Annotated in this window: 57 protein-coding genes, 2 pseudogenes and 1 riboswitch (2 of these 60 only partly in view); of the genes and pseudogenes, 15 read left to right on the top strand and 44 right to left on the bottom strand. The window is 73.6% G+C overall.

Going from position 1 to position 54,981, the window contains the following annotated elements:
- The 10 genes from AMK13_RS14000 to AMK13_RS13955 all read left to right on the top strand — a co-directional run.
- Positions 1 to 483: the 3' portion of a hypothetical protein gene (locus AMK13_RS14000; protein ID WP_074002407.1), read on the top strand. It extends 315 nt beyond the left edge of the window; the window shows 483 of its 798 coding nt (coding positions 316-798); its start codon lies beyond the left edge, outside the window; the stop codon is at positions 481 to 483.
- 310 nt (positions 484 to 793) lie between these two features.
- Positions 794 to 1,123 carry a hypothetical protein gene (locus AMK13_RS13995; RefSeq protein WP_074002406.1) on the top strand — a complete coding sequence of 110 codons (330 nt, stop codon included), beginning with the start codon at positions 794 to 796 and terminating at the stop codon, positions 1,121 to 1,123.
- A 32-nt stretch (positions 1,124 to 1,155) separates the two neighbouring features.
- Positions 1,156 to 1,845 (top strand): alpha/beta hydrolase, encoded by a 690-nt coding sequence (locus AMK13_RS13990; RefSeq protein WP_049654234.1) that lies wholly within the window; start codon positions 1,156 to 1,158, stop codon positions 1,843 to 1,845.
- Between the two features lie 331 nt (positions 1,846 to 2,176).
- The gene (locus tag AMK13_RS13985; protein ID WP_074002405.1) at positions 2,177 to 3,412 is read left to right on the top strand and encodes a serine hydrolase domain-containing protein; all 1,236 of its coding nucleotides are present in this window, start codon (positions 2,177 to 2,179) and stop codon (positions 3,410 to 3,412) included.
- 83 nt (positions 3,413 to 3,495) lie between these two features.
- Positions 3,496 to 4,425, top strand: coding sequence for an aminoglycoside phosphotransferase family protein (locus AMK13_RS13980; protein WP_074002404.1), 930 nt, complete (start codon positions 3,496 to 3,498; stop codon positions 4,423 to 4,425).
- 142 nt (positions 4,426 to 4,567) lie between these two features.
- Entirely contained in the window at positions 4,568 to 4,924 is a 357-nt protein-coding gene (locus AMK13_RS13975; protein WP_074002403.1) for a DUF6204 family protein, read from the top strand.
- 73 nt (positions 4,925 to 4,997) lie between these two features.
- On the top strand, positions 4,998 to 5,537 hold the full coding sequence (locus AMK13_RS13970) for a MarR family winged helix-turn-helix transcriptional regulator (RefSeq protein WP_079272099.1): 540 nt from the start codon (positions 4,998 to 5,000) through the stop codon (positions 5,535 to 5,537).
- Between the two features lie 159 nt (positions 5,538 to 5,696).
- Positions 5,697 to 6,383, top strand: coding sequence for a class I SAM-dependent methyltransferase (locus tag AMK13_RS13965; protein ID WP_074002619.1), 687 nt, complete (start codon positions 5,697 to 5,699; stop codon positions 6,381 to 6,383).
- Positions 6,380 to 6,727 (top strand): sulfurtransferase TusA family protein, encoded by a 348-nt coding sequence (locus AMK13_RS13960; RefSeq protein WP_074002401.1) that lies wholly within the window; start codon positions 6,380 to 6,382, stop codon positions 6,725 to 6,727. Before AMK13_RS13965 ends, AMK13_RS13960 begins: the two co-directional genes overlap by 4 nt.
- A 173-nt stretch (positions 6,728 to 6,900) precedes the next feature.
- Positions 6,901 to 7,350, top strand: a complete 450-nt coding sequence (locus AMK13_RS13955; RefSeq protein WP_049654244.1) for a hypothetical protein — start codon at positions 6,901 to 6,903, stop codon at positions 7,348 to 7,350.
- Positions 7,351 to 7,421: 71 nt separating this feature from the next.
- Here AMK13_RS13955 and AMK13_RS44055 read toward each other — a convergent pair whose 3' ends face one another.
- The 6 genes and pseudogenes from AMK13_RS44055 to def all read right to left on the bottom strand — a co-directional run bounded on the left by AMK13_RS44055 (position 7,422) and on the right by def (position 12,369).
- Positions 7,422 to 8,150 carry a MerR family transcriptional regulator gene (locus AMK13_RS44055; RefSeq protein ID WP_198959356.1) on the bottom strand — a complete coding sequence of 243 codons (729 nt, stop codon included), beginning with the start codon at positions 8,148 to 8,150 and terminating at the stop codon, positions 7,422 to 7,424.
- Between the two features lie 216 nt (positions 8,151 to 8,366).
- Positions 8,367 to 8,525: pseudogene (locus AMK13_RS41820) on the bottom strand (MerR family DNA-binding transcriptional regulator); the annotation flags it as partial.
- A 66-nt stretch (positions 8,526 to 8,591) separates the two neighbouring features.
- On the bottom strand, positions 8,592 to 8,747 hold the full coding sequence (locus AMK13_RS43465; RefSeq protein WP_158077698.1) for a hypothetical protein: 156 nt from the start codon (positions 8,745 to 8,747) through the stop codon (positions 8,592 to 8,594).
- A gap of 450 nt (positions 8,748 to 9,197) precedes the next feature.
- Positions 9,198 to 10,631: an RsmB/NOP family class I SAM-dependent RNA methyltransferase gene (locus AMK13_RS13940; RefSeq protein ID WP_074002398.1), complete on the bottom strand. Its 1,434-nt coding sequence runs from the start codon at positions 10,629 to 10,631 to the stop codon at positions 9,198 to 9,200.
- A gap of 135 nt (positions 10,632 to 10,766) precedes the next feature.
- Positions 10,767 to 11,705 carry a methionyl-tRNA formyltransferase gene (gene fmt / locus AMK13_RS13935; protein ID WP_074002397.1) on the bottom strand — a complete coding sequence of 313 codons (939 nt, stop codon included), beginning with the start codon at positions 11,703 to 11,705 and terminating at the stop codon, positions 10,767 to 10,769.
- Between the two features lie 118 nt (positions 11,706 to 11,823).
- Complete coding sequence (def, locus tag AMK13_RS13930; protein WP_074002396.1) at positions 11,824 to 12,369, bottom strand: peptide deformylase; 546 nt, start codon at positions 12,367 to 12,369, stop codon at positions 11,824 to 11,826.
- A 312-nt stretch (positions 12,370 to 12,681) separates the two neighbouring features.
- Between def and AMK13_RS13925 the strand changes: the two are divergent.
- A pseudogene (locus tag AMK13_RS13925) lies at positions 12,682 to 13,149 on the top strand (hypothetical protein); the annotation flags it as partial.
- A gap of 414 nt (positions 13,150 to 13,563) precedes the next feature.
- On the opposite strand, the gene AMK13_RS13920 reads toward AMK13_RS13925, so the two are convergent.
- From AMK13_RS13920 to pyrR, 14 genes are all read right to left on the bottom strand, one after another.
- On the bottom strand, positions 13,564 to 15,648 hold the full coding sequence (locus AMK13_RS13920) for a primosomal protein N' (RefSeq protein ID WP_074002395.1): 2,085 nt from the start codon (positions 15,646 to 15,648) through the stop codon (positions 13,564 to 13,566).
- Positions 15,649 to 15,788: 140 nt separating this feature from the next.
- Complete coding sequence (gene metK / locus AMK13_RS13915) at positions 15,789 to 16,997, bottom strand: methionine adenosyltransferase (protein WP_074002394.1); 1,209 nt, start codon at positions 16,995 to 16,997, stop codon at positions 15,789 to 15,791.
- Between the two features lie 152 nt (positions 16,998 to 17,149).
- Complete coding sequence (gene coaBC / locus AMK13_RS13910) at positions 17,150 to 18,379, bottom strand: bifunctional phosphopantothenoylcysteine decarboxylase/phosphopantothenate--cysteine ligase CoaBC (RefSeq protein WP_049651365.1); 1,230 nt, start codon at positions 18,377 to 18,379, stop codon at positions 17,150 to 17,152.
- Between the two features lie 188 nt (positions 18,380 to 18,567).
- Positions 18,568 to 18,834 (bottom strand): DNA-directed RNA polymerase subunit omega, encoded by a 267-nt coding sequence (gene rpoZ, locus AMK13_RS13905; protein ID WP_030056185.1) that lies wholly within the window; start codon positions 18,832 to 18,834, stop codon positions 18,568 to 18,570.
- Positions 18,835 to 18,871: 37 nt separating this feature from the next.
- Complete coding sequence (gmk, locus tag AMK13_RS13900; RefSeq protein WP_074002393.1) at positions 18,872 to 19,429, bottom strand: guanylate kinase; 558 nt, start codon at positions 19,427 to 19,429, stop codon at positions 18,872 to 18,874.
- A gap of 49 nt (positions 19,430 to 19,478) precedes the next feature.
- Complete coding sequence (gene mihF / locus AMK13_RS13895) at positions 19,479 to 19,805, bottom strand: integration host factor, actinobacterial type (protein WP_030056187.1); 327 nt, start codon at positions 19,803 to 19,805, stop codon at positions 19,479 to 19,481.
- A gap of 407 nt (positions 19,806 to 20,212) precedes the next feature.
- Positions 20,213 to 21,043, bottom strand: a complete 831-nt coding sequence (pyrF, locus tag AMK13_RS13890; RefSeq protein WP_049651363.1) for an orotidine-5'-phosphate decarboxylase — start codon at positions 21,041 to 21,043, stop codon at positions 20,213 to 20,215.
- Between the two features lie 44 nt (positions 21,044 to 21,087).
- Positions 21,088 to 22,191, bottom strand: coding sequence for a quinone-dependent dihydroorotate dehydrogenase (locus tag AMK13_RS13885; protein WP_074002392.1), 1,104 nt, complete (start codon positions 22,189 to 22,191; stop codon positions 21,088 to 21,090).
- Between the two features lie 89 nt (positions 22,192 to 22,280).
- Positions 22,281 to 25,589 (bottom strand): carbamoyl-phosphate synthase large subunit, encoded by a 3,309-nt coding sequence (gene carB / locus AMK13_RS13880; RefSeq protein ID WP_074002391.1) that lies wholly within the window; start codon positions 25,587 to 25,589, stop codon positions 22,281 to 22,283.
- Positions 25,582 to 26,739, bottom strand: coding sequence for a glutamine-hydrolyzing carbamoyl-phosphate synthase small subunit (gene carA / locus AMK13_RS13875; protein WP_049651360.1), 1,158 nt, complete (start codon positions 26,737 to 26,739; stop codon positions 25,582 to 25,584). The genes carB and carA overlap by 8 nt, the downstream gene beginning before the upstream one ends.
- Complete coding sequence (locus AMK13_RS13870; protein ID WP_049651359.1) at positions 26,736 to 27,299, bottom strand: PH-like domain-containing protein; 564 nt, start codon at positions 27,297 to 27,299, stop codon at positions 26,736 to 26,738. Before AMK13_RS13870 ends, carA begins: the two co-directional genes overlap by 4 nt.
- Complete coding sequence (locus AMK13_RS13865; protein WP_049651358.1) at positions 27,299 to 28,600, bottom strand: dihydroorotase; 1,302 nt, start codon at positions 28,598 to 28,600, stop codon at positions 27,299 to 27,301. The genes AMK13_RS13870 and AMK13_RS13865 overlap by 1 nt, the downstream gene beginning before the upstream one ends.
- Positions 28,597 to 29,586 carry an aspartate carbamoyltransferase catalytic subunit gene (locus AMK13_RS13860; protein WP_049651357.1) on the bottom strand — a complete coding sequence of 330 codons (990 nt, stop codon included), beginning with the start codon at positions 29,584 to 29,586 and terminating at the stop codon, positions 28,597 to 28,599. The genes AMK13_RS13865 and AMK13_RS13860 overlap by 4 nt, the downstream gene beginning before the upstream one ends.
- Positions 29,587 to 29,591: 5 nt before the next feature.
- On the bottom strand, positions 29,592 to 30,215 hold the full coding sequence (gene pyrR / locus AMK13_RS13855) for a bifunctional pyr operon transcriptional regulator/uracil phosphoribosyltransferase PyrR (RefSeq protein ID WP_049651356.1): 624 nt from the start codon (positions 30,213 to 30,215) through the stop codon (positions 29,592 to 29,594).
- A 329-nt stretch (positions 30,216 to 30,544) separates the two neighbouring features.
- On the opposite strand from pyrR, the gene bldD reads away from it, so the two are divergent.
- Positions 30,545 to 31,048: a transcriptional regulator BldD gene (gene bldD, locus AMK13_RS13850; RefSeq protein ID WP_030056198.1), complete on the top strand. Its 504-nt coding sequence runs from the start codon at positions 30,545 to 30,547 to the stop codon at positions 31,046 to 31,048.
- A gap of 148 nt (positions 31,049 to 31,196) precedes the next feature.
- Here bldD and AMK13_RS13845 read toward each other — a convergent pair whose 3' ends face one another.
- The 10 genes from AMK13_RS13845 to rpmB form a co-directional block, all read right to left on the bottom strand.
- The gene (locus AMK13_RS13845) at positions 31,197 to 32,111 is read right to left on the bottom strand and encodes a hypothetical protein (protein WP_143204534.1); all 915 of its coding nucleotides are present in this window, start codon (positions 32,109 to 32,111) and stop codon (positions 31,197 to 31,199) included.
- Between the two features lie 135 nt (positions 32,112 to 32,246).
- The gene (locus AMK13_RS13840) at positions 32,247 to 33,074 is read right to left on the bottom strand and encodes a thioesterase family protein (protein ID WP_049651354.1); all 828 of its coding nucleotides are present in this window, start codon (positions 33,072 to 33,074) and stop codon (positions 32,247 to 32,249) included.
- Positions 33,075 to 33,215: 141 nt separating this feature from the next.
- Positions 33,216 to 33,653 (bottom strand): transcription antitermination factor NusB, encoded by a 438-nt coding sequence (gene nusB / locus AMK13_RS13835; RefSeq protein WP_049651353.1) that lies wholly within the window; start codon positions 33,651 to 33,653, stop codon positions 33,216 to 33,218.
- Between the two features lie 4 nt (positions 33,654 to 33,657).
- Positions 33,658 to 34,221, bottom strand: coding sequence for an elongation factor P (gene efp / locus AMK13_RS13830; protein ID WP_049651352.1), 564 nt, complete (start codon positions 34,219 to 34,221; stop codon positions 33,658 to 33,660).
- A gap of 76 nt (positions 34,222 to 34,297) precedes the next feature.
- Entirely contained in the window at positions 34,298 to 35,404 is a 1,107-nt protein-coding gene (locus AMK13_RS13825; protein ID WP_074002390.1) for a M24 family metallopeptidase, read from the bottom strand.
- Positions 35,405 to 35,603: 199 nt separating this feature from the next.
- Positions 35,604 to 35,777 (bottom strand): 50S ribosomal protein L32, encoded by a 174-nt coding sequence (gene rpmF / locus AMK13_RS13820; protein WP_049661326.1) that lies wholly within the window; start codon positions 35,775 to 35,777, stop codon positions 35,604 to 35,606.
- A gap of 48 nt (positions 35,778 to 35,825) precedes the next feature.
- Positions 35,826 to 36,062: a 30S ribosomal protein S18 gene (gene rpsR, locus AMK13_RS13815; RefSeq protein WP_049661328.1), complete on the bottom strand. Its 237-nt coding sequence runs from the start codon at positions 36,060 to 36,062 to the stop codon at positions 35,826 to 35,828.
- 14 nt (positions 36,063 to 36,076) lie between these two features.
- Positions 36,077 to 37,243, bottom strand: coding sequence for a CobW family GTP-binding protein (locus AMK13_RS13810; protein ID WP_074002618.1), 1,167 nt, complete (start codon positions 37,241 to 37,243; stop codon positions 36,077 to 36,079).
- Between the two features lie 5 nt (positions 37,244 to 37,248).
- Positions 37,249 to 37,554, bottom strand: a complete 306-nt coding sequence (rpsN, locus tag AMK13_RS13805; protein ID WP_074002389.1) for a 30S ribosomal protein S14 — start codon at positions 37,552 to 37,554, stop codon at positions 37,249 to 37,251.
- Positions 37,554 to 37,790, bottom strand: coding sequence for a 50S ribosomal protein L28 (rpmB, locus tag AMK13_RS13800; protein ID WP_074002388.1), 237 nt, complete (start codon positions 37,788 to 37,790; stop codon positions 37,554 to 37,556). The genes rpsN and rpmB overlap by 1 nt, the downstream gene beginning before the upstream one ends.
- Positions 37,791 to 37,934: 144 nt before the next feature.
- Here rpmB and rpmG point away from each other — a divergent pair, with 144 nt between their 5' ends.
- Entirely contained in the window at positions 37,935 to 38,099 is a 165-nt protein-coding gene (gene rpmG, locus AMK13_RS13795; protein ID WP_049656556.1) for a 50S ribosomal protein L33, read from the top strand.
- Between the two features lie 66 nt (positions 38,100 to 38,165).
- On the opposite strand, the gene AMK13_RS13790 is transcribed toward rpmG, so the two are convergent.
- Positions 38,166 to 39,281 carry a HoxN/HupN/NixA family nickel/cobalt transporter gene (locus AMK13_RS13790; protein ID WP_049656561.1) on the bottom strand — a complete coding sequence of 372 codons (1,116 nt, stop codon included), beginning with the start codon at positions 39,279 to 39,281 and terminating at the stop codon, positions 38,166 to 38,168.
- 31 nt (positions 39,282 to 39,312) lie between these two features.
- Positions 39,313 to 39,525, bottom strand: a riboswitch (cobalamin riboswitch).
- Between the two features lie 82 nt (positions 39,526 to 39,607).
- Here AMK13_RS13790 and AMK13_RS13785 point away from each other — a divergent pair.
- Together AMK13_RS13785 and AMK13_RS13780 are read left to right on the top strand one after the other, a co-directional pair.
- The gene (locus tag AMK13_RS13785) at positions 39,608 to 39,991 is read left to right on the top strand and encodes an ArsR/SmtB family transcription factor (RefSeq protein ID WP_049656554.1); all 384 of its coding nucleotides are present in this window, start codon (positions 39,608 to 39,610) and stop codon (positions 39,989 to 39,991) included.
- Between the two features lie 84 nt (positions 39,992 to 40,075).
- Positions 40,076 to 41,749, top strand: a complete 1,674-nt coding sequence (locus tag AMK13_RS13780; protein ID WP_143204533.1) for a hypothetical protein — start codon at positions 40,076 to 40,078, stop codon at positions 41,747 to 41,749.
- A gap of 44 nt (positions 41,750 to 41,793) precedes the next feature.
- Here AMK13_RS13780 and AMK13_RS13775 read toward each other — a convergent pair whose 3' ends face one another.
- From AMK13_RS13775 to alaS, 13 genes are all read right to left on the bottom strand, one after another.
- Complete coding sequence (locus AMK13_RS13775; RefSeq protein ID WP_074002387.1) at positions 41,794 to 43,800, bottom strand: AAA family ATPase; 2,007 nt, start codon at positions 43,798 to 43,800, stop codon at positions 41,794 to 41,796.
- Positions 43,801 to 43,871: 71 nt separating this feature from the next.
- On the bottom strand, positions 43,872 to 44,198 hold the full coding sequence (locus AMK13_RS13770) for a putative quinol monooxygenase (RefSeq protein ID WP_074002386.1): 327 nt from the start codon (positions 44,196 to 44,198) through the stop codon (positions 43,872 to 43,874).
- A 135-nt stretch (positions 44,199 to 44,333) separates the two neighbouring features.
- Positions 44,334 to 45,143, bottom strand: coding sequence for an Fpg/Nei family DNA glycosylase (locus AMK13_RS13765; RefSeq protein WP_049656544.1), 810 nt, complete (start codon positions 45,141 to 45,143; stop codon positions 44,334 to 44,336).
- A 79-nt stretch (positions 45,144 to 45,222) separates the two neighbouring features.
- Positions 45,223 to 46,053 (bottom strand): AAA family ATPase, encoded by an 831-nt coding sequence (locus AMK13_RS13760; RefSeq protein ID WP_107418745.1) that lies wholly within the window; start codon positions 46,051 to 46,053, stop codon positions 45,223 to 45,225.
- Between the two features lie 139 nt (positions 46,054 to 46,192).
- The gene (gene aroQ / locus AMK13_RS13755) at positions 46,193 to 46,621 is read right to left on the bottom strand and encodes a type II 3-dehydroquinate dehydratase (protein WP_049653999.1); all 429 of its coding nucleotides are present in this window, start codon (positions 46,619 to 46,621) and stop codon (positions 46,193 to 46,195) included.
- A gap of 8 nt (positions 46,622 to 46,629) precedes the next feature.
- Positions 46,630 to 47,721 (bottom strand): 3-dehydroquinate synthase, encoded by a 1,092-nt coding sequence (gene aroB, locus AMK13_RS13750; RefSeq protein ID WP_074002384.1) that lies wholly within the window; start codon positions 47,719 to 47,721, stop codon positions 46,630 to 46,632.
- Positions 47,714 to 48,235: a shikimate kinase gene (locus AMK13_RS13745; protein WP_049653982.1), complete on the bottom strand. Its 522-nt coding sequence runs from the start codon at positions 48,233 to 48,235 to the stop codon at positions 47,714 to 47,716. Before AMK13_RS13745 ends, aroB begins: the two co-directional genes overlap by 8 nt.
- Positions 48,232 to 49,416 (bottom strand): chorismate synthase, encoded by a 1,185-nt coding sequence (gene aroC / locus AMK13_RS13740; protein WP_107086502.1) that lies wholly within the window; start codon positions 49,414 to 49,416, stop codon positions 48,232 to 48,234. The genes AMK13_RS13745 and aroC overlap by 4 nt, the downstream gene beginning before the upstream one ends.
- 226 nt (positions 49,417 to 49,642) lie before the next feature.
- Complete coding sequence (locus AMK13_RS13735; protein ID WP_074002383.1) at positions 49,643 to 50,473, bottom strand: shikimate dehydrogenase; 831 nt, start codon at positions 50,471 to 50,473, stop codon at positions 49,643 to 49,645.
- Positions 50,474 to 50,552: 79 nt separating this feature from the next.
- Complete coding sequence (gene mltG / locus AMK13_RS13730) at positions 50,553 to 52,466, bottom strand: endolytic transglycosylase MltG (RefSeq protein WP_074002382.1); 1,914 nt, start codon at positions 52,464 to 52,466, stop codon at positions 50,553 to 50,555.
- A gap of 188 nt (positions 52,467 to 52,654) precedes the next feature.
- Positions 52,655 to 53,926, bottom strand: a complete 1,272-nt coding sequence (gene mltG, locus AMK13_RS13725; RefSeq protein WP_063780218.1) for an endolytic transglycosylase MltG — start codon at positions 53,924 to 53,926, stop codon at positions 52,655 to 52,657.
- A 138-nt stretch (positions 53,927 to 54,064) separates the two neighbouring features.
- A complete protein-coding gene (gene ruvX, locus AMK13_RS13720) occupies positions 54,065 to 54,544 on the bottom strand; it encodes a Holliday junction resolvase RuvX (RefSeq protein ID WP_049653990.1) in 480 nt (159 codons plus the stop codon).
- Positions 54,544 to 54,981, bottom strand: the 3' end of a protein-coding gene (alaS, locus tag AMK13_RS13715; protein ID WP_049653992.1) for an alanine--tRNA ligase. It continues 2,232 nt past the right edge of the window; the window shows 438 of its 2,670 coding nt (coding positions 2,233-2,670); its start codon lies beyond the right edge, outside the window — the gene reads right to left on this strand; it ends in the stop codon at positions 54,544 to 54,546. Before alaS ends, ruvX begins: the two co-directional genes overlap by 1 nt.

Below are 54,981 nucleotides of genomic sequence, written 5' to 3'. Positions count from 1 at the left end.
ATCGAGAGCTACGAGTACATACCCTCCCGGATGGAGTTCCGCGGCAACCTGAGCGTCGAGCACTTCGGCCGCGTCCTCATCCTGGCGCGCGGCCGCGAAACCCCCTTCGTGGTCTCGAAACTGGCGGGCCGCTACGAACCGGGGCTGGCCGAGGCCATCCGCGCGGGCCTGCTGCCGCGCTACACCGCGCCGCTGCACGAGCGGTTCGAGGAGGAGGGACACGTCCTGTTCGGGACGGTGCTCGCCGTGCTGCCCGCGGGGCTCCTCCTCGACCCCGACGACGACCACCCCACGGCCCCGCTGCCGTGGAGCGACCTCCAGGACATCAGCGCCGAGGACACGCGCGAGCTGCGGATCACGGAGCGCACCGGACCGGGCCGGGGCGGACGGGTCGTCACCCGCGTGCTCACCGACGCGGACGTCGTCGCGGCGTTCGTCCGGGAGACCCGGGCGAAGCTCCTGGCGGAGCAGCGCCCGGAGTGACCGCCCCTTGTGACCGGGCCGTGTTACCGGCCCTGACCGCACCCCGAGCCGCGGCCGGCCGACTCGACGGCCGTCCGCCAGGGCGCGCCAACCCCGCGCTACGGCCGGACAGTTGACATGCGTCGGGCGTCCGCCGGCGCACCGGCGGCACCGGGTCCGCACGTCGTGCTGCGCCGACCGGGTCAACCTCGGCGCCGGACTGTACGCGCACGCCCGGTCGGCTCGTTCTGCTGTACATGCCTCCCCTGATCCCGACGCCACCACCGCTGCCCGTCCGCGGCACCGCGCGGACCACCGCACGGAGGTCCCCGTGGCCGTGATCGGCCGTGCGGCGGCCACCGTGGTCGCGCTGGGCATCCTGCTGATCCCGACGGCCGTCACGGCGGGCACCGACCTGCCGCCCGAGCCCGGTGCGGGCTGGTGGGAGGTGTCGGCCAACGCCGCCAACGTCCGGGTCGACCACTTCGGCGAGGAGACCGTCATCGGACTCGCCCGTTCAGGTGACCGGGTCGAGGTCGTGGACACCTGGACCTCACCGCTCGGCGCCCGCTGGGCGAAGGTCATGGTGGAGCGCACCCGGGTCTCCGGCTGGGTCCTGTGGTCCCTGCTCGCGCACCGCGACCCCTCCTCGGAACCGTAGAATCCGCCTGTACACATCAGGAGGGAATTCGCGTGTTCCGAGCGCAGCGTCCGCGCACCGCAGAGCTGACCCCACGACGGGGCGAGGAGCCGGTCACCGGCGTCGCCCTGCTGCTGCCGGGCGGGTTCCTCCGCAGTCGGCGCGCACCGATGCGGGTCGCCGAGCTGGGCCTGCGGGACCTGGCCACCGAACTCACCGACCGCGGCCGGCCGCACGGCCTCGCGGTGCACCTGCTGCGCTACCGCCACGGCGGCTGGAACGACGCGGACGCCGACACCGCCGTCGACACCCGCTGGGCGCTCGACGAGCTGGCCCGGCTCTACCCGGGCGCACCCGTCGTGCTGATCGGCAACTCGCTGGGCGGGCGCGCCGCCTTCTGGTGCGCCGGGCACCCCTCGGTGGTCGGCGTGGCCGGGATCGCGCCGTGGCTGCCCAGCGGCGACCCGGTCGACCAGCTGGCCGGGCGGCGGGTGCTGATCGTCCACGGCACCGGGGACCACAGCTCGGCCAGTGCCACCCAGTCCCTGGAGTACGCGCTGCGCGCCCGGCGGGTCGTCCCGGACCTCGCGCGGTACGAGGCCCCGGGCGCCAACCACCTGCTGCTCCGCGAGTCCCGCGACATCAGCGCGCTGACCACCGCCTTCACCCTCGGCGTCCTGGGCGCCGAGCCCGCTCCGCTGGTGGCGGGGGCGGTCTGCACCCGGCTGCCGGCGCGGGTGTAGCCGGCGCTCCCCCAACCGCTGTCGCGTCCCGCCTCCCGTGTGGTCCGCGTCCGCACCCCGGGCCTCCCCTGCCGATCGGCAGGGGAGGCCCGGTCGCTTTCCCGCCGGATTCCTGCCGAACGGCACATGCGCGAAGGGGCTTCCGGCGATCACTCTTGGGGGCATCGCGACGGTGGCCACCCGGGCCACCGTGGAAGGGAGTCCTCACCGTGTTCCGTGCCCGCGCTCTCCGCCTTCGCACCGGTCGTGTGCAACTGAATGACCGTCAGCCGCGTGTTCTCCAGGGCGGATCGCTCCGCCCCACAGCCGTCCCACCCGCTTCGGAGGGCACATGGCCGTCAGCAAACCCGCCACCCTCGCGCGGGGCCTCGCCGCCCTGCTCCTCGCGGCGGCGTCCGCATCCACCGCACCCGCCTTCGCCGCCACGCCTGCTCCGGCCGCTCTCGGTCCGGCTGTCCTCGATCCGGCCGCCCTCGACGCCGCGATCGCCGCCCGGCCGGGCGACCCGGTGGCGGGCGCGGTCGCCCGGGTGACGGCCGACGGCCTGGTCTGGCGCGGCAGCGCCGACGATCCGGTGAGCGGGCGGCCGGTGGCGCCGGACGCGGCGTTCCGGATCGGCAGCATCAACAAGACCTTCGTCGCCGCGGTGCTGCTCCAACTCGCCGCCGAGCAGCGGATCTCCCTGGACGGCACCGTCCAGCAGTACCTGCCCGGCACGCTGCCCGCGAGCTTCACGCTGCCGATCACCGTCCGTCAACTCCTCGACCACACCAGCGGACTTCCGCAGGCCGTCGAGGGCCCGGAACTCGAGGGCACCGAGCTGGAGAAGCGCGACGGCCTGATCGCCAACCGCTTCGCGATCGAGACGCTCGACCTGGTCGTCCAGCGGACGCTTCGGCCCCACCCGGAGCGCGGCCTGCCCGAGGCCGGCCCGGCCTTCGATCCGGGCAGCGAGCAGGAGTACAACAACTTCAACTACCGGGTGGCGGGCCGGATCATCGAGCAGGTGACGGGGCACACGATCAGGGAGGAGGTGACGGCCCGCATCCTGAAGCCGCTCGGCCTGCGGCACACCGAGGTGACGGAGGGCAGGCCCGCGATGCCGGAGCCCCACCTGGCCGGCTACGTCCCCGACAGCGCCGACACCCCGACGGACGTCTCCGAACAGGGCGGCAACCCGGAGTCGATGGTGTCCACCCCGGCCGACCTGGACAGGTTCCTGCGCGCCCTGCTCGACGGCGAACTCCTGCCTCCGCAGCAGCTGCACGACCTGCTCACCCTGCCGCGCGACGCCTCCGGCCGGCTGGTGCCCGTACGCGGAGCGGGCGAGTGCCCGTTCGGTCCGGACAAGGGTCGGGCCTGCTACAGCGCCGGACTGATGGCCGTCCCGCTGCGGGACGGCACGGTGCTCTGGGGCAAGACCGGGCACGACCTCGGGTACTCCGACGGCTTCTTCACCACCTCGGACCTGCGCAGGCGGCTGGTCTACTCCGTCGGCGCCGGGAGCGGCACCCCGGCACCGGCGCTCCGCCTCGCCGCCACGACCTTCGGCCCCTTCGCCCCCTGAGCCCGACCGGACCGGACCGGACCGAACCGGACCGAACCGGCAAGCCACACCAGCGCCCTCCCCCCACCGTCGAAAGGAAGCAGATGATCAGCATCCCCGGCGGGCTCGCCCGCACCACCATCGACCGTGAGGGAGCCCCCGGCGCGGCCTGGATCGCCGAACTCCCCGGCCTCGCCGCCGAGCTGCTGGAACGCTGGGGCTGCGTGCCGGACGGCGCCGCCACCCACGGCGGGGTCGGCCTAATCCTCCCGGTCCGGCAGGCGGCCGAGCGCGTGGCCGTACTGAAGGTCTCGTTCCCCCACCCCGGCAACGTGCACGAGCCGGACGCCTTCGCGGTGTGGGCGGGCCGGGGCGCCGTCCGGCTCTACGAACGGGACGACGAGCGCTTCGCGATGCTGCTCGAACGGGCGAGCCCGACCACGCTCGCGGAGGCCCGGGACACCGACGAGGTGCCGACGGTCGCCGGGCGGCTCAGCCGGCGGCTCGCCGTCCCGGCGCCCCCGGGCCTGCCCCGGCTGAGCGAGCAGGCCGCGGAATGGGAGGCCGCCCTGCGCGCCGACGCGGCCTCCCTCTCCCACCCCCTGCCGGCCCGCACGGTCGGCGCCGCCCTCGCCACCGTCCGCGAACTCGCCCGCACCCAGCCGGACGTGCTCGTCCACGGGGACCTCCACCCCCGCAACATCCTGCGGGCGGAGCGCGAACCCTGGCTGGCCGTGGACCCCAAGGGGTACGTGGGAGACCGCGCCTACGACGGCGGCACCCTGCTCAAGGTCCATGCCCTGACGCTGCTCGACGCGCAGGACCGGCAGCGCGCACTCCTCCGCGCGCTCGACGTCTTCGCCGAGGCCGCCGAGCTGGACCGCGAACGCCTCCGCCGCTGGACCCAACTCCACGCCGTCCAGGCCGCCTTCCACGGTCGGCGGCACGGCTTCCGGCTCGCCCGAGAAGGCCCCGGGCTCGACCGGCTCACCCGGTACGCGGACGAGCTCGCCGAAGCACTCACCCCCGCCTGACCGGCGCCCACCACCACCGGCGACCACCCGACGACCGCCTACGGGCACCCAAGGAGGCCCGCGACCACCGACCGTCACCGAGAAGCGCCCGGCCCAGGAATCACGTTGGCGGTCGGCGGCCCGCACTGCCTATGGTCGGGGGATGACCACTCGAACCTTCCGCATCATGGTGCGCGGCGTCTTCGACGGCCTCACCGCCGACCAGCGTGCCGAACTGCTCGCCGCCGCCCCCGAGCACGACGTACTGCGCGCCGCCTTCACCCGCGAGGGCCACCTCAGCTACGACCTCTCCGCCCGGGCCGCCTTCACCTTCCGCTTCCTCGACGAGGGCGAGGCCGAGGAGGACATCCTGGAGGCCACCGAGCGGGCCGAGCAGTCGGCGCGGGACTGGCTCACCGAACGCGGCTACGGCTACAAGAACCTCCGCTCCCAGGCCGAGGACCTCTCCCAGGCCCCGCTCGGCAAGCGTCAGCGCCGCGCCGCCAACACCGCGCACTGACCCACCCCTCCCCCTCCGCCACCTCCTTGACGGCTCGCCCTAGCGCTATACTTGAGCAGTCAAGGAGGTGGCAATGACAGAGCGTCCAGACCATCAGCGTTCAGACCAGCAGCAGCCCGACCAGGTGGACCGGGCCGCGACCGCACCGGTCGCAACGGGCCCGAACCCCGACCCCCTGGACACCGCCCTGCGGCTGGTCCGCGCCCAGACGGCCGTGGTCAAGCGCTTCGACGCGGGCCTCAGCCGCCTGCACGGCGTCAGCCTGGCCGACTTCACCATGCTGCTCCACCTCTCCCAGGCCCCCGGCGGCCGGATGCGCCGGGTCGACCTCGCCGAGGCCCTCGGGCTCACCGCCTCCGGCGTGACCCGCGGCCTCGCACCGCTGGAGCGGATCGGCCTGGTCGCCCGCGAGGCCGCCGCCCGCGACGCCCGGGTCACCTACGCCGCCCTCACCCCGACCGGCCGCGAGCGGCTCGCCGAGATGCTGTACACCGCCCGCAAGGTCGCCGCCGAGCACTTCGCGGCGGAGCAGTGGAGCGCCGAGGACCTCGGCCGGCTGTCCGCCCTGCTCACCCGCCTCGGCGGCACCGCCCCCGGCCGGCACCTCGGCTGATCCGCCCGCCTCACCGCCCCCGCGCACGCCCTTCCGCACCCCGCCACACCTTCCCCCCGAGCCCACGTCCTAGGCTGGCCCCGCACCACGGGCACCCCCGTGTCGTCCGGCACCACTGGCACCACCCGCACCACCCCCACCCCCGCGAAGGGCCGCACCATGACCGACACCCCCGACACCGGGCCCGGCCCGGAGCGCGCCCTCGCGGACGCCCAACGCGCGCACTGGCAGCAGACCTACACCGCCAACCCGGGGATGTACGGCGAGCGGCCCTCCGCCCCCGCCGAGTACGCCGCCGGAGTGTTCGCCGCCGCCGGGGCCCGGGAGGTGCTGGAACTCGGCGCCGGTCACGGACGCGACGCGCTGCACTTCGCCCGGGCGGGTTTCCGCGTGCTGGCCGCCGACTTCAGCCCGACCGGCCTGGAGCAGCTGCGCGCCACCGCGGCGGACCAGGGCCTGGCCGACCGGCTCTCGGTCCTCACCCACGACGTCCGCGACCCGCTGCCCCTCCCCGACGCCTCCGTCGACGCGGTCTTCGCCCACATGCTGCTCTGTATGGCACTCTCCACCGGGGAGATCGAGGCGCTCGTCGCCGAGGTCCGCCGGGTCCTGCGCCCGGGCGGCACCCTCGTCCACACCGTCCGCCACACCGGCGACGCCCACTACGGCGCCGGCACCGGCCACGGGGACGACATCTGGGAGCACGGCGGCTTCGCCGTCCACTTCTTCCCCCGCGAACTGGTGGACAGGCTCGCCGAACGCTGGCACCTGACCGACGTCCACCCCTTCGAGGAGGGCGAACTGCCCCGCCGCCTCTGGCGCATCACCCAGGAGAAGCCCCGATGACCGCCCCCGACGCCACCGCAGGGACCCCCGAAACCGCCACCCCCGACGCCCCGAACGCCCCCGACCTCACCATCGACGGCACCGGCCTGCTCTGCGTCCAGCTCCTGCTCCGGCTGCGCGCCCGGATCGCGCACCTCCCCGCCGGCGCGGCGGTCCACATCCACACCACCGACCCCGCCGCCCCGCTCGACCTCCCCGCCTGGTGCCACCTGACCGGCCACGAGTACCTCGGCCAGGTCCCGTACGAGGCCACCGACCGCGAGGTCTACGCGCTGCGCCTCACCTCCGCCCCGGTCCAGACGCGCCCCGACCGCCCCTGGCACCCGGCCCCCGTCACCGACTGACCGGCTGACCGACCCGCCCCGCAGGGCGCACCCGGAGCGGGCCACGGCTGCCGCACGCTCCAGGAAGCCTGGCAACGGACCCGAGGACGGCTCGCGGCCGGAGCCCCCGCAGCGACCGGTGTGCCACCATGATGAGGTACGAACGATCCAGCGCCACAGGGAGGTTGACCGCCGTGGACCCGATCATCAGCTGCCGCTGGCAGGACCCGAGCGGCGAGTGGGCCCTGACCGTCGGCCACAACGGCGACGCCTGGGAACTGCTCGCCTCGGCCCCCTCCTCGTCGGAGTCGATCCCCTTCGCGAACCCGGACGAGGTCCGCCGGCTCGCCCAGGCCCTGCTGGACCTGCCCGCCGAACCCGAGCCGTACGAGTTCGAGTGGCAGCTCTCCCGCAGCGGGCCGGCCCCCGCCCCGGGCGGGCCGCAGCCCCACTTCGCGACCTTCGCCGTCGGCCTCGACCCCACCGACGACCACCGCCCGTACCTCGCCTACCAGTCCTACTACGACCTGGGCCGGGCCACCGGACTCGGCCTGGAGGTGATCTGCGAGGACCCGCCGGTCGACCACCTCCGCGCCCAGGCCCACGCCTTCCTCACCACCTTCTCCGGCCCCACCCGCCGGTAGCCGTACAGACCCACCACCCCACGGCCCCACGGCCCCACCACCTCGCCACCTCGCCGCCGAGCAGCCCCGACTCACGCCACCGCGCGCACCGCCCAGTCCACCTCGGCCGCCCAACTCTCCGGCGCGGCCCAACCGTTGACCACCGCCAGCAGCTCCAGGTACCGCTCCCGCCGCGGATCGGCCATCGCCCCCAGCCGCTCCGCCAACCGGTCGCGCACCGCCCCGGCTTCCCCCGGCACCGCCCCCGCGCAGCACCGCCCGTACCGCTCCACCAGCACCGCGACGACCGCCGCCGCCTCCGCCGACCCGGGCTCCACCCCGGCCGCGACCGCCGGCCCGGCCAACTCCCGCACCGCCACTGCCAGTCCGGGCCTCGGCAGCCCCGTGCCGGCCGCCTCCGCGGCCTCCGCCTCGGCGAGCCCGCGCAGCAGTGCCCGGAACCCGGCGTCCCCCGCCAGCTGCGCCAACTCCACCCAGGCCTCGACCTGTTCGACCGACGGCTCCTCCGGCAGCTCCGGCGTCAACGAGCGCGCCACCGCGGCGAACCGCCCGCCGTCCCCGATCCCGCCGTCTTCGATCCCGCCGAACACCCCCGTCAGGAACTCCCCGATCAGGCGTCCCCGTTCATCCTCCGTGAGCCGGGCCAACCGGTGCACGAGCGTCAACTCCTCAGGTGTGGAACCGAGCCGGGCCACCGCCCCGAGCACCGCCCGCCGCAGCCGCAGCACCCGGATCTGGAGGTCGATCGCCTCCGCCTGCGCGGCGGCGACGTCGGCCGGCGTCAGTTCACGCTCCACCACCCGTCGGATCGCGGGTAGTCCGAGCCCGAGTTCCCGCAGGGTGTGGATTAGGTCCTCTCTTTCGGACCACGTCGGATCAGCGCGCGGCGTCGGAGTGCGTGCATCGCAAGGCGGAGGAGGGAGTCCATGCGGAGCATCGGCGACCGACGACAACGCGGCGAGGTGCGTGCTCCGGCGTCGCGCACCCGGCGTGGTCCGAAAGAGAGGGCCTGCTTCGAGGCGTGCGACGGCCTCGGGGCCGTACCGCCGGTGGCCGGCCGGGTTGCGGTCGGCCGGCGACACGATCCCCTGGTCCGAGTAGAAGCGGACGGTCTTGACCGTCAGCCCCGTGCGCCGGGCCAGCTCACCGATCGTCCAGAGCGCGTCGCCGTTCATGGCCACCACCCTGCTACCTCCCCCTACGGGAGATGCAAGCCGCCCACGGCCGCGGCCGCCCCCGCCTCACCCACGGGGCCCGCGCCGACGCCCCTCCTCCCGCCCGGAGCGCCGCGGTGTCCGCCAGGCGGCGAACAGGATGCCCGCCGCGCCGATGACCGCCTGGAGCGCCCCCGTACCGGCCAGCAGGCAGATCAGGGTGCACACCGCCAGGATCGACATCAGGGCGATCAGATCGAGCGCGCGGCCGTCCGTCCCGGCACCACCGTCACCCCGCGAACCGGCAGGCTCCCCCGTCGAACGTCGAATCTCCGATGACACTGCCGCCTCCCACGGCCGGGGAGGGCAGCGCCGAGGATCCGACTCCACACAACGAAACAGCCGCATCGCGCCGCATGTCTTGTGGGGTTGCTTCCCCGGCTTCCGCCGCTCGACGCGACGAAGCCTGCCCCCCAAAGATCATGCAGCCGAGCGGCTACACAGCAGCCATGGAAGCCGACATCCGACGCCGCGTCAACCCCGCCCGGACAGGCGGCGGTTCACCCGCCGGAGCCGACCGGCCGGCCTCCCCACCGAAGCGACGACCCCGGCCGAAGCGACGACCCCGGCCGAAGCGACGACCCCGACCGGGGAAGCGACCCCGACCGGGGAGGCGGCATCGGTACCCCGCCGTCAGGCGGTACGCCGCAGCAGCGCCAGGTACATCGCGTCCGTCCCGTGCAGGTGCGGCCACAGCTGCACGTCCGGGCCGTCGCCGAGCGCCGGGACGCCGGGCAGCAGCGGGCGCGCGTCGATCCACTCGACCCGGCCGCCCTCGGCCCGCAGCACGTCGTCCACGACCGCCCGGGTCTCCGCGAGGTGCGGCGAGCAGGTCGCGTAGCCGACCACGCCGCCGACCCGGGTGGCCTCGATGGCCGAACGCAGCAGGTCCCGCTGGAGCGGGCCGAAGGCGGCGATGTCCGCCGGCCGGCGCCGCCAGCGCGCCTCCGGGCGGCGGCGCAGCGCGCCGAGGCCGGAGCACGGCACGTCGACCAGCACCCGGTCGAAGCCTTCGGACCGCCAGGCCGGGCGCGTCCCGTCGGCCGCGATCACGGTGTACGGGCCGGGGTTGCCCGCCAGCGCCCGTGCCACCAGCCGGGCCCGGTGCGGCTGCTTCTCGCTCGCGACCAGCGCCGCGCCCCGCTCGGCGGCCAGCGCGCCGAGCAGCGCGGCCTTGCCGCCGGGGCCCGCGCAGCCGTCCAGCCAGAGCCGGTCCGGCCCGTCCAGCGGCGCCGCGGCCAGTGCCAGCGCGACCAGCTGGCTGCCCTCGTCCTGCACGCCCGCCCGGTTCTCCTGGACCGCCGCGACCGCGCCCGGGTCGCCGCCCTCGGCGAGCCGCAGGGCGAACGGGGACCAGCGGCCCGGTTCGGCCTCGGGCAGGGCGTCAGCCAGCTCGTCGACGGTGGCCCGGCCGGGGCGGGCGACCAGGGTGACCTCGGGCCGCTCGTTGTCGGCCCGCAGCAGCTCCTCCATCGCGGCGCGCCCGGAGGCGTCCGGCTGCCAGCGGCCGAGCGAGTCCCAGAGCGCGGAGACCACCCAGCGCGGGTGCGAGTGCACGACCGCCAGGTGGTCCTCGGCGTCCTTGTCGTACGGCGGGGCGACCTTCTCGATCCAGGCGTCCAGGTCGTGGGCGCTGATCCGGCGCAGCACGGCGTTGACGAACTTGGCCTTGCCGTCGCCGAGCACCACCCGGGCCAGCTCGACGGTCGCCGAGACGGCCGCGTGGCTGGGGATGCGGGTGGTGAGCAGCTGGTGGGCGCCGAGCGAGAGCACGTCCAGCACCGGCGGGTCGACCTTGCCGAGCGGCCGGTCGATGCAGGCGGCGATGACCGCGTCGTAGGTGCCCTGCAGGCGCAGGGTGCCGTAGACCAGTTCGGTGGCGAGGGCGGCGTCGCGCCGGTCCATGCCCTTCTGCTCGGCCTCGCGGAGCAGCGAGGGCAGGATCAGGTTGGCGTACGCGTCGCGCTCGTCGACGGCACGAAGCGCGCGGAACGCGACGATCCGGGCCGGGTCCTTCTTCGGGCGGCGGTGCGGGCGGGGGGCGCGCTTGGCGCTGGGGGTGGTCACAGGTACCTCAAGGTGCTGCGGTGGTTATCAACGAACGGTGGTTAGCAACGAACTCGGACGACAACGCAATCGGACGACAACGAAGTCGAGCGAACACGGACGATCTCAAACGAACAGTAGCGCCAAACCGGAGCGTCAGCCCCCGAAGCGCTCCCCCGCCTCCAGGCGCGCGCCCCGGGCCCAGTCGGCGGCCCGCATCTCCTTCTTCCCCTGCGGACGCACCTCCCCGAGCTCGATGTCGTGGCTGCCGGTCCCGACCCGGACACTGTTCTTGCCCGCCATCGCGACCTCGCCCGGCGCCAGCTCGGTGGAGTCCGGCAGCAGCCTGACCGGCCCGGTGACCTTCAGCCGCTCACCCCGGAACTCCGTCCAGGCCCCCGGCGCCGGCGCGCAGCCGCGCACCACCCGGTCGATCCGCAGCGCGGGGTGGCTCCAGTCGATCCGCGCGTCCTCGACGCTGATCTTCGGCGCGAGCGTGACGCCCTCGGCCGGCTGCGGCACGGCGTGCAGGGAGCCGTCCTCGATGCCGTCCATGGTGGCCGCGAGTAGCCGCGCACCGGAGAGGGAGAGCCGGGTGAGCAGCTCGCCGCTGGTGTCGGTCGGGCGGATCTCCTCGGTGATCACGCCGTAGACCGGGCCGGAGTCCAGGCCCTGCTCGATCAGGAAGGTGGACGCGCCGGTGACCTCGTCGCCGGCCAGCACCGCGTGCTGGACCGGGGCAGCGCCACGCCAGGCGGGCAGCAGCGAGAAGTGCAGGTTGACCCAGCCGTGCTTGGGGATCTCCAGGGTGCCGGGGCGCAGCAGCGCGCCGTAGGCGACCACCGGGCAGCAGTCGGGGGCGAGTTCGGTGAGCCGGGCGACGAAGTCCGGGTCGCTGGGCTTCGCCGGCTTGAGGACCTCGATCCCGGCCTCCTCGGCGCGCTGGGCGACGGGGCTGGCGACCAGCTTGCGCCCGCGCCCGGCCGGGGCGTCGGGGCGGGTGACCACGGCGACGACCTCGTGCCGGTCCGAGGCGAGCAGGGCGTCCAGGGCGGGAACGGCGACCTCGGGGGTGCCGGCGAAGACGAGACGCATCAAGTGCCTTTCTGTAAACGGAAGTTCAAGAAACCAACGAAGACCGACAACGACCGGGGAAGACCACCGGGGCCACCAGGACCGCCGGCAGCGACGGAACCGAAGGAACCGGCCGGACTCAGCGGGCGGACCCGAAGGTGCTGTGCGGCGAGACCTTGACCACCGGGGCCGGCCCGGCGCCCCAGTCCGCCTCCCGGATCGCCTTCAGCGCGGCCTTGCGCTGCTCGCGGTCCAGTCGGTCGATGAAGATGATGCCGTCCAGGTGGTCGGTCTCGTGCTGGATGCACCGGGCGAGCAACTGCGTGCCCTCCACCGTCACCGGATCGCCGTACATGTTGAAGCCCTTGGCCACCACGCCGTACGCGCGCGTGGTGTCGTAGCGCAGGCCCGGCAGCGACAGGCAGCCCTCGGGGCCGTCCTGCTCCTCCTCGCTCAGCGACAGGTCCGGGTTGATCAGGTGCCCGGTGACGCCGTCCACGTGGTACGTGAACACCCGCAGCGAGACGCCGAGTTGCGGCGCGGCGAGGCCGGCGCCGGGGGCGTCCAGCATGGTGTCGGTGAGGTCGCCGACCAGCTTGCGCAGTTCCTTGTCGAAGGTGGTCACCGGCTGGGCGGTGGACCGCAGGACGGGGTCTCCGAAGAGACGGATCGGCTGGATCGCCACGGGGTACGGGCTCCTGTCCGTAGGGGCGCGGGCTGCGGTCGGCGGCTGGTTCACCCGCCAGTCTATGCAACCCGCGCGGCCGCCCGCCGAGGGCTTCCCCGGAGTCCGGACCGGCACCGGACCGGCACCGCCTCAGGGCCCGGACCGGCGCCGGATCAGCACCGGATCGCCGCCCGGCACGCCCCGACTGTGCCGAGCCGCGTTACCCCGGCCCCCGCTTCGGCGTTGGTCAAGAGAGATTGACCGGGGCCGGGCGCAACGGGACACCGCGTCCCGGCCGAGCTGAACCGTACGGAAGGTGGCACGTAGGCCATGGCCGAGCAGATCAACCACGACGCCCGGGCGCGGGCGAGCCTGCACCTGCTGGTGCGGGACATCGAGCGGGTGAGGCGGCAGGTCGACGCGCTGCGGACGCTCACCGCTCAACTGGGCAACGTCTACCGTCCGCGCCGACCGAGCACCTCGGCCGGCTTCGTGGTGTACGGGCGGGCGCCGGCGCCGACCGTGCGCCTGGCACAGGAGCTGCGGGAGAGCGTGGAGACCCTGGTGGCGGCGGCGGTCGAGTTCGACCGGGCGCTGGGGTTCTCCTGGGACTCGGTGGGCTCCGCCCTCGGGGTCACCAAGCAGGCGGTGCACCGGCGCTACGGGATGCGCCGGCCGACCAGCGAACTCCTCGCCGCGAGCGGCGCCGTCCCGGGCCAGGCCCGTCCGGACCGCTCCGAGGAGCTGCCCACGGGCACCGAGCGCACCGGACTGGCCACGACCGTCCCGGCGGCCCGCCAGGGCGGCCTGGACGGTCGCGCCCTGGAGCGCGCCACGATCGACCGCACCGGCATCGACCGCGCGCCGATGGACCGCACCACGATCGACCGCACGCCCATCGACCGAACCGGCATCGACCGAACCGGCATCGACCGGGGCGCGCTGGACCGGGGCCCGCTGGACCGCCCCGGCATCGACCGCAGCACGATCGACCGCACCCCCGTCGACCGCACCACGACCGACCGCAGCACCCCCGTCGACCGCCCCCAGGCGGACCGACCCGGCATCCCGCTGCGCGGCTGACCGAGCCACGCACCCGGGCCGTCCGGGGCGGGGTGGCCCACTCACCCCGCCCCGCCGGGCCGCCGGTCCCCAAGCCCCCGAACGCGACGCACCCACCCGCGAGCCCCCGAAGCCCCCGACCCCCGCCCCTCAGCCGATGTCCGTCGGATCCACCCGCACCCGCACCGGCTCCGCCGTTCGCAGCGCGATCCGCGCGATCTGCGCCGCCTTGAGCGCCGCCGCCAGCGCGGCCCCCTGCCCGGGCGGCACCCGCAGCAGCGCCCGCTCCTGCTCCTCCCCCCGCAGCGCCGGCGACGGCACCGGCCCGAGCACGTCCGCCTCCTCCGGCAGCCGGATCAGGTTCAGCAGGTCCGCGACCGCCGAGGGGCTGCCGCTCACCGAGGCCATCCGGGACACCGGCGGGAAGTGCAGCTGCGCCCGTTCGTCCCGTTCCAGCCCGGCGTGTCCCAGCGGATCCCACCGGACCAGTGCCTGCACCGGACGGGCCGAGGGCTCGGCGACCACGACCACCGTCCCGCCCTCCGTCGAGGACCGCGCCAGCGCGGCCGCCGTGAGCCAGAGCCGCAGCGTCTCCTCCCCCGCCCGCAGGTCCGGCCGGCCGAGCAGCGCCCAGCCGTCCAGCAGCAGTACGGCCCCGTACCCGCCGCCGCCCTCGACCACCGGTTCCGCGCCGGGCGTGGAGATCACCAGGGAGGGTTCGTCCGGCACGGTGGCCAGCACCGCATCCCGGCCCGAGGTCCGCACCGGGATGCGCGGGAACGCCTTGCCCAGCTCCTCCGCCGTCCGCCGGGCCCCGACCACCTGGGCCCGCAGCCGGAAGGACCCGCACTCGGGGCAGTGCCAGTCGTTCTCCGGCTCCCCGCACCAGGCGCAGCACAGCGTGGCGTCCGCCGAGGGCGCCTCCAGCGGCCCCTCGCAGCGCCGGCAGCGGGCGGGGGTCCGGCAGCGCCCGCAGGCCAGCCGGGGCACGTAGCCGCGCCGGGGCACCTGGATGAGCACCGGGTGCCCGGCGGCCAGCGACTCCCGGGCGGCCGCCCAGGCCACCGAGGGCAGCCGGGCGGCCTGGGCGGCGGCGTCCCGGTGCTGGTCCTGGTCGGTGACGGTCCGCACCCGGGGCGCGGCCTGCCGCACCGTCTCGCGGTCCGCGACCAGCGGGCGCGCCCAGCCGGTGCTGACCAGCTGCGCGCCCTCCACCGTCACCGCGTGCCCGCCGAGCAGCACCGCGGCGCCCTCGTCGGCGGCCCGCAGCAGCGCCACCTCGCGCACGTGCGGGTGCGGGGCGCGCGGGTCGCTGTGGCTGCCGTCGCCGTCCGACCAGACGACGACCAGCCCGAGGTCCCGGACCGGCGCGAACATGGTGGCCCTAGTCCCGATCACGGCGCGCACCGAGCCCCGGCTCACCGCGAGCCAGCGCTTGTACCGCTCGCGCGGGCCGAGGTCGGCCTCCAGCGCCACGTGCGCCCCGGGGCCGAGCAGTTCGGTCAGCGCCTGGTCGACCCGGGCCACCGAGCGCCCCTCCGGGAGCACGACCAGCGCCCCGCGCCCGCCCGCCAGGGTCGCGGCCACGGCGCGTGCGATCTCGTACGGCCAGCCGGGCCCGGGCAGCGCCGCCCAGACCGCGCGCGGCGAGCCGCCGGCGGTGAGCGAGGCGAGGAAGTCGGGCCCGGCGGGGTAGCGCTGCCAGCCGCCGGGGGCCGGGGCGGCCGGGCGCGGCAGCGGCGGGGGCGAGGGTTCGGCCTCGGCCTTGGCGTGCCGGGGCGGGACGGCCAGCTGGAGCACGTCGGCCAGCGTCCCGGCGTACCGGTCGGCGACGGTCCGGCACAGCCGCAGCAGCTGCGGGGTGAGCACCGGCTCGGGCGAGAGCACCTGGGCCAGCGGGGCGAGCGGGCCGGCGAAGTCGCTCTTCTCCAGCCGGGCGACGATGAACCCGTCGTGCAGTTCCCCGCCCTCGCGCTGGCCCTTCACCACCCGTGCCCCGAACCGCACCCGCACCCGCACCCCGGGCTGGGCCTCCTCGGCCATGGCGGCCGGCACCGCGTAGTCGAAGAACTTGTCGATGGTGAGCACGCCCTTGTCCACCACGACCCGGGCCACCGGCAGGTGCTCGGCCCGCTTGGCCCCGTGCCAGGTGCGCGGCTTGGCCCGCTTGACCGTCTCCCGGATGAACGCCAGCTGCTCCGGCTCGGCGGCCCCGTTCTCCCCTGTGCTGCTCATCGCCACCAAGTACTACCAGGTCACACCGACAATGCACGAAGCGGCGCCCACCCCCGAACGGGGACGGGCGCCGCTTCCGGGCGCTACGGGCCGAGCGTCAGAACGCTACGGGCCGGCGCTCGGGCACCGGGCTCAGGACGTCAGTCCTGGACGGCGGCCTTCAGCTGCTCCACGCGGTCGGTGCGCTCCCAGGTGAAGTCCGGCAGCTCACGGCCGAAGTGGCCGTACGCGGCGGTCTGGGAGTAGATCGGGCGCAGCAGGTCCAGGTCGCGGATGATCGCGGCCGGGCGGAGGTCGAAGACCTCGGAGACGGCCTTCTGGATCGCCAGGACCGGCACCGACTCGGTGCCGAAGGTCTCCACGAACAGGCCGACCGGCTCGGCCTTGCCGATCGCGTACGCGACCTGCACCTCGGCGCGGCGGGCGAGGCCGGCGGCGACGATGTTCTTCGCCACCCAGCGCATCGCGTACGCGGCCGAGCGGTCCACCTTGGACGGGTCCTTGCCGGAGAAGGCGCCGCCACCGTGGCGGGCCATGCCGCCGTAGGTGTCGATGATGATCTTGCGGCCGGTGAGGCCGGCGTCGCCCATCGGGCCGCCGATCTCGAAGCGGCCGGTCGGGTTGACCAGCAGGCGGTAGCCCTCGGTGGTCAGCTTGATGCCCTGCTCGGCCAGCGCCTTCAGCTCCGGCTCGACGACGAACTCGCGGATGTCCGGGGTGAGCAGCGACTCCAGGTCGATGTCACTGGCGTGCTGGGTGGAGACGACCACGGTGTCGAGGCGGACGGCCTTGTCGCCGTCGTACTCGATGGTGACCTGGGTCTTGCCGTCGGGGCGCAGGTAGGGGATGGTCCCGTTCTTGCGCACCTCGGTCAGGCGGCGGGAGAGGCGGTGCGCCAGGGTGATCGGCAGCGGCATGAGCTCGGGCGTCTCGTCCGACGCGTAGCCGAACATCAGGCCCTGGTCACCGGCGCCCTGCTTGTCCAGGTCGTCCTCGTCGCCCTCGACACGGGCCTCGTACGCGGTGTCGACGCCCTGCGCGATGTCGGGCGACTGGGCACCGATGGACACCGACACGCCGCAGGAGGCGCCGTCGAAGCCCTTCTTGGAGCTGTCGTAGCCGATCTCCAGGATCTTGTCCCGGACGAGCTGGGCGATCGGCGCGTACGCCTTGGTGGTCACCTCGCCGGCCACGTGCACCTGGCCGGTGGTGATGAGCGTCTCCACGGCGACCCGGGACGTCGGGTCCTCCCGCAGGAGAGCGTCAAGGATGGTGTCGCTGATCTGGTCAGCGATCTTGTCGGGGTGTCCCTCGGTCACGGACTCCGAGGTGAACAGGCGGCGAGACACAGCGCTCCCTGGGGTTGCAGCGGCTGCTGACTGAAGTTCCCCGGCTCGTACCGGGGAACTCCGGAAAGACTTGATTCCTGGAGTCTAACGGTCTGGTTCCGCCGAACGTCACCCGCTTCAGGATTTCTCGACCGCCGCGCGAGCGAATCCGATCAGTTGCCGCCTGTTTCCAGCCGCTTTGCGACCAGGTCCCAGACCACGTCCGCGAGTGCCTCCTTCGGGCCGACCGGAACGGCCGTCTCGCTGCCGTCCGAGCCCAGCACCACGGCCTCGTTGACGTCCGTGCCGAAGGCCTTGCCGTTGCCGACCTCGTTCACGACCAGCAGGTCACAGCCCTTGCGCGCGAGCTTGGCGCGGCCGTTGGCGAGCACGTCGTCCGTCTCCGCCGCGAAACCCACCACCAGTTGGCCCGAACGGGCCCGGTGGGCCGAGAGCTCGGCCAGGATGTCCGGATTGCGGACCAGCGCGACCGCGGCCGGTTCGACCCCCTCGACCTTCTTGATCTTGCCGGTGGCGTACTCGGCGGGCCGGAAGTCCGCCACCGCCGCGGCCATCACCACGGCGTCCGCGTCCTTGACCGCCTCCAGCGCCGCCTCGCGCAGCTCCAGCGCGGTCGAGACGTGCACCACGTCCACCCCGGCCGGGTCCGGCAGCTCGGCGTTGGCCGAGAGCAGCGTCACCCGGGCCCCGCGCGCCGCGGCCGTCACGGCGAGCGCGTAGCCCTGCTTGCCGGAGGAGCGGTTGCCCAGGTAGCGCACCGGGTCCAGCGGCTCCCGGGTGCCGCCGGCCGAGACCACCACGTGCCGGCCGGCCAGGTCGGTCGGCACCGGCCCGCCGCGGCGCAGCACGGCCTTGCACGCCTCGAAGATCGCGGAGGGCTCGGGCAGCCGGCCCTTGCCGGTGTCCTTGCCGGTCAGCCGCCCGACGGCCGGCTCCAGCACGATCACGCCCCGGCGGCGCAGCGTGGCGACGTTGTCCCGGGTGGCCGGGTGCTCCCACATCTCGGTGTGCATGGCGGGCGCCAGCACCACCGGGCAGCGGGCGGTGAGCAGGGTGTTGGTCAGCAGGTCGTCGGCGAGGCCGTGGGCGGCCTTGGCGATCAGGTCGGCGGTGGCCGGGGCGACCACGACCAGGTCGGCCTGCTGCCCGATCCGCACGTGCGGCACCTCGTGCACGCGCTCCCAGGTCTCGGTGGCGGCCGGGCGGCCGGACAGCGCGGCCCAGGTCGCCTCGCCGACGAAGTGCAGCGCGGCCGCGGTCGGCACCACGGTGACCTGGTGGCCGGACTCGGTGAAGCGGCGCAGCAGCTCGCACGCCTTGTACGCGGCGATCCCGCCGCTCACGCCGAGGACCACGCGGGGGGCGTCCGCACTCAGAGTCATCTACCGGCCTTTCTCCGCATCGGGCTCCGCATCGGGAACGCGCCCACCCTACGGCCCCCCGGCCCCGCCCCGCACAGCGCCCCGGCCCGACCCCGTACGGCGCTCCGCACCGCGCTCCGGCGCCGGGAACGCCGGAGGGCCCGGCGGAAACGATTCCGCCGGGCCCTCCCGGAAATTCAGCGACCGCCTCAGGCAGCCTCGACCGCCTCGGCGGTCAGCATGCCCGCGTTGATCTCGCGCAGCGCGATCGACAGCGGCTTCTCGTGCACGTGGGTGTCGACCAGCGGGCCGACGTACTCCAGCAGGCCCTCGCCGAGCTGGGAGTAGTAAGCGTTGATCTGGCGCGCGCGCTTGGCGGCGTAGATCACGAGGCTGTACTTGGAGTCGGTGGCCTCGAGCAGCTCGTCGATCGGCGGGTTGATGATGCCCTCGGGCGCGGTCATGGAAGAGGACACGCTAAAACCTTCCGAAAGGGTGGAAAAGACAGACAGGTCAGGCTACACCGAGCAAGGCTAGCAGTTCGGCCGCTACCTGCTCGACCGAGGTGTTGACAAGGGTCGTGTCGAACTCGGGCTCGGCCGCGAGCTCGATCGTGGCCGCCGCCAACCGCTTCTCGATCACGTCCTGCGACTCGGTGCCCCGGCCGGTCAGCCGGCGGACCAGCTCGTCCCAGCTCGGCGGGGCCAGGAAGACCAGCTGCGCCTCGGGCATCGACTCGCGCACCTGCCGGGCGCCCTGGAGGTCGATCTCCAGCAGCACCGGCTCGCCGCGCTCCAGCTTCTCCTGCACGGCCGCACGCGGGGTCCCGTAACGGTTCCCGGCGAACTCGGCCCATTCCAGCAGCTCGCCGTTGGCGACCAGCTTGTCGAACTCGTCGTTGTCGACGAAGTGGTACTGGACCCCGTTCTTCTCGCCGGGCCTCGGATGCCGGGTCGTCGCCGACACCGAGAGCCAGACCTCGGGGTGCATCTTCCTCATATGAGCGACGACCGTGCTCTTGCCGACCCCCGAAGGGCCGGAGAGCACGGTCAGCCGCGGACGCTCACTCATGCACCGATTATCCCGGATCGCGGGGGATCCTGGGACCACGGGGGCACGGTCAGGCGGCGCCACCGCCGAACTCCCGCTCCAGGGAAGCGATCTGGTTCGTACCGAGGCCGCGGACACGCCGGCTCTCACTGATGCCGAGGCGCTCCATGATCTGCTTGGCGCGGACCTTGCCGACGCCGGGAAGGGACTCGAGCAGAGCCGAGACCTTCATCTTGCCGATCACGTCGTTGTCGGCCTTGCCGGCCTTGATCACCTCGTGCAGGGAGGCGCCGGAGTGCTTGAGCCGGTTCTTGACCTCGGCGCGCTCCCGGCGAGCCTCGGCGGCCTTGGCGAGCGCGGCGGTGCGCTGTTCAGGGGTAAGGGGCGGAAGGGCCACGCCGTTCACCTCAGGGTGTGGATGGATGGATTGAGCTAGGACTGGTTTCGGTACCGAGGACACCGTCCGCAAGGGGAACCACAAGGCCCTGACCTGCGGGAGCCACGGAAATCGCGGCTCGCCGATGACCTATCGCCGGACACTACCCGGATTGCGGCGCCACGTCAGGAAAAGAACACGAAAAGTCCTGGTCAGCCAAGGCCGACCAGGACTTTCCAGGGCAAAATGACCGCGATTGCGAGACTTTGGCGGGGCCGATGTGACGGCGCTCACGTCAACTCGGCGGCCACCGCGCGGTCCTGCGGACACTCCGCAGGGTCACCACCCCGCTACCTGAAGGACGGGTTCCGCTACCAGGACCCGTCTTGCCGATCACTCCCGATCCGGGCTGACCGGCAGGACGGGCCCTACACGGCCCCCGCGAACTCCCCGACGAAGCGCTCCGCCGCCGCGCGCAGCGCCGGCACCGAGGGGCCGTGCTTGAGCACGTCGCGGCTGACGCTCGGCACCACGTTCATCACCGAGGCGCCGAAGACCCGCGGCAGGTCCGCCATGGTCGCGCCCTGGGCGCCGATCCCGGGGGCCAGCAGCGGGCCGTTGATGGCCAGGTCCACGCCCGCGTCGGCCAGCGTCGCGCCGACCACCGCACCGAAGGAGCCGAGCGGCGCGGCGCCCTCGTTCTCGGCCGCCAGCTGCCGCAGCACCGAGGCCGCGACCGGCTCGCCGTCCGCGCCCACCGCGCGCTGCACCTCGGCACCCTCGGGGTTGGAGGTGAGCGCCAGCGCGAACACGCCGCAGCCCTGCTCCCGGGCCAGGTCCAGGGCCGGGCGCAGCGAGCCGAAGCCCAGGTACGGGCTGACCGTCACCGCGTCCGAGAACAGCGGGCTGCCCGGCGACAGGAAGGCCTCGGCGTACGCGGCCATGGTGGAGCCGATGTCGCCGCGCTTGGCGTCCATCAGGACCAGCGCGCCGGCCGCCCGGGCCTCCTCCACGGTGCGCTCCAGCACCGCGACGCCCTTGCTGCCGAAGCGCTCGAAGAAGGCGGCCTGCGGCTTCAGCACGGCCACCCGGTCGGCCAGCGCCTCGACCACGGTGCGGCTGAAGGACTCCAGCCCGGCGAGGTCGTCGCCGAGCCCCCAGGCGGCGAGCAGGGAGGCGTGCGGGTCGATGCCGACGCAGAGCTGGCCGCGGGTGTCGAGGGCCTGGCGCAGCCGGGCGCCGAACGGGGCGAGGGTCATGTCGTCCTTTCCAGGACCGGTGGGTCCAGTACCGATGGGGGTGTTCACGAGCCGCGGACGGCGCTGCCGACGGCGTCGGCCAGGCTGCGGAAGCCGCCCGCGCGGACCTTGGCGGACAGGCCCTTGTGGATCCGCCGGCACCAGAACGGGCCCTCGTAGATGAAGGCGCTGTAGCCCTGGACCAGGTCGGCGCCGTGGACGATCCGCTGCCAGGCGTCCTCGGCGGTCTCGATGCCGCCGACCGAGACGAGGGTCAGCCGGCCCCCGGTGCGGGCGCGCAGCCGCTGGAGGACCTCCAGGGCGCGGGCCTTGAGCGGGGCGCCGGACAGGCCGCCCATGCCGATCTCCTCGACCCGCGCGGCGTCGGCGCGCAGGCCCTCGCGGCCGATCGTGGTGTTGGTGGCGATGATGCCGTCCAGGCCCAGTTCCAGGGCGAGGTCGGCGACCGCGTCGACGTCCTCGTCGGCCAGGTCGGGGGCGATCTTGACCAGCAGCGGCACGTGGTGCGCGGTGGTGCGGTCGGCGGCCTCGCGGACGGCGGAGAGCAGCGGCCGCAGGTGGTCCACGGCCTGGAGGTTGCGCAGCCCGGGGGTGTTCGGCGAACTGACGTTGACCACCAGGTAGTCGGCGTACTGGGCGAGCCGCTCGGTGGACTTCACGTAGTCGGCGACGGCGTCGGCCTCCTCGACCACCTTGGTCTTGCCGATGTTGACGCCGAGCACCGGGGTGGAGCTGGTGTGCGGGCGGGCGGCCAGCCGGGCGGCGACCCGGGCCGAGCCCTGGTTGTTGAAGCCCATCCGGTTGATCAGCGCGCGGTCCTCGACCAGGCGGAACAGCCGGGGCGCCGGGTTGCCGGGCTGGGCCTCGCCGGTGACGGTGCCGATCTCGACGTAGTCGAAGCCGAGCATCGACAGGCCGTCGATGCCGACGCCGTTCTTGTCGAAGCCGGCCGCCAGGCCGAACGGGCCGGGCAGGTCGAGGCCGAGGGCGCGGGTGCGCAGGGCCCGGGCGCGCGGGGCGAGCACCAGCCGCACCAGGGTGCGCAGGCCGGGCACCGAGGAGGCGAGGCGGATCCAGAAGAAGGCGAGGTGGTGGGCCTTCTCGGGGTCCATCCTCTTGAAGAGCAGGTCGAACAGAAGCTTGTACAAGGGTGGTTCAACTCCCGGAGCGGATAACGGGCTTGCTCATGGAAGTGGGGGGCACCCGGCTGGCTCCGGTGCCCCCCACTGCGGTGGTGCTACTTGCGGCCGGCGTTGATCAGCTCGGCGTGCTCCTGGAGCGACATCACCCCGACCTCGTCGCGCAGCAGCGCGTCCATGCCCTGCACGGCCGCGCCCATCGCCTGGACGGTGGTCAGGCAGGGCACCGCGCGGGCCACGGCCGCGGTGCGGATCTCGTAGCCGTCGAGGCGGCCGCCGGTGCCGTACGGCGTGTTGATGATGAGGTCGACCTCACCGTCGTGGATCAGCTGGACGATGGTCCGCTCGCCGTTCGGGCCCTCGCCCTCGCTGTGCTTGCGCACCAGCGTGGACGGGATGCCGCCGCGGTGGAGCACCTCGGCGGTGCCGGCGGTGGCGAGCACCTCGAAGCCGAGGTTGACCAGCGCCCGGGCCGGGAAGACCAGGTTGCGCTTGTCCCGGTTGGCCACCGAGACGAAGACCTTGCCCTTGGTCGGCAGCGCGCCGTACGCGCCGGACTGCGCCTTCGCGTAGGCGGTGCCGAACACCTTGTCGATGCCCATGACCTCACCGGTCGAGCGCATCTCCGGGCCGAGCACGGTGTCCACGCCGCGGCCGTGGATGTCGCGGAAGCGGCTCCACGGCATCACGGCCTCCTTGACCGCGATCGGCGCGTCGGCGGGCAGCGTGCCGCCGTCGCCCTCGGCCGGGAGCAGGCCCTCGGCGCGCAGCTCGGCGATGGTGGCGCCGAGCGAGATCCGGGCGGCGGCCTTGGCCAGCGGCACGGCGGTCGCCTTGGAGGTGAACGGGACGGTCCGGGAGGCGCGCGGGTTGGCCTCCAGCACGTAGAGGATGTCCCCGGCCATGGCGAACTGGATGTTGATCAGGCCGCGGACGCCGACACCGCGCGCGATGGCCTCGGTGGAGGTGCGCAGGCGCTTGATGTCGTAGCCGCCGAGGGTGATCGGGGGCAGCGCGCAGGCGGAGTCGCCGGAGTGGATGCCGGCCTCCTCGATGTGCTCCATGACGCCGCCGAGGTAGAGCTCGGTGCCGTCGTAGAGGGCGTCGACGTCGATCTCCACCGCGTCGTCGAGGAAGCGGTCGATGAGCACCGGGTGCTCGGAGATCAGGCCCGCGTGGCGCTCCAGGTAGGAGGCGAGCGAGGCCTCGTCGTAGACGATCTCCATGCCGCGGCCGCCGAGCACGTAGGACGGGCGGGCGAGCACGGGGTAGCCGATCTCGTCGGCGATCGCCTTGGCCTCCTCGAAGGAGAAGGCGGTGCCGTGCTTGGGGGCCGGCAGGCCGGCGTCGCGCAGGACGCGGCCGAAGGCGCCGCGCTCCTCGGCGAGGTCGATCGCCTCGGGCTGGGTGCCGGCGATCGGCACGCCGTTGTCCTTGAGCGCCTGGGCCAGGCCGAGCGGGGTCTGGCCGCCGAGCTGGACGATCACGCCGGCGAGCGGGCCGGCCTGCTGCTCGGCGTGGACGATCTCCAGCACGTCCTCCAGGGTGAGCGGCTCGAAGTAGAGCCGGTCGGAGGTGTCGTAGTCGGTGGAGACGGTCTCCGGGTTGCAGTTGACCATGACGGTCTCGTACCCGGCGTCGGCGAGCGCGAAGGAGGCGTGCACGCAGGAGTAGTCGAACTCGATGCCCTGGCCGATGCGGTTCGGGCCGGAGCCCAGGATGATCACGGCGGGCTTGGTGCGCGGGGCGACCTCGTTCTCCTCGTCGTAGGACGAGTAGAAGTACGGGGTCTTGGCGGCGAACTCGGCGGCGCAGGTGTCGACGGTCTTGAACACCGGGCGGATGCCGAGGGCGTGGCGCACCTCGCGGACGACGTCCGGCTTCAGGCCGCGGATCTCGCCGATCTGCTGGTCGGAGAAGCCGTGCCGCTTGGCGTGGCGCAGCAGCTCGGGGGTGAGCTCCTCGGCCTCGGCCAGCTCGCCGGCGATCTCGTCCAGCAGGAAGAGCTGGTCGACGAACCACGGGTCGATCTTCGTGTACTCGAAGACCTCCTCCGGGGTGGCGCCGGCCCGGATGGCGTCCATCACGGTGTTGATCCGGCCGTCGGTCGGCACGGTGGCCTTGACCAGCAGCTCGGTCTTCTCCCCGAGCGGGCCGGTCCAGTCGAACTGGGAGCCCTTCTTCTCCAGCGAGCGCAGCGCCTTCTGCAGGGCCTCGGGGAAGTTGCGGCCCATGGCCATCGCCTCGCCGACCGACTTCATGGTGGTGGTCAGCGTGGCGTCGGCGCTCGGGAACTTCTCGAACGCGAACCGCGGCACCTTGACGACGACGTAGTCGAGGGTCGGCTCGAAGGAGGCCGGGGTCTGCTCGGTGATGTCGTTGGGGATCTCGTCCAGGGTGTAGCCGACGGCCAGCTTGGCGGCGATCTTGGCGATCGGGAAGCCGGTGGCCTTGGAGGCGAGCGCCGAGGAGCGGGAGACGCGCGGGTTCATCTCGATGACGATGACCCGGCCGTCCTCGGGGTTGACGGCGAACTGGATGTTGCAGCCGCCGGTGTCCACGCCGACCTCGCGGATGACGGCGATGCCGATGTCGCGCAGGATCTGGTACTCGCGGTCGGTGAGCGTCATCGCCGGGGCGACGGTGATCGAGTCACCGGTGTGGACGCCCATCGGGTCGAAGTTCTCGATGGAGCAGACGACCACGACGTTGTCGTTCTTGTCGCGCATCAGCTCCAGCTCGTACTCCTTCCAGCCGAGGATGGACTCCTCCAGGAGCACCTCGGTGGTCGGCGAGAGGGTCAGGCCCTGGCCGGCGATGCGGCGCAGGTCCTCCTCGTTGTGGGCGAAGCCGGAGCCGGCGCCGCCCATGGTGAAGGAGGGGCGGACGACGACCGGGTAGCCGCCGAGCGTGTCGACGCCGGCCAGCACCTCGTCCATGGTGTGGCAGATGACCGAGCGGGCGGACTCGCCGTGGCCGATCTTGGCGTTGACGGCCTCGACGACGCCCTTGAAGAGCTCGCGGTCCTCGCCCTTGTTGATCGCCTCGACGTCGGCGCCGATCAGCTCGACGCCGTACTTCTCCAGCGTGCCCGCCGCGTGCAGCGAGATCGCGGTGTTGAGCGCGGTCTGGCCGCCCAGGGTCGGCAGCAGCGCGTCGGGGCGCTCCTTGGCGATGATCTTCTCGACGAACTCCGGGGTGATCGGCTCGACGTAGGTGGCGTCGGCGATCTCCGGGTCGGTCATGATCGTGGCCGGGTTGGAGTTGACCAGCACGACCCGCAGGCCCTCGGCCTTGAGGACCCGGCAGGCCTGCGTACCCGAGTAGTCGAACTCGGCGGCCTGGCCGATCACGATCGGACCGGAGCCGATCACCAGGACGGACTTGATGTCAGAGCGCTTAGGCACGCTGGCCCTCCATGAGCTTCACGAAGCGGTCGAACAGGTAGGCGGCGTCGTGCGGACCGGCGGCCGCTTCGGGGTGGTACTGCACGCTGAAGGCGGGGACGTCGAGTGCCTGGAGGCCCTCGACCACGTCGTCGTTGAGGCAGACGTGGGAGACCTCGACCCGCCCGTAGGGGGTGTCGCTCACCTTGTCCAGCGGGGCGTTCACGGCGAAGCCGTGGTTGTGGGCGGTCACCTCGACCGTGCCGGTGGTGCGGTCCTGCACCGGCTGGTTGATGCCGCGGTGGCCGTACTTGAGCTTGTAGGTGCCGAAGCCCAGGGCGCGGCCGAGGATCTGGTTGCCGAAGCAGATCCCGAAGAACGGGGTCTTGCGCTCCAGCACGCCCTGCGCCACGGCGACCTGGTGGTCGGCGGTGGCCGGGTCGCCCGGGCCGTTGGAGAAGAACACGCCGTCCGGGTTGACGGCGTAGAGGTCCTCCAGGGTGGAGTTCGCCGGCAGCACGTGCACCTCGATGCCGCGCTCGGCCATCCGCTGCGGGGTCATCGCCTTGATGCCGAGGTCCAGCGCGGCGACGGTGAACTTCTTCTCACCGATCGCGGGCACCACGTACGCCTCGGTGGTGGCGACCTCGGCGCACAGGTCGGCGCCCTTCATCTCGGGCGACTGCTGCACCCGGGCCAGCAGGGCGGCCTGGTCGGCCAGCGCCTCGCCGGAGAAGATGCCGCAGCGCATCGCGCCGCGCTCGCGCAGGTGGCGGGTCAGCGCGCGGGTGTCGATGCCGCTGATGCCGACGACGCCCTGGTCGACCAGTTCCTCGTCGAGCGAGCGGCGGGAGCGCCAGTTGGAGGCGACCCGGGCGGGGTCGCGCACCACGTAGCCGGCGACCCAGATCTGCTTGGACTCGTCGTCCTCGTCGTTCCAGCCGGTGTTGCCGATCTGCGGGGCGGTCATCACGACCACCTGGCGGTGGTACGACGGGTCGGTGAGGGTCTCCTGGTAGCCGGACATGCCGGTGTTGAAGACCGCCTCGCCGAAGGTCTCGCCGATGGCGCCGTAGGCCTGTCCGCGGAACGTCCGGCCGTCCTCCAGGACGAGCACGGCAGGCACTCGTTCCCGCCGTTGGCGCTGCGTGGTGGGGGCAGGTGCGGTCATTGCGCGGCCTCTTCCGTCTTCGTCTTCGTACGTGTTGCGAGTTGGGCGACCGCCTCGACCCAGGCGGCGTGCTCATCGGGGTGGTCGGCCCGGAAACCGGAGTCCAGCTCGGCGCCCTCGTGCGTCCAGGTGACGACGAGCAGCCCGGAGGGGACGACCTTGCCGGCGATCCCGGAGTCCGTACGGGCACCGGTCAGGTGCTCGGCCGGGATCCAGAAGTCGACGTCGCCCGGGCGCTGCACCAGCAGGCCGTCCTCGCCGAGGGTGAGGTCGGCGCGGCTGCGGGTGCCCAGGCCGTGGGCGACGACCCGGTCCAGCCAGTTCCCGGCGGTGGTCGTGCCGTGGTACCGGCCGCTGGTCTCCAGGATGGTGCGCCCGGCGCGGGCCGGCACGGCCGGCAGCGGCGGGATCCCGGACTGCAGGGTGCGCCGCCAGTTCCAGCCCTGGCGCATCAGCCAGTAGACGAGGCCGATCACGATCAGCAGGCCGATGGACCAGCCGATGTACCCGGGCCAGTCGGTGACCTTCGCCTGCTCCTGGGCGAGCGTGGCGCGGTCCATCACGCCTCGCCCCGCTCGGCGAGCTCGCCGGCCAGCACGGTGGCGCGCCCGCGCAGGAAGGTGGCGTGCACCCGTCCGGGCAGGTCCAGGCCCTTGTAGGGGGTGTTGCGGCTGCGGGTGGCGAAGCTGTCCGGGTTCACGGCACCACGGTACGCGGGATCGAACAGCACCAGGTTGGCGGGCTCACCCACCGAGATCGGCCGGCCGTGACCGGTGAGACGGCCGATCCGGGCCGGGCGGTGCGACATCCGGTCCGCGACGCCCTCCCAGTTCAGCAGGCCGGTGTCGACCATGGTCTGCTGCACGACCGACAGCGCGGTCTCCAGGCCGACCATGCCCATCGCGGCCACGGCCCACTCGCAGTCCTTGTCCTCGGCCGGGTGCGGCGCGTGGTCGGTGGCGACGGCGTCGATGGTGCCGTCGGCCAGCGCCTCGCGCAGTGCCCGGACGTCCTCGGCGGTGCGCAGCGGCGGGTTCACCTTGTACACCGGGTCGTAGGTGCGGACCAGCTCGTCGGTGAGCAGCAGGTGGTGCGGGGTCACCTCGGCGGTGACGTCCCAGCCCTTGGACTTGGCCCAGCGGACGATCTCGACCGAGCCGGCCGTGGAGAGGTGGCAGACGTGCAGCCGGGAGCCGACGTGCGCGGCGAGCAGCACGTCGCGGGCGATGATCGACTCCTCGGCGACGGCCGGCCAGCCGCCGAGCCCGAGCTCGCCGGAGACCTGGCCCTCGTTCATCTGGGCGCCCTCGGTGAGCCGCGGCTCCTGGGCGTGCTGGGCGACGACGCCGTCGAAGGCCTTGACGTACTCCAGGGCGCGGCGCATCAGCACCGCGTCGTCCACGCACTTGCCGTCGTCGGAGAAGACCCGGACGTCGGCGGCGGACTCGTGCATCGCGCCGAGCTCGGCGAGCTGCTTGCCCTCCAGGCCGACGGTGACGGCGCCGACCGGCTGCACGTCGCAGTAGCCGGCCTCCTGGCCGAGCCGCCAGACCTGCTCGACCACGCCGGCGGTGTCGGCCACCGGGGTGGTGTTGGCCATCGCGTGCACGGCGGTGAAGCCGCCCATCGCGGCGGCCCGGGTGCCGGTGAGCACGGTCTCGGCGTCCTCGCGGCCGGGCTCGCGCAGGTGGGTGTGCAGGTCGACCAGGCCGGGCAGGGCGATCAGCCCGGTGGCGTCGATCTCGATGTCCGCCTCGACCGTCAGGCCGGTGCCGATCGCCTGGACGACGCCGTCGGCGAGGTGGAGGTCCTGCGGGGCGCCGCCCAGGATCTTGGCGTTGCGGATCAGGTAGCTGGTCACTGGGCGGTCTCCACGGAGTCGGTACGGGGGGTGTCGGTGGGCGCGTCGGCGAAGACGGCGCCGCCGAGCAGCAGGTAGAGGACGGCCATCCGGACGGAGACGCCGTTGGCGACCTGCTCGATCGCGGTGCAGCGCGGCGAGTCGGCGACCTCGGCGGTGATCTCCATGCCGCGGACCATCGGACCGGGGTGCATCACGATCGCGTGGTCCGGCAGCTGGGCCATCCGGCGGCCGTTCATGCCGTAGCGGCGGCTGTACTCGCGCTCGGTCGGGAAGAACGCGGCGTTCATCCGCTCGCGCTGCACCCGCAGCATCATCAGCGAGTCCGTCTTGGGCAGCACGCTGTCCAGGTCGTAGCTGACCTCGCAGGGCCAGTTCTCGATCCCGATCGGCAGCAGGGTCGGCGGGGCGACGAAGGTCACCTGCGCGCCGAGGGTGTTCAGCAGGTGGACGTTGGAGCGGGCGACCCGGCTGTGCAGGACGTCGCCGACGATGGTCACCCGGCGGCCCGCGAGGTCCTGGCCGGCGCCCGGGTTGAGGTGGCGGCGCATGGTGAAGGCGTCGAGCAGCGCCTGGGTGGGGTGCTCGTGGGTGCCGTCACCGGCGTTGATCACACTGCCGTGCAGCCAGTCGGACTGGGCCAGCCGGGCCGGGGCGCCGGAGGCGTGGTGGCGGATGACCACCGCGTCGGCGCCCATCGCCTGGAGGGTCAGCGCGGTGTCCTTGAGGCTCTCGCCCTTGGAGACCGAGGAGCCCTTGGCGGAGAAGTTGATGACGTCGGCCGAGAGCCGCTTCTCGGCGACCTCGAAGGAGGTCTTCGTCCGGGTGGAGTCCTCGAAGAAGAGGTTGACGACGGTGCGGCCGCGCAGCGTGGGCAGCTTCTTGACGGCCCGGCCGGAGAGCTGGGCCAGCTCCTCGGCGGTGTCCAGGATCAGCAGCGCGTCGTCGCGGCTGAGATCGGCGGCGGAGACGAGGTGGCGCTTCACGCGGGCTACTCCGGGAGGTGCGGTTCGGAAGACTGGGGGGCCAGGGCCTGCGAGGAGCGCTGGGCGAAGTCGCGGTCGCCGACCAGGACGGCGTCCACGCCGTCGCGGTCGGCGAGGCGCACCTGCACGGCCTCGCGCAGCGAGGTGGGGAGGTTCTTGCCCACGTAGTCGGCGCGGATCGGCAGCTCGCGGTGGCCGCGGTCGACCAGGACGGCGAGCTGGACGGCGCGCGGGCGGCCGATGTCGCTCAGCGCGTCGAGCGCGGCGCGGATGGTGCGGCCGGAGAAGAGCACGTCGTCGACCAGGATGACGAGCTTGCCGTCGATGCCGCCGGGCGGGATCTCGGTGTGCTCCAGGGCCCGGGCGGGCTTCAGCCGCAGGTCGTCCCGGTACATGGTGATGTCCAGGGAGCCCAGCGGGATCTCGCGCCCGGTGATCTGGGCCAGCCGGTCGTGCAGGCGGCGGGCGAGGTGGACGCCCCTGGTGTGGATGCCGAGCAGCACGACGTCCTCCGCGCCCTTGGCGCGCTCGACGATCTCGTGCGCTATCCGGGTGACGACCCGGGCGATGTCCGTGCCGTCGAGCACCTGGTGCGGCGGCCGCGGCGTGGGTTCGTGGTGTGTGGTCATGCCGAAGCGGACCTCCTTCCCCGCCTCACTGGACGGGCCTTAAAGGATGTCTGGGATGGCCCCCGCCGACCGGGCGCGGGCTTCGGTCATCCTACCAGCGCGCCAGACGGCAAACAGACGTCCACCATTCCGCTTCCCCGGGTTAACACTCCGGACGCGCCGCCGATGCGGGCCATTCGCACGACTGCCCCATTCGGCTTGACGCAACTACCTTACTCTACGTAACCTCACAGTGAGTTACGAGACGGACGTCGGACCCACCGGTAACGGCGTCGGCAATCGCCCGTGACCCACCACTGAACGCGAAGCAATCTCGTCCGGGGAGATCAATGTCCAGCGACTACGCGAAGCAACTCGGAGGCAAGCTCCGAGCGATCCGCACTCAGCAGGGTCTCTCCCTGCACGGTGTCGAGGAGAAGTCCCAGGGGCGCTGGAAGGCAGTCGTCGTCGGTTCGTACGAGCGTGGTGACCGTGCGGTCACCGTGCAGCGACTGGCCGAACTGGCGGAGTTCTACGGCGTCCCGGTCCAGGAGCTGCTGCCCGGCGGTACGCCCGGCGGCGCGGCCGAGCCGCCGCCGCGCCTGGTCCTCGACCTGGAGAGACTGACCCAGGTCCCCTCCGAGAAGGCCGGCCCGCTGCAGCGCTACGCGGCGACCATCCAGAGCCAGCGCGGCGACTACAACGGCAAGGTGCTGTCGATCCGCCAGGACGACCTGCGCACCCTGGCTGTGATCTACGACCAGTCCCCGTCGATCCTCACCGAGCAGCTGATCTCCTGGGGCGTGCTGAACCCCGACGCGCGCCGTGCGGTGCGCGAGGAGGATGCGAGCTGAGGCTCACCGCACCGGCTCCCGCCAGCGGATCCAGGCACAACCCAGCACTCGCGCCACTAGTGCTGGCAAGCAGAAACGTCACGGCGCGGCTCCCCAGACCGGGGGCCGCGCCGCGGTGTAGCCACACCACCCCGGGGCGGCGGAGGCGTCAGCAGACCGTCCCCAGGCTGTAGCCGGGCTGCGCCGCCACGCCGTCCAGCCGGACCGGCCGGTCGGCCGGGGCCCACTCCTGCCCGCCGCTCGACCAGGCCCAGGAGGCCGGCAGGTACTCCCCGCAGGAGGCCGCCGAGCCCTGCGAGCCGTGCAGCACCGCGACGCCCGGCAGCTCCAGGGCCAGCCCGGTGCAGAGCACCGCGCAGACCAGCTCCAGGTCCTCGTCGTTGATCCGGACCACGCCGTCCTCCCACTGGAGCACCCGGGCCGCGGCGGTCAGCCCGCCGCCGGGCGCGTCCACCCGCAGGCGCAGCTCGTACACCCCGGCGCCCGCGCCGACCAGCATCCGCCGGAACACCTCGCCCCCGCGCTCGTAGGCGGCGCGCACCCAGGCGGCGTGCTCCTCGTCGGATGCGCCCGCGCCCCCGTACAGGCCCCCGTCGAGCAGCAGGTCGGCGTGGCAGAGCGTCAGCCCGTTCTCCCGGGCGCGCACCAGGCGCGGCACGAAGTCCCCGGCCAGCTCCTCGCCCTGATAGGCCAGCAGCTGGGTCTGCAGGGCCGGGTTGACCAGGTAGCGGTCGCGGGCCGCGGGCTCGGCCGGGTCCAGCCCGTTCAGCAGGCAGAACTCCTCGAAGTCCTGCGGGTGGAACGTCCGGGCCCGGACGGTGTCGAACCGCTCCAGCGCCTCGGCCAGCAGATCCGCGGTGTCGGCCAGGTAGCGCTCGTGGTCGGGGGCGTCGGAGATCCCCCAGGCGCGGGCCCGGGCGAAGTCCGCGGCGTTGGTGAGCACTCCGATGACGAACGCCTGCTCGGCGCCCTCGACCCGCCGCGGCCGGTGCGACCGCACCACGGGCCGCGAGCCGCCGGCGGTGCAGTCGGAGTTACGGCGGGCGCGCCCCAAATGACTCATCGGTGGCTCCTGGCTTCAGGGGAGGACGGTCGGCGGCAGGCGTGCCGCTGACCGTCTTCCTCCCCATCCGCGCGCGTCGCACACGTACGGCGTGTCACAGGAATGTAACCACCGGTAATGCGGGTCGCGCGGGCGTCAGGCGGAGCGGGGCGCGCGGGCCAGCTGGCGGGACTGCGCGACCAGGCGGCCGGACTCGTCCCAGACCTCCGCGTCCTCCTCGAAGTAGCCGCCGGCCAGGTTGCGGGTCGCGTGGGTGACCCGCAGCCAGCCGGGCACCGGCCTGGCGCGCAGGTGGACGGTCAGCTCGACGGTGGGGGCCCAGCCCGGCAGGCCGAGGTCGAAGGTGACCGGCGGCAGCGCGTCGGCGACCAGCAGGAGCAGCAGCGGGTCGGGCTCGCGGCCGTCGGCGAGCCGGAACCAGCCCTGGATCCGCCCGTTGCCGGAGGGCTGCCCGAGCGCCCAGCCGATGGTGGCCGGGTCCAGCCGCAGGTCGAACCGCTCCAGCAGGGCGGCCTGGGCGATCAGCTCCTTGGGCGCGTGCTCGACGCCGATGCACTGGTCCGGCGGCGGCAGCTGCGGCGGCAGCGCGCTGGTGCGCACCTCGCCGTCGGCGGTGGCGAGGTCGCCGTGGCTGGCCACCACGCGCAGCCGCTCGACGCCGTCCTGGCTGAGCGAGGCGGTGCCGGTGGACAGGCCGCGGCCGGTGCGCAGCACCTCGGTGCGGACGGTGGCCGGGCCGGGCGTGGAGGCGGACAGGTAGTAACCGCTGATCGACACCGGGTCCGGGTGGGTGCCGTGCTCCAGCGACAGCGCGTGTCCGGCCACCGCGAGCAGCAGTCCGCCGTTCACCCCGCCGCCGATCTGCCAGCCGGCGCCGAGCTCGGCCTCGTACCGGCCGGCCTCCTCGGGGTGCCTGGTCAGGGCGATGCCCTGGTCGAACTCGCTGCGGATCGCCGTGGTCATGTGGGGGGCCTGCCCTTCACGCGTGCTTCCGGACGTCAAGTTACTGACAAGTAGGCCCTCACCCTACGCCGCCCGGATGAAACGCGGAACGGCCGCCGGACACCTGTTCGGGTCCGACGGCCGTTCACGGGATTCGACCACTCAGCGGCGGATGCTCGGCTTCAGCTCGAGGAAGCGGGCGAGCAGGCCGTTGACGAAGGCCGGGGAGTCGTCCGTGGAGAACTCCTTGGCGATCTCGACGGCCTCGTCCAGGACGACGGCGTCCGGGACACCGTCCTCCCAGATCAGCTCGTACGCACCGAGCCGCAGGACGTTGCGGTCCACGATCGGCATCCGGTCGAGCGTCCAGCCCACGGCGTACTGCTCGATCAGGTCGTCGATGCGACGAGCGTGCTGGACGTACCCCTCGATGAGCTCCATGGTGTACTCACCGACCTGCGGGGTGCCCTCGTCGGGCTTGGGCTCGCGGGCGCGGGCCACCCAGTCGGCGAGGACCTGCTGCGGGTCTACCCCACGGTGGTCGGCCTCGAAGAGGATCTGGAAGGCCCGCGTGCGGGCCTTGCTGCGTGCGGCCGACACGGACTTACTTCACCCGGCCGAGGTAGCTGCCGTCGCGGGTGTCGACCTTGACCTTCTCACCGGTGGTGACGAAGAGCGGCACCTGGATCTCGGCGCCCGTCTCCAGGGTGGCCGGCTTGGTGCCACCGGTCGAGCGGTCGCCCTGGACGCCCGGCTCGGTCTCGGCGATGGTCAGCTCGACCGCGGCCGGGAGCTCGATGTAGAGGACCGAGCCCTCGTTCTGCGCGACGAGGGCCTCGAAGCCCTCCAGCAGGTACTTGGCGGCGTCGCCGACGACCGACGGCTCGATGGTCAGCTGGTCGTAGGTGTCCATGTCCATGAACACGAAGTTCTCGCCGTCCTTGTACGAGAACTGCATGCCGCGCTTGTCGACGTTGGCGGTCTCGACCTTGGTGCCCGCGTTGAAGGTCTTGTCGACGACCTTGCCGGTCAGGACCTCCTTGAGCTTGGTACGCACGAAGGCCGGGCCCTTGCCGGGCTTGACGTGCTGGAACTCGACGACGGACCAGAGCTTGCCGCCCTCCAGCTTGAGGACCATGCCGTTCTTGAGATCGTTCGTGGAAGCCACGGGCGCACTTACTCCTGTATAGCTGTCAAGGAACCAAGGGATTGCGTCCTGCCGCCCACGGCCCCGGGGGCCGCGGTCACAGGGCGAGGAGCTCCTTGGTGGTGATGGTGAGCAGCTCGGGCCCGCCCTCCTCAAGGGGGCGCACGACGAGCGTGTCCTCGATCCGGACGCCGCCCCTGCCCGGGAGGTGAACCCCCGGACCGACGGTGACCGGCACGCGGCTGTCCAGTTTACCCATGTCCGCCGGACCGAGGCGCGGCGCCTCCCGGATCTCCAGCCCGATGCCGTGGCCCACCGGGTGCGGGGAGGGCTCGGTGTGGCCGGCCGCCTCCAGGACCTGCCGGGCGGCCCGGTCGGGTACGCACTGCTCCACGCCTGGTCCGAGCGCCTCCCGCCCGGCCCGCTGGGCCCGGAAGACCAGCCGGTGCAGCTCCACCTGCCAGGGCGCGGGGGCGGCGCCGATCACGAAGGTGCGGGCGGTGGAGACGCCGTAGCCGCGGTACTGGGCGCCCATCACCACGGTCAGGAAGTCGCCCTCCTCCACCCGGCGGTCGGTCGGCTGGTGGGCGGCCTGGCCGGAGTGGCTGCCGGTGCCGACCGAGACCGGGAAGGCCGCCCGGTCGGCGCCGTGGTCGATCATCCGGCGCTCCAGCTCCATCGCCAGGTGCCGCTCGGTGCGGCCGACCAGGATCGACTCCAGCAGCTCGCCCAGCGCCTGGTCGGCGATCTCGGCGGCGATCCGCAGGTCCGCGATCTCGTGCTCGTCCTTGACCACCCGCAGCCGCTCGACCGTCCGGCCGAGGTCCACCAGCCGGGTCCCCGCTATCAGGTCGCCCACCGCCCGGTGCCGGCTGACGGTCAGGTCGTGCTCCTCCACCGCCAGGCCCAACACCCCGGAGCGGGTGGCCGCGGCTGCGGCGGCCAGCGCGGTGTCCGAGCCGGCCGCCACCGGCAGCCGGGCGACGTCCGGGGCGATCAGGTGCTCCCCGGTGTCGTCCGGCGGCAGGTCGTCCGGCAGCGCCAGCAGCGCCCGCTCCCTGGTCAGCAACAGGCTCGCCCCGCAGGGCGCGCAGCCCGTCAGGTACCGCACGTTCGCCGCACGGGTGATCAGCGCCGCATCGGCCCCGGCCGCGCTGCAGTGCTCCCTCACCCGCTCCCGCCGCCCCGCGTACGCATCCGCCATGCGTCGAGCCTACGAACCCCCGGCCCGAAGCGCCCGCCGAGCACCCCCGCCAGAACCCCCGGTGCCCCTTGCGCGCCCCCCGCGCGACCGCGCCGTCGCCCTCCGGCCCGCGCCGGGGCCCCCGCCCCCACCGCCGCTCGGACGCGCGCCGCCGCCGAGGGGCCCACCTCCCCTCGGCGGCGGCTTCCTCCCGTCGCGCCTACTGCCCGTCCGGGTCGAGCAGACCCCGCCGGTACGCCGGGACGAGGTTCTGCGGGACGAGCATCTCCCGGCCGTTCAGGGTGATCGCGACCAGCTTCGGGGGCGTCGCCCGCCACTGGGCCCGGCGGTGCCGGGTGTTGCTGCGGGAGGTCTTGCGCTTGGGTACGGCCATCGCGGGCTCCTTCTCGGGTGGTGTGGTCGAACGCGTCGTCGGGCGGCGCTAGCGGGTGGCGCCCGAGGCGTACGGCAGGAGGGCCGTCTCCCGGGCGTTCTTGATCGCCCGGGCCACCGCCCGCTGCTGCTCGGCGGTGAGCCGGGTGACCCGGCGGCCGCGGATCTTGCCGCGGTCGGAGACGAAGCGGCGCAGCAGGTCGGTGTCCTTGTAGTCGATGTACTCGATGCCCGCCGCGAGCAGCGGGTTGGGCCGGGGCTTCGGCGGGGCGGATCGTTTGCGCACGGGAGGGCGCTCCTTCAGTGGACGGGGTCGAGCAGGTCCTGGAAGGCGTCCGGCAGGGCCTTCCAGCCGGGTTCGCCGGCGGCGAGTTCGGCGTCGGTGAGCAGGCAGGAGTCGAGCAGGTCGGTGATGCCGTCGACGTCCAGCCCCTCGGCGGTGAAGCTGAGCTGCTGCACCCGGTCGCCGTGCCGGGGGTGCCAGTCGAGGGCGGCGGCGGCCCGGCGCGCGGGCGGGTAGAGCTCCCAGGCCGCGTCGGGCAGAGAGGTGAGCCAGGGCCCGCACTCCTCGACCGCGAGGTTCGCCCCGGCGGCGTCCCAGGCGAGTATCAGATCGGGCCGGTTGGCCAGCCAGAACCGGCCGCGGCTGCGCTGCGCCGCCGGGACGAGCAGTTCCAGCGCCCGGTGCAGCCGCTCGGGGTGGAGCGGTCGGCGGCGCTCCCACAGCAGGGTGGCGACGCCCGCCTCGTCCCGCTCCTGCGGCAGCAGCGCGAGCGCCGGGTTGACCCGGTCGCGGGCGGCGGCCACGTCGAAGCCGCCGAGCGCGGCCCGGGTGAGCGCGCCGGTGCCGAGCCGGACGGTCCGGGCGGTGGCGTGCAGCTGGCGCAGGAGGGCGAGCCCCGGCGCGTGCGCCGCGGCGCGCGGCACGGCGAGCGTGCCGGCGTACTCGATCTGGTGGGCGAGCGCCTCGGCGCGGGTCCGGTCGTCGCGCGAGGCGGTCTGCTCGCCGTGCTCCGCCAGGTCGTCGGGGACGGAGAGCTCGCCGACCAGCCGGTCCGGGTCGACGGCGGTGACCACGCCCGCCAGTTCGACGGCGTCGTCGAGCGGCCGCCCGTCCACCTCTCCCCCGGCGATCACCTCGACCGCGGGGTGCGGGTCGCTGCCGCCCCACAGTTCGACGATCGCCAGTCCGTACCGGCCGCCGTCGGCGATCTCCAGCAGCCGGGGCAGCAGGTCCTCGCGCAGGGCGCAGCACGGGCAGTCGTTCGCCAGCGGGACGTCGGCCACGTCGAAGGCCCCGGCGGCGTCGCGCAGCTCGCGGCGGACGGTGCCGAGCGCGGCGTCCCGCAGGTCGTGGTGCAGGACCACGGCGTCCACCGCGGCCGCCGCCAGTTCCTCGACGGCGGCCCGGCGCTGCTCCGCGTGCAGGCCGGCGACGACCACCACCGGCAGCCTGGTCCCGTCCACGGCGCTCACCAGCTCGCCTTGCGGACGCCGGGCAGGTGCCCGGCGTGGGCGTGGGCGCGCAGGTTGACCCGGGAGAGGCCGAAGGCCCGCAGGTAGCCGCGGGGCCGGCCGTCCACGGCGTCCCGGTTGCGGACCCGGGTGGCGCTGGCGTCGCGCGGCTGGCGGGCGAGCTCGGCCTGGGCGGCGGCGCGCTCGGCGGGGCCGGTGCCGGGGTGGGCGATGGTCCGCTTGAGCTCGGCCCGGCGCTCGGCGTAGCGGGCGACGACGGCGCGCCGCCGCTCGTTCTTGGCGATCTTGCTCTGCTTGGCCATCAGACCTTCTCCCCCCGGGCGCGGATGCGGGCGACGGCGGCCTCGATGCCGATCGCGTCGACGGTGCGGATGCCCTTGGCGCTCAGCGCCAGCCGGACGTACCGGCCCTCGCCGGGCAGCCAGTAGCGCTTGCGCTGGATGTTGGGGTCGAAGCGGCGGCCGGTGCGGCGGTGCGAGTGCGAGATCGCGTTGCCGAAGCCGGGCCGGCGGCCGGTGAGTTGGCAGCGGGCGGACATGGGTGCTCCCTGGCGTCCGGGAATGGGCAGGACCGGGCTCACGTTACACCAGATGAAAATGACTTCCATTTCGATGTACGGTTCGAGCCAACCCCTCGGACCGGACCCCGAGACCCCGACCCCCAGACCCCAGGAGGACGTCCCATGGCCCGCAGCGAACTGCGCCCGGTGATCAGGCTCCGCTCCACCGCCGGCACCGGCTTCACCTACGTGACCCGCAAGAACCGCCGCAACGACCCGGACCGGATGGTCCTGCGCAAGTACGACCCGGCCGCGGGCCGGCACGTCGACTTCCGCGAGGAGCGCTGACCCCGGACACGCGAACGGCGCCTCCCCGGACTCGGGGAGGCGCCGCGGGCGGCCGGGCCGCTCGGCTCAGGAGCCCTCGGGCGTCCAGCGCTGCTCGACCCGGGCGAGCTTCCAGTACCCGATCGCGATCGCCCAGACGACCACGAACAGCCCGGCGATGGCGTAGCCCACGTTGTCCAGCGAGATGTCCGCGACGAACCCGGTGACCGGGTCGGTCAGGTCGAGCTTCTCGTGCAGCACCCCGACCAGCTCGATGGTGCCGATGATGAAGGCCACCGCGATCGACAGACCCGTGATGGTCAGGTTGTAGTACACCTTCCGGACCGGGTTGGCGAAGGCCCACTGGTACGCGAAGTTCATGAACGTCCCGTCCAGGGTGTCGAACAGGCTCATCCCCGCCGCGAACAGCAGCGGCAGGCAGACGATCGCGTACCAGGGCAGCCCGGAGGCCGCGCCCGAGCCGGCCATCACCATCAGGGTGACCTCGGTCGCGGTGTCGAAGCCCAGGCCCAGCACCATGCCCACCGGGAACATCTGCCCCGGCCGGGTGATCGAACGGGTCGCCCGGTTCAGCACCCGGGCCATGAAGCCGCGCGAGTCGAGGTGCGCCTCCAGCTCCTTCTCGTCGAACTTCCCGGCCCGCATCGAGCGGAACACCCTGAGGATGCCGAGCAGCGCCGCCAGGTTGAGCGCACCGATCAGGTAGAGGAACACGCCGGAGGTGGTCGTCCCGATCACGCCCAGCCACTTGTGGGTGGCCGACTCGTCGTCCATCAGTGTGTTCGCCAGCTGCGCGCCGCCCGCCACCAGGGCGGCCATCAGCACCACCATCGAGGAGTGCCCGAGGGCGAACCAGAAGCCCACCGAGACCGGCCGCTTGCCGTCCGCCATCAGCTTGCGGGTGGTGTTGTCGATCACCGCGATGTGGTCGGCGTCGAAGGCGTGCCGCATGCCGAGGGTGTACGCGGTGATGCCGAGGCCCACCCCGAAGACCTGGGTACCGACCGCGTACCGCTCGGGCGCGACCAGGAAGATCAGCGTGCCGAAGGCCACCACGTGCATGGCCACGATCACCGCCATCAGCCCGGCCGTACGGACGGTGTCCTCGCGCCGCCATCTGAAGCTGGGCAGCACGGAAGGGGCCGGCTTCGCGCCGGCGGCAACGGTTTCGGGCAGGGTCATCTGCGGATCACGCTCCAGCACCTCGTGGAAAACCTCGTGAGATGCCGTGGCCGGTCTCCTGGCTGACGGGATACCCGTGCCCGCCTTCCCAGGTGCGCGAGGCACCCAGTGGCTCCGTGGGCACGGACGACGTTCCTCCGCGGGCGGAGGAACGACCCGATCACAGTGGCGAGGGCCGCTCCGGGCTGGGACCCCTGAGGGTCCGTCACCGGTCTTCCCGAGCACCACGGCGGGGAACACCGTAGGGGCCGCGCCCCGACCCGTGCAAGGCTGCGCACCTGCGCAGGTGTCCAGGATCACAGGCGACCGCCTGCAAGAATGTCCGCATGCATCTCGTACCGGCCGACCGCGCGGGCCACCGCACCATCGACGGGCACCGGGTCTGCGAGGCCATCGCCGCGATCGGCGACCCCGCGCACGTCCGGTCCTGGGCCGAGCGGTTCTCCCTGCTCGCCGACCCCGGACGGCTCGCCCTGCTGCTCGCCCTCCACCGGGCCGGCCCGCTCGCCGTCAGCGACCTCGCGGTGGCCACCGGCATGCGCGACCCCGCCGTCTCCCAGGCCCTGCGGCTGCTCCGCACGGCCGGCGTGGTCACCGGCGACCGGGACGGACGAGTGGTGCGCTACCGGCTCGTGGACGAGGCCATGCGCCCCCTCCTCGACGAGTGCGCCGCCGCCGAGCACCACGAGCCCAGCGCGGCAGTGGGCTGACCCGTCCCGCCGACCCCTGCCCGACCTGCTGACTCCTGCTCGGGAAGGCGCGCCGCGAACGGCCCCGGCCAGTACGATCATGATGTGCCGTCCCACCCCCATGCCTGGCCCGCCGACCGCTGGAACACCGACCCGGTCAAGGCCCGCGTGCTGGCGGTCGCCCGCACCCTCACCTCGGCCACCCGGGTGCTGGACGTCCTCTCCCTGCTGAGCCCGCACGGCATCGAGTGGTACTTCACCGTCAACCCCGGTTCCGTCTTCGCCGACCGCGCCCTGGACGAGTACCTGCACGGCCTGTCCGGCTTCACCGTGCTGGACTGGGACGACGCCGTCCGCCACCGCTTCGACCTGGCCGTCGCCTGCGCCGTCCACTCCTCCATGCACCGCCTGGACGCCCGCCTCGTCGTCCTGCCGCACGGCGCCGGCTACAACCGCCTGGTCACCGAGTCCACCGGCGACACGGTCAGCGCCGCCGGCCTGTCCCGCAACGAACTCACCCACCGCGGGCGGGTGTTCGTGGACGTCCTCGGGCTCTCCCACCCCGAACAGCTGGACCGGCTGCGGACCTCCTGCCCCGAGGCCCTGGACGTCGCCCGGGTGGTCGGCGACCCGTGCTTCGACCGGATGCTCGCCAGCCGGCGCTCCCGGGACGGCTACCGCGCCGCGCTCGGCGCCGTCGGCGGCCGACGGCTCGTCGTCGTCAGCTCCACCTGGAGCGAGCACTCGTTATTCGGCCGCCACCCCGACCTGCCCCGGCGGCTCGTCCGCCAACTGCCCGCCGACGAGTACACGGTGGCCGTCGTCCTGCACCCCAACGTGTGGAGCCGCCACGCCCCCGGGGCGCTGCTCGACGACGCCCGCCGGATGGGCCTGCGCCTGATCCCGCCCCACCAGGGCTGGCAGGCCGCGCTCGTCGCCGCCGACTGCGTGATCGGCGACCACGGCTCGGTCACCGTCTACGGCGCCGCCCTGGAACACCGCACCATGCTCGTCGCCACCGGCGCCGCCGAACTCGACCCGCGCTCCCCCAGCTACGCCTTCGGCCAGGCCGCCCCCGTCCTCGACCCGGACGGGGACCTCGCCGCCCAGCTCGAACAGGCCCTCGCCGAGGCCCCGGCCGGCCTGCGCGAGATCACCGACCGCTCACTCGCCCACCGCGGCGAATCCGCCCGGCTGCTGCGCCCGCTGCTCTACTCCTTCCTGGACGGCCTGGACGAGCCCGGGGACGAACCGGCCCTGCCGCCCTACCCCAGGCCCGTCCCCTGCCCCGGGGCCGCCGAGTGGCCCACCGCGTACGACGTCGAGGGCAGCACCGAGGGGACCGAGGTGAGCCTGCGGCGCTACCCCTTCCACCCGGACGACCACACCCCGCGCGGCTTCCACGCCCTCACCGACGAGCACCCGGGCGACGCCCTCCGCTACACGGCCGAGGTGATCGCCCGCACCGAGGCGCACGCCGAACGCCCCGCCGCCCGCTGGCTCGCCGACACCGCCGCCGAACTGCCCGGCCTCGCCGTCGCGGTGGCCGCCCTCGGCCCGGCCCGCCACCTGCTCCGGCTGCACGGCGGCCGGCTGCTGGAGGCCCGCGCCGAACCGGACTGGGGCCGCCCCGACCCCGCCGTCGACCCGCTGCTGCTCGGCTCCGCCGTGGCCTGCTGGCTCGCCGACGGCGGCGACCCGGCCGGCCTCCCCGAGCACGGACTCACCGTCCGCACCGGCGGGGACCGCACCCGGGTGTCCTTCCGTACCGGGCCCTGACCCCGCCCGCCCGCTACGGACCGCCCCTCGGCCCGGACCGCCCCTCAGCCCGCCAGCTGCCGCAGCCGCTCGCGGCTGCGCTCCGCCAGCTCCGCGTCGTCCAGCTCCTCGGCGAGGGTGACGAGCAGGGTGTGGGCCTGCGCCTCCTTCGCGTACTGGTTCCGCTCCTTGGCCTGCCGGGCGCAGTCGTCCGCGTGGACGACGGCGAGGTCCAGCTGCCCGAGCGCCCGGTGGGCCCGGGCCCGGACCAGCGGCAGCTTCATCAGCATGTCGTTGTCCCGCGTCCGCCCGGCCCGGGCGGTGGCCTCGGCCAGCAGGGTCAGCGCCTCCTCCGGACGGCCGTCGGCGATCAGCGCCTGCGCCAGGTTGTAGCTCTGGACGATCTCGCCGTGGTCGTCGCCCCGGTTCTCCGCCAGGGCCAGGGTGAAGCGCTCCACCGCGTCGCCCGGGCGGCCGTCGGCCAGGCAGAGCAGGCCGTCGGTCTCGTAGAGCACCCCGACCACCCGGCGGTTCGTCACCAGCGGGACCAGCTCCGTGGCGAGCGCCAGCTGCTCGGCGGCGAGCCGGTACTCCTTGCGCTCCTGGTGGGCGCGGGCGAGCTGGTTGCGCATCTTGACCACGGCGGCCGGCTGGTTGTCCCACTGGGCCGACTCGATGCCGAGCCGGTGGGTGGCGATCCAGTCGTCGTAGAGCTTGCGGCCGTGGTACAGCGGCCAGAGCGACTCGCAGAGCCGCCACACCTCGCCGTGCCACCCCTGCGCGGCCGCCTCCTCCACCACCGCGCGGAAGTCGGCGCGTTCGGCGTACAGCCACTCCAGGGCCGCGGCGTCGGAGGCGAAGCCGGGCAGGTCGTCGCCGCTCGGGTCCTGCAGCCGGAGCCGGTCCCTGCCCATCGTCCGGTCGGCGAGCGAGGCACGGCCCCGGAAGTACGCCACGACGCCGGCGAGGAGCCCGGCGCGGTCGGGCAGCTCCCGCGTCCGGCCGTAGGCGTGCAACCGCACCACGTCGTGGGCCCGGAATCGGTCCTCGCCGTCGTCGTCCACCACCTCGTCGAGCACGTGGACGCCACGCAGCTCCCTGACCGCCTGCTCGGCCCGATCGACGCCGACCGCCCGCGCCAGTTCGGCGGACACGAAGGGGCCGGGGTGCACGCCGATCAGCTGGTAGAGCGCCCGGCCCGGCGCCGACAGCCGCTCGTGGACCAGGTCGTACGTCGCGCCGAGATCGCTCTCCTCGTCCTCCAGCATCGCCAACCTGCCCTCCCGGTCGTGCAGTTCGGCCACCACCCGGCCGACCGGCAGGCTGTCCCGGTCCAGCAGCTGGCTCCCGACCGCGTTCAGCGCGAGCGGCAACCCGCCGCACAGCTCGACCAGTTCGGCCAGTTCCCCGTCGGTTCCCCGCCCGGAGCCCACCCAGCCCCGCACCAGTTCGGCGCCCGCCGCCGCGCTCAGCGGCCCGAGTCGGCGCACCTCGGCGCCGTCCATCCGCAGCGCGGGCAGCCGCCGCCGGCTCGCGACCACCACCAGCCCGCAGGCGGGGAGCAGCGCCCGGACCTCCGCGGCGTGCTCGACGTTGTCCAGGAAGAACAGGCACCGGCGCCCGGCGGTGGCGGTGCGGAAGGCCGTGAACCGCTCGGCCTCCACGGCCGGGGGCTCGGCGCCCAGGGCGCGCAGGAAGCCGGCCAGCAGCCCGGGGAGGTCCACCCCGCCCTGGTGCCGGTAGGCCTTCAGGTCGGCGTAGAGGTCCCCGCCGGGGAAGCGCTCCCGGTGGCGCTCGGTGAACTTGGCGATCAGCTCGGTCTTCCCGACCCCGCCGAGGCCGGTGAACACCACGACCCCGAGTCCGCCCTCCTCGACCCGGTCCAGCGCGCCGGCCAGTGCGGCGAACTCCGGTTCACGGTTGACGAACGGGCCGTGCGGCGCGCGCACCTGACGGGGCGTCGGCACCGTCGGCGGCTGGTGGAGGTGCACCGACCCGATGCTCCCGGCCTGCACCACATGGCCGCCCACCGTGGCGCCTGACACGGTGCTGGCCACCTCGTGCCGCTCCATCCGCCTGCTCCCTCCGGCCGCCCGGGCCCCAGCCTACGGGCTGGGCACCCGGCCGGAGGGGCGCTCCGGTGTCACCGGGGGGTGATCTCGCCCATCTCGCCCCAGCCGTCCATGCCGGGGATCTCGATCGAGACGATCTGCGGCTTGGCGGCCACGGCGTACGACATCTCGTCCATGGCCTTGGTGAAGTGCGCGGACTCCACGTGCTCCTTGCCGGCGTCGCCGTCGCGGAACGCCTCGACCAGGACGAACTCGTTGGCGTTGTCGACGCTGCGGGACCACTCGAAGAAGAGGTTGCCGGGCTCGCTGCGGGTGGCCTGGGTGAAACCGTCGACCAGGTCGAGCCACTCGTCGGCGCGCTCGGGGCGGACCGCGAACTTGACCGTAATGAAGATCATGGGACTTCCTTCCCTTCCACGTTCACACGTGGCCGTGCGGACGGGTGCCCGCCGCTCGGCGGGCACCTGTCCATCGTCGCAGGTCAGAAGGGCTCTCCATGACACGGGGGCGTTGCGCGTCCCGGCCGGGGCCGGTCACGCCGCCTGGCAGGCGGGGCACCAGAAGAGGTTGCGGGCGGCGTGCTCCTCCGTCCGCACGTCGGTGCCGCAGACCAGGCAGGGCATGGCGGCCCGCCGGTAGACGTACACCTCGCCGCCGTGGTCGTCCACCCGGGGCGGACGGCCCATCGCCTCGGGGGTGTGCTCGGGGCGGACGGTGTCGATCCGGCCCGCGGTGACGCCCTCGCGCATCAGGGCGACCAGGTCGGCCCAGATCGCGTCCCACTCCCGGCGGGTGAGGTCGCGCCCGGCCCGGTGCGGGTCGATGCCGTGGCGGAACAGCACCTCGGCCCGGTAGACGTTGCCCACCCCGGCCAGCACCTTCTGGTCCATCAGCAGCGCCGCGACGGTCGTCCGGCTGCCCGATATCCGGCGCCAGGCGGCCTCCGGGTCGGCGTCGGCGCGCAGCGGGTCGGGGCCGAGCCGGGCGGCGACGGCGGCCTTCTGGTCGTCCGTGACGAGCGCGCAGGTGTTGGGCCCGCGCAGGTCGGCGTAGCCGTCCTCGTTCTCCAGCCGCAGCCGGACCAGCCCGACCGGCGCGGGCGCCGGGCCGGTGCCGAAGGTGAAGCCGCCGTAGAGGCCGAGGTGGACGTGCACCCAGGCGCCCTCCTCGAAGCCGAGGAAGAGGTGCTTGCCGGTGGCCTCCGCGCCGGTGAGCAGCTGCCCGTCGATCACCTTGGCCTCGTCGGCGAACCGGCCCTGCGGGCTGGAGACCCGCACCGGGCGGCCGCCGAAGGCCTCGCGGTTCTCGGTGGCGAGGCGGTGGATGATGTGGCCTTCGGGCACGGGCGTCGGCTCCTCCGGGCTCGGCGACTGGACCCGTCCATCATCGCAGCCGGCACCGACAGCCCCGTGCCGCGGCGGGTCAGCGGACCGGGACGCCCATCAGCCGGGCCAGGATGACGCGGTCCAGCTCGGCGGCCGTCCCGGCGACGTCCAGGGCGGAGTTGTCGATGATCGGCAGCCCGGAGTTGTACCAGCCGGCCATCCGCCCGTGGATGCGGGCCACCTCCTCGTCCCCGAGCCGGCGGTTGCCGCTGCGCCGGGCGTTGCGGTGCAGCACCGAGTCCAGGCTGGGCAGCAGCACGACCGGGATCATGCCGGGGCCGATGTGCCGCTTCCAGCCGCCGAGGCCGATCGCCGGGCGGTCCGGGAAGACGGCGTCGTCGATGATGCAGGAGATGCCGTTGGCCAGGTAGTTGCGGCAGGCGAAGCCGCAGGTGCGGCGGGCCAGCCGGTACTGCGCCTCGGAGGCGTTGTTCCAGCCGGACTGCGGGTTGGCGAAGCCCGCCTGCACCCACTCGCGGACGTCGTCCAGGCTGATGTGCGCGGTCGGGGTGGGCCGCCGCTCGGCCCAGTGGCGGGCGACGGTGGTCTTGCCGGCCCCGGCCGGTCCGATCAGCAGGACGGCTATCGGCCCGGTGGCCGCGTGCTGCCGCGGCGGGTGGGCCGGCAGTTGGACGGGTGCGCCGGACGGCAGCACGAAGTGCCCGGTGCCCCCGGCGGGCACGGGCGGCGCGCTCGGCACGGGTACGGCCGCGGGGGCCGGGGCCGGGTGGGCGGGAACGGGGTGGGCGGCGGGCCCGGGGCCGGTCGGCCCGGGAGTGACGGGCGCCGCCGGCGCCGGCCGGCCCGGCGGCGGGGACGGCGGCTGCGCCCCCGACGACGTCCCCCGCGTTCCGCCCCCCGGCGGCACCGGCGGGGCGACGGGACGCGGCGGGACCTGCCCGCCTCCGGTGTACTGCGTCACGGCACCTCCCGACACTTCTCAGCGGGGACACTACACGGCGGCCCGGCAGCGGGCACAGTCCGCCGCCGGGCCACCGCCCGTACCCTCAGCGGGTGGTGAGCCGCTCGGCCAGCGCGCGCAGCGCCAGCTCGTAGGAGCCGAGCCCGAAACCGGCGATGGTGCCGGAGGCCACCGCGGCGATCACCGAGGTATGCCGGAAGGTCTCCCGGGCGTACGGGTTGGAGATGTGCACCTCGATCAGCGGCGCGGTGCGCTGGGCCGCGGCGTCCCGCATCGCGTACGAGTAGTGGGTGAACGCACCGGGGTTGATCACCACCGGCACCTGCCCGTCGGCCGCCTCGTGCAGCCACTCCACCATCTGCTGCTCGGAGTTGGTCTCGTGCACCTCGACCTCGAAGCCGAACTCCTTGCCCAGCGCGGTGCAGCGCTCGACCAGCCCGGCGTACGAGGTGGCGCCGTAGACGTCCGGCTCGCGGCTGCCCAGCCGGCCCAGGTTGGGGCCGTTGAGCACCATCACCCTGGTCACGCCGAGACCTCCGCGTACGCGGCGACCAGCAGCGACGGGTCGGGGCCCTCCAGTACGGAGGTCTTGCCGAGGCCGTCCAGCACGATGAAGCGGATCAGGTCGCCGCGCGACTTCTTGTCGATCTTCATCGCGTCCAGCAGCTTCGGCCAGGCGTCCGCCCGGTAGCTCAGCGGCAGGCCGACCGAGGCCAGCACGGTGCGGTGCCGGTCGGCCGTCTCGTCGTCCAACCGCCCGGCCAGGCGGCCGAGTTCGGCGGCGAAGACCATGCCGATGGAGATCGCGGCGCCGTGCCGCCACTTGTACCGCTCGTTGCGCTCGATGGCGTGGCCGAGGGTGTGGCCGTAGTTGAGGATCTCGCGGCGGCCGGACTCCTTGAGGTCCCCGGAGACCACGTCGGCCTTGACCTGGATGGCGCGGCGGATCAGCTCGACGGTGTGCGGGCCGGACGGGGTCTTGGCTCCCTCGGGGTCGGCCTCGATCAGGTCGAGGATGGCCGGGTCGGCGATGAAGCCGCACTTGATGACCTCGGCGAGGCCGGAGACGTAGTCGTGCCTGGGCACCGTCTCCAGGGTGTCGAGGTCGGCCAGCACGCCCACCGGCGGGTGGAAGGCGCCGACCATGTTCTTGCCCTCGGCGATGTTGATGCCGGTCTTGCCGCCGACGGCCGCGTCGACCATGCCGAGCAGCGTGGTGGGCATGGAGATCCAGCGCACCCCGCGCAGCCAGGTGGCGGCGACGAAGCCGGCCAGGTCGGTGGTGGCGCCGCCGCCGAGGCCGACGATGACGTCGCTGCGGGTGAAGCCGGTCTGCCCGAGCACCGACCAGCAGTACGCGGCGACCTCGACGCTCTTGGCGTCCTCGGCGTTGGGCACCTGGAGCACGATGGCCTCGTAGCCCTCGCCGAGCAGGTCCTCGCGGATCGCGTCGGCGGTGGCGGCGAGCGCCTCCGGGTGGATGAGCGCCACCCGCTTGGCGCGGGTCCCGATCAGCGGAGACAGCTCACCGAGCAGCTGGTGCCCGATCAGCACGTCGTACGGGTCGTGGCCGGCGCTGCCGCCGACGTGGATCCTGACGGTGGTGTCAGTCATGGGGGGTCTTCAGCTCCAGTGCTTCCAGTACGGCGTCCGCGACCTGTTCCGGGGTGCGCCCGGCGGTGTCGACCACGGCGGTGGCCACCTCCAGGTAGAGGGGGCGGCGGGCCTCCATCAGCTCGCGCCAGCGGGCCCGCGGGTTGACGGCCAGCAGCGGGCGCGGGGCGTCCAGGCCGACCCGCTTGACCGCGTCGGCGAGCGGGACCTCCAGGAAGACCACCGGCAGCTCGTGCAGCAGCGCGCGGGTGGCCTCGGCCATCACCGCGCCGCCGCCGAGCGCCAGGACCCCGTCGTGCCCCTCGGCGGCCGCGCGCACGGCGGCCGCCTCCAGCGCGCGGAAGTGCGGCTCGCCCTCGTCGATGAAGATCTCCGGGATGGGCTTGCCGGCCGTCGCCTCGACGTCGGCGTCGGTGTCCCGGAAGCCGACGCCCAGGCGCTCGGCCAGCATCCGCCCGACGGTGGACTTGCCACTGCCGGGCGGGCCGACCAGCACGACAACGGGGTTCGTCATCGGATGATCAGGTTGTCGAGGTAGCCCTGCACGTTGCGGCGGGTCTCGGAGACGTTGTCGCCGCCGAACTTCTCGTTCACCGCGTCCGCCAGCACCAGCGCGACCATCGCCTCGGCGACGATGCCCGCGGCCGGGACCGCGCAGACGTCCGAGCGCTGGTGGTGCGCCTTGGCCGGCTCGCCGGTGCGCACGTCCAGGGTCTGGAGCGCCCGCGGCACGGTGGCGATCGGCTTCATCGCGGCGCGCACCCGCAGCACCTCGCCGGTGGACAGTCCGCCCTCGGTGCCGCCGGAGCGGCCGGAGGTGCGCTTGACGCCCTCGGCGGTCGGGACGATCTCGTCGTGGGCCTGGGAGCCCGGCACCCGGGCCAGGTCGAAGCCGTCGCCGACCTCGACGCCCTTGATCGCCTGGATGCCCATCAGCGCGGCGGCCAGCCGCGCGTCCAGCCGGCGGTCCCAGTGCACGTGCGAGCCGAGGCCCACCGGCACGCCGTACGCCAGCACCTCGACCACGCCGCCGAGGGTGTCGCCGTCCTTGTGGGCCTGGTCGATCTCGGCGACCATCGCCTTCGAGGCGTCGGCGTCCAGGCAGCGCACCGGGTCGGCGTCCAGCTTGGCCTCGTCCGAGGGCAGCGGCACCACGCCGGCCGGCGCCTTGGCGGCGGCCAGCTCGACCACGTGGCTGACGATCTCGATCCCGGCCACCTCGCGGAGGTAGGCGCGGGCGACGGCGCCCAGCGCGACCCGGGCGGCCGTCTCGCGGGCGCTGGCGCGCTCCAGGATCGGCCGGGCCTCGTCGATCGAGTACTTCTGCATGCCGGCCAGGTCGGCGTGGCCGGGCCGGGGGCGGGTGAGCGCCTCGTTGCGGGCCAGGCCCGCCAGGACCTCGGGGTCGACCGGGTCGGCCGACATGACCTGCTCCCACTTCGGCCACTCGGTGTTGCCAACCATGATCGCGACCGGGCTGCCCATGGTCAGACCGTGCCGGACGCCGCCGAGGAAGGTCACCTCGTCCTGCTCGAACTTCATCCGCGCCCCGCGGCCGTAACCGAGCCGGCGGCGCGCCAGCGCGTCGGCCACCACGTCGGTGGTGACCGGTACACCGGCGGGCAGGCCTTCCAGCGTCGCGACGAGTGCGGGGCCGTGCGACTCCCCCGCCGTCAGCCAGCGCAACGTACCCAACGGAGCTCCTTCATCAGCGGACCGGACCACGGCACCGCCGGGGCCCGCCCCGGGCGTGCCTTTTGTACCTGAATCCTTTCATGCCCCAGCGGCACCCGGGGGCACAGTCCGCGTGACGGACAGCAACCGGCCACGATCCGGCCGGGAACCGCCCGGGAAACCGGACGGAGGGCGGGCGGGCACCCGGCCGTGGGGCCGGGCCCGCCCGAGTCCGCCGGGGCCGGGCTCAGTGCCCGGCGAGCGCCTTCTCCCCCGCCTCGCGCATCGCCGCCAGCGGCCCGGGCGTCCGCCCGGTGAAGGCCTCGTTCTGCAGCACCGCCTGGTGCACCAGCAGGTCCAGCCCGCCCAGGACGGTCGCCCCGCGCCCGGCGCAGGCGGCGGCCAGCGCCGTCGGCCACGGGTGGTACAGCACGTCGAACAGCGCGCCCGGCTCGGCGGGCAGCGCCTCGGCGAAGACGTCGGTCGCGCCGACCGGCGTGGTGGAGATCGTCAGCGGCCGGGCCAGCGCCTGCGCCCCGAGCTCCCAGTCGGCGGTGCGGACGGCCACGCCCAGCCGCTCGCCCAGCTCGGCCATCTCCCGGGCCCGCTCGGCGCTGCGCACGTAGACCGTCACCTCGCCGGTGCAGATCTGGGCGAGCGCGGCCAGTGCCGAGGAGGCGGTGGCCCCGGCGCCCAGGACGGCCGCCTCGGGCACCTCGGTGATCCCGCGCTCGCGCAGCGCGTTGACCAGCCCGGGGACGTCGGTGTTGTCCCCGGTGCGCCGGCCGTCGGCGGTGAACACCACGGTGTTCACCGCGTCCACCGAGCGGGCCGTCGCGCTGACCTCGTCGAGCAGCGGGATGACCGCCCGCTTCAGCGGCATGGTGAGCGACAGCCCGGCCCACTCGGCCTCGTCCAGCGCGGCGACGAACCCGGGCAGCCCGGCCTCGTCGACCTCGAAGCCGTCGTAGCGCCAGCCGTCCAGCCCGAGCGCCGCGAAGGCGGCCCGGTGCAGGTCCGGCGAGAGCGAGTGGGCGATCGGCGAGCCGAGAACGGCCGCCCGGTGCTTGCTGGTCAACGCTTCTCTCCGCGAACTGGCGAACTGTCGTCCGGCCGCGGCTGCTTCCTGGTGCCGCGGCTGCTTCCTGGTGGTGCGGCTACTTCTTGGTGGTGCAGTGGCCGCGCGCCTCGTCGAAGCCCTGCCCGGCCGACTGGCAGTACTCCTTGACGTTGGCGTAGTGCTCCTTGCTCGTCTCGGCGAACCGGGTCTGGGTCGGGGACATCGCGATGAAGTACAGCCACTTGCCGTCCGCCGGGTGCAGCGTCGCGTTGAGCGCCTCGTCGCCGGGGTTGGAGATCGGACCGGGCGGCAGGCCCTGGTTCACGTAGGTGTTGTACTTGTTGGACGCGTCGTCCATGTCCTTCTTGTCGAGGTCCTTGCGGCCCAGCGAGTACTGGAGCGTGGTGTCCATGCCGAGCCGGTGGTTGATCTCGCCGCCGGCCGCCAGCCGGTTCTGGATGGTCTTGGCCATCTTGGCGAAGTCTTCCGGGTTGTTGCCCTCGCGCTGGAGGATGCTCGCCTCGATGAGCACCTCGTAGCCGGTCTTCAGCCCCACCGAAGCGGCCTGGGCGTCCAAGCCGGCGTACTTCTCGGTGGCGTTCTTCACCATCTGCTTGAGCAGGTCCTCGGGCTTCATGCCATCGGCGATGTTGTAGCGGGTCGGCCAGAGGAAGCCCTCGATGTTGCCGTTCGCGTACGCCGGCAGGCCGAGATCGTTGACCTGCGCCTTGGCGACGCCTGCCGTGGTGCCCGGCGGCAGCTTCAGCTTGTCGTCGATCTTGGCGTAGATCTCGGAGGAGTTCTTGCCCTCCGGGATCACGATCGCCGCGCCGCCCGCCTGGGCGAGCAGCTCCTTGAGCGCGGCCGTGGCCGGCATCTCCTTCTTCAGCACGTAGAAGCCGTACTGGATGGTGCCGCACTTGGGCTCGGCCTTGCAGGCCGTGTTGAACGCGTCGACGCTCTTGACCACGCCGGCGTTCTTCAGCGCCAGGCCGATCTGCCCGCCGACCGCGCCCTTCTTGACCTCGACCTGGACGGTGCCGGTGCCCTCGCCGGTGAAGTCCGGCGCCGGGCCGAAGTGGTCCTGGTAGAAGCCGTAGCCCCACCAGCCGGCCCCGCCGACGGCGCCGAGCAGCACCGCGGCGACCAGCAGGCAGGCGCCGCCGTTGCGGCGGCCCGACTTCTTGCCCTTCTCCTTGCGCTTCTTCTGGGCCTCGCGGGAGTCGTCCTGCTCGCCGAGGAAGCCGGCCTCCCCGGCCTCGGCGTGCTCGTCGGGGTACCCGTCCTCCTCGTGGCGGCCGCCGTCCCCGTGGCCGTCCCACTCGTCCGTCCCGCCCTCGCGCGCGGCGCCGACCGGATCGGCGCCGGCCTCCAGCGCGGCGGCCTCGGCCTCCCAGTCGATCCCGTCCGGGCCGGGGCCGGAGGCCGGCACGGGCTCCGGGGCCGGCTGCGGCTTGGCCCGGCGTCTCGGCACCTGCCGCTGCGGAGCCTGCTGCTCGGGGGCCGGCTGCTGCGGGGGCTGCTGCTGGAGGGGCTGCTGTGCCTGGACCTGCTGCGCCTGGACCTGCTGGGGCTGGACCTGCTGCGGAGCCTGCTGCTGGTAACCCTGCTGCTGCACCGGCGCCTGCTGCTGGGGCAGCTGCTGCTGCGCGTACCCCTGCTGCATCGGCTGCTGCGGTTGCGGCTGCTGCGGCACGTACCCCTGCTGGGGGTAGCCCTGCTGCTGCACCGGCGCCTGCTGCTGCGCCATCTGCTGCTGGTAGCCCTGCTGACCGCCCGAGTAGCCCTGCTGCGCCATCATCTGCTGCTGCATCTGCGGCGCCATCTGCTGCTGCGCGTACCCCTGCTGCACGTCCCCGTACTGCTGCTGGACCTGCTGGCCCTGCTGCGGGTACTGCTGCTGCCACTGGCCGTCCTGCTGGCCGGGGACCGGCTGCCGGCCGTCGTACCCGGGATCACCGGGGTGCCACGGCTCGCCCTGGGGGTTGTAGCCCCCGCCCAGATCGGTCATTGATCCCCTTAACCGACGGTGACGACCGGAGGATCAAACCGGCCGTCCGGGACGACGCGGTCCCGGCTGATTCTCGAACCGGCGTGCTAGCGCAGCGCCTGGAGGGAGACGTTACCGTACCGCAGCCTTACCCCCGGCCGGGCGGACGCACCGTCAGTGAGCGATCTCACCGACGGCACACAACTCCGTTACGGCGTCCCCGCACCGGGAGCGGAAGGCGCACCGGCCCCGCCCGAGGCCCCCGGGGCCGTCGCCGCCGGGTCGGAGGGCGCGCCCGACGCCGGGGCGCTCGGCTTGGCCGCCGCCCGGTTGGCGTTGAACTCCGCCACGTTGCGTTGCTGGACGTCGAAGCTGTCGGTGAAGCGGGTGTCCCCCGGCTTCACGGTGACGAAGTACAGCCAGTCCCCCGGCGTCGGGTCCAGCGCGGCCATGATCGCCTGCCGCCCGGGGTTGGAGATCGGGCTCGGCGGCAGTCCGGCGTGCAGGTAGGTGTTGTACGGGGAGTCCAGCCTGGTGTCGGTCACCGAGGTGTTCAGGGTCGAGCGGCCGAGCGCGTAGTTGATGGTGGAGTCCAGCTGCAGGGGCATGCCCTTGGCCAGCCGGTTGTAGATCACCCGGGCCACCTTGCCCATGTCCTCGGTGTTGTCGGCCTCGCCCTGGACCATGCTGGCCACGGTGATCAGCCCGTACACGCTCTGCCCGAGGTTCTGCGCGACCACGGTGGCGTCGTCCCGGCCGAACTCCCGGCCGGCCCGGTCCACCATCTGCTTCAGCAGGTCGAAGGCGGTGGTGCCCTCGGTGACGCTGTACGTCGCCGGGAACAGGTAGCCCTCCGGGCTGCCGTTGGCGAAGTCCGGCAGGCCGAGTTCGGCGCCCTGGTCCTGGGCGGTCTTCTGGGCGGTGCCCGCGGGCAGGTTCAGCTTCTTGTCGATGGCCGCGTAGATCTGGTAGCCGCGCCATCCCTCGGGGATGGTCAGGCCGTTGGCGTTGGCCGGGTCGATCAGGACCGCCAGCGCCGCCGCGGCCGACATCCGCTGCTTCAGCGTGTACGTCCCGGGCTGGATCCGCCCGGCCGCCGCCGCGCTGCCCTTCGCGGCCCGGGTGAAGGCGAGCGAGCTGGCCACCACGCCGTTGCGGACCAGCGCGGAGGCGATCTGGGAGAGGCCGGCGCCCTCCGGCACCGAGACCTGCACGCTGCCGGTGCCCTGCCCGGCGAAGTCGGCGGCGGCCGGGGGTTTGCGCTGCGCCTGGATCCAGGTGTACCCGGTCAGCCCGACCCCGCCGAACACCGCGATCAGCGCGAGCGCGGTGAGCCCGCAGGCCAGCCCGTTGCGCCGTCGGTGCGGATCGGGCGCATCGAAGCGCGGACGGGGCGCACCCGGCGGACGGCCCTCCGGTTCCAGCACCGGTGCGCCCAGATGTCCGGGCGTGAGACCCGGGTGGAAGTCCTGGTCGGTCATGGCTCGCGCCCCCTTCGGCGGTCCCAGATCGATCCGGATCGACATGAATCGATCCAAAACAGACAAGGAAGCGAACGAAAAGGGGTCCGTGCGGACGCGTCCGCACGGACCCCTCAACGGGACGTTAGATCAGACCGGTCAGCCGACCGCCTCGACGCTCTCACCGGGCGGGCGTCCGCTCACCCGTTCGGACTCAAGGGCGGTCTGCAGGATCACCACCGCGGCGGCCTGGTCGACCACCGAGCGGCCCTTCTTCGCCTTGACCCCCGAGGCGCGCAGCCCGTGGGTCGCGGTGACGGTCGACATCCGCTCGTCCACCAGCCGCACCGGCACCGGGTAGAGCCGGTTCGCCAGCCGGGTCGCGTACGCCCGGACCTTCTCCGCCGCCGGGCCCTCCTTGCCGCTGAGCGAACGCGGCAGCCCGACGATCACCTCCATCGCGTCGTACTCCTCGACGATGGCGGCAATCCTGGCCTGCGACTTCACCCCGGCCGGGACGGTCTCCACGGGCGTGGCGAGCACCCCGTCGGGGTCGCAGGACGCGACCCCGATCCGGGCGTCCCCGACGTCGACGGCGATCCGCCGCCCCCGTCGGAAGGGCCTCTCCTCGAGCTCCATCAGCTGGCGCGCTCCGCGACCAGGCCGAGCACCGCGGCGATGGCCTCGCCGACCGCGGCCGGGTTGGAGCCGCCGCCCTGGGCGACGTCGTCCTTGCCGCCACCGCCGCCGCCGAGGGTCTTGGCGGCGGTCCGGACCAGCTCGCCGGCCTTGATGCCGCGGCCGCGGGCGTCCTCGTTGGTGGCGATCACGGTCAGCGGGCGGTCGTTCGCCACGGTGAAGGCGGCGACCACGGCCGGGCGCGAGCCGAGGCGGCCGCGCACGTCCAGGACCAGCTTGCGCAGCTCGTCCGCGCCCACGCCGTCGGCGACCTGCGCGGCGACCACGGCGATGCCGTGCACGTCCTCGGCCGAGTCGGCCAGGCCCGCCGCGGCGGCCAGCACCTTCTCGGCGCGGAAGCGCTCGATCTCCTTCTCGGCGTCCTTGAGCTTGGCGAG

This window comes from Streptomyces sp. CB02056, from assembly GCF_001905545.1.
GTDB lineage: Bacteria > Actinomycetota > Actinomycetes > Streptomycetales > Streptomycetaceae > Kitasatospora.
Note: the sequence above shows the minus strand (reverse complement) of the source record. Positions and strands in the feature narration are given on the sequence as shown.

Excerpts from the sequence above, each read along its gene's own strand:
- AMK13_RS13985 (WP_074002405.1), top strand. The coding sequence starts at position 2,177 with ATGGCCGTCAGCAAACCCGCCACCCTCGCGCGGGGCCTCGCCGCCCTG.
- AMK13_RS13980 (WP_074002404.1), top strand. The coding sequence starts at position 3,496 with ATGATCAGCATCCCCGGCGGGCTCGCCCGCACCACCATCGACCGTGAG.
- AMK13_RS13975 (WP_074002403.1), top strand. The coding sequence starts at position 4,568 with ATGACCACTCGAACCTTCCGCATCATGGTGCGCGGCGTCTTCGACGGC.
- AMK13_RS13970 (WP_079272099.1), top strand. The coding sequence starts at position 4,998 with ATGACAGAGCGTCCAGACCATCAGCGTTCAGACCAGCAGCAGCCCGAC.
- AMK13_RS13965 (WP_074002619.1), top strand. The coding sequence starts at position 5,697 with ATGACCGACACCCCCGACACCGGGCCCGGCCCGGAGCGCGCCCTCGCG.
- AMK13_RS13960 (WP_074002401.1), top strand. The coding sequence starts at position 6,380 with ATGACCGCCCCCGACGCCACCGCAGGGACCCCCGAAACCGCCACCCCC.
- AMK13_RS43465 (WP_158077698.1), bottom strand. The coding sequence starts at position 8,747 with ATGTCGATCCTGGCGGTGTGCACCCTGATCTGCCTGCTGGCCGGTACG.
- fmt (WP_074002397.1), bottom strand. The coding sequence starts at position 11,705 with ATGCGTCTCGTCTTCGCCGGCACCCCCGAGGTCGCCGTTCCCGCCCTG.
- AMK13_RS13920 (WP_074002395.1), bottom strand. The coding sequence starts at position 15,648 with ATGAGCAGCACAGGGGAGAACGGGGCCGCCGAGCCGGAGCAGCTGGCG.
- coaBC (WP_049651365.1), bottom strand. The coding sequence starts at position 18,379 with ATGACTCTGAGTGCGGACGCCCCCCGCGTGGTCCTCGGCGTGAGCGGC.
- gmk (WP_074002393.1), bottom strand. The coding sequence starts at position 19,429 with ATGAGTGAGCGTCCGCGGCTGACCGTGCTCTCCGGCCCTTCGGGGGTC.
- pyrF (WP_049651363.1), bottom strand. The coding sequence starts at position 21,043 with ATGACCCTCGCCCCGTTCGGCGCCCGGCTGCGCCAGGCCCTCGACACC.
- carA (WP_049651360.1), bottom strand. The coding sequence starts at position 26,739 with ATGACCGCACCTGCCCCCACCACGCAGCGCCAACGGCGGGAACGAGTG.
- AMK13_RS13870 (WP_049651359.1), bottom strand. The coding sequence starts at position 27,299 with ATGGACCGCGCCACGCTCGCCCAGGAGCAGGCGAAGGTCACCGACTGG.
- pyrR (WP_049651356.1), bottom strand. The coding sequence starts at position 30,215 with ATGACCACACACCACGAACCCACGCCGCGGCCGCCGCACCAGGTGCTC.
- bldD (WP_030056198.1), top strand. The coding sequence starts at position 30,545 with ATGTCCAGCGACTACGCGAAGCAACTCGGAGGCAAGCTCCGAGCGATC.
- AMK13_RS13845 (WP_143204534.1), bottom strand. The coding sequence starts at position 32,111 with ATGAGTCATTTGGGGCGCGCCCGCCGTAACTCCGACTGCACCGCCGGC.
- AMK13_RS13840 (WP_049651354.1), bottom strand. The coding sequence starts at position 33,074 with ATGACCACGGCGATCCGCAGCGAGTTCGACCAGGGCATCGCCCTGACC.
- AMK13_RS13825 (WP_074002390.1), bottom strand. The coding sequence starts at position 35,404 with ATGGCGGATGCGTACGCGGGGCGGCGGGAGCGGGTGAGGGAGCACTGC.
- rpmF (WP_049661326.1), bottom strand. The coding sequence starts at position 35,777 with ATGGCCGTACCCAAGCGCAAGACCTCCCGCAGCAACACCCGGCACCGC.
- rpsN (WP_074002389.1), bottom strand. The coding sequence starts at position 37,554 with ATGGCCAAGCAGAGCAAGATCGCCAAGAACGAGCGGCGGCGCGCCGTC.
- rpmB (WP_074002388.1), bottom strand. The coding sequence starts at position 37,790 with ATGTCCGCCCGCTGCCAACTCACCGGCCGCCGGCCCGGCTTCGGCAAC.
- rpmG (WP_049656556.1), top strand. The coding sequence starts at position 37,935 with ATGGCCCGCAGCGAACTGCGCCCGGTGATCAGGCTCCGCTCCACCGCC.
- AMK13_RS13790 (WP_049656561.1), bottom strand. The coding sequence starts at position 39,281 with ATGACCCTGCCCGAAACCGTTGCCGCCGGCGCGAAGCCGGCCCCTTCC.
- AMK13_RS13785 (WP_049656554.1), top strand. The coding sequence starts at position 39,608 with ATGCATCTCGTACCGGCCGACCGCGCGGGCCACCGCACCATCGACGGG.
- AMK13_RS13775 (WP_074002387.1), bottom strand. The coding sequence starts at position 43,800 with ATGGAGCGGCACGAGGTGGCCAGCACCGTGTCAGGCGCCACGGTGGGC.
- AMK13_RS13770 (WP_074002386.1), bottom strand. The coding sequence starts at position 44,198 with ATGATCTTCATTACGGTCAAGTTCGCGGTCCGCCCCGAGCGCGCCGAC.
- aroQ (WP_049653999.1), bottom strand. The coding sequence starts at position 46,621 with ATGGTGCTCAACGGCCCCAACCTGGGCCGGCTGGGCAGCCGCGAGCCG.
- aroB (WP_074002384.1), bottom strand. The coding sequence starts at position 47,721 with ATGACTGACACCACCGTCAGGATCCACGTCGGCGGCAGCGCCGGCCAC.
- AMK13_RS13745 (WP_049653982.1), bottom strand. The coding sequence starts at position 48,235 with ATGACGAACCCCGTTGTCGTGCTGGTCGGCCCGCCCGGCAGTGGCAAG.
- mltG (WP_074002382.1), bottom strand. The coding sequence starts at position 52,466 with ATGACCGATCTGGGCGGGGGCTACAACCCCCAGGGCGAGCCGTGGCAC.
- mltG (WP_063780218.1), bottom strand. The coding sequence starts at position 53,926 with ATGACCGACCAGGACTTCCACCCGGGTCTCACGCCCGGACATCTGGGC.
- ruvX (WP_049653990.1), bottom strand. The coding sequence starts at position 54,544 with ATGGAGCTCGAGGAGAGGCCCTTCCGACGGGGGCGGCGGATCGCCGTC.